The following is a 50,875-nucleotide window of genomic DNA, read 5'->3' on the forward strand; positions in this document are numbered from 1 at the left end:
AGCGGTCTTCGCTGCGCGTATCGCGGCAAACGAAGGGGGCGAATCTTAGCGCCAACAGCACCGCCCCGCAAGGGGGCGGTGCTGATATTTCGTCACTTCCCTGCGATAGCCTCGAGCGGTATCGCGTTCGCCATCGCCGCGTAGCCCGTATCGCTCGGATGAATGTGGTCACCGCTGTCGTACTCACGGCGCAGACGCAGCGGATCGGCCGGATCACGCAAGGCCGCGTCGAAGTCCACCACCCCGTCAAACTGCCCGCTCGTGCGAATCCACTGATTCACCTTCGCGCGAATCGCTTCGCGTTCGGGCGGCAGCGCTGCCGGCGTGATCGTCGCGCCAAGCAAGCGGACACCGCGCGCGTGCGCGGCTGCAATCACGCGTCGATACCCCGCGATCAGATCATCGGCATTGACCTGCGTGTGCGGGTAGTCGCAGTCGAGCCCTGCGCGCGGCGGCATCGACTGGAAGTTGATGTCATTGATGCCGATCAGCAGCACCGCCGTACGCACCCCTGCATGTCCAAGCGCGTCGCGCTGGAAGCGGCGCTCGAGCGCCTCTCCGTAGCACGGCGAATCGCTGAGCAGCCGGTTACCACTAATGCCGAGGTCGATCACCGCAAGATGCGCCCCCTGCTCGCGCGCGAGACGGCGCGCTAGCGCGTCCGGCCAGCGACGGTTTTCGTTCAGCGACGAGCGCATGCCATCGGTAATGGAGTCGCCGATCGCCGCGATCGTCTGCCCGCCAGGCGCCTCGACCGCCAGCCCCGTCACCCACGCGTATTGCGTGAAGCGCTGCACGAACGCCCCGCTCGACGGATTGGCGACATGGTCACCCGGCCGCGAGACGTAGTTCACCTGGCTCGACACACGATGCCAGGCCACCATCTTCTGTTCGGCTCCCATATAGCTGCTGATGGCATACGGCGCACCGCGCTTCAAGCCGATACGAACCGGATCGCTATCGAGCTCTCCACCAGGCGGCAGCGACACCGCCTCCCGGCCGCCGAAAGTCACCCGCACACTCTCGGCCTGACTCACCGCTGCGCCGCCCGCCGAGGGCGCGATCGCCATTGCCTGGATCACGAGCGGCGCACGGCCATAGAGATTGCTGATGCGCACACGCGCCACGTCGCCGCCGAGCGTCGGATAAACGATCTGACGAACCGTGCGGCCCGCAACTTCAGGCGCGCGATAAAGCGGCGGCAACGCATCACGTTGAGGAATGGACTGGAGCGCCGTGGCCCAACTCGTCACCCAATGGGCGCCGGAGGCTTGTGGGGCCGACTGCTGTGCAAAAACAGGCGCGGCGATGCCGATCGAAGCGATCAGCGCTGCGGTGGTAGCAAAGGAAATCTTCATGCGGGCGGGTGCGCGGGTGATCAGCAAAGCGCCCATTGTGCCCCATGCCCCGGATCGCAACCTTCCATCCTCCTGACAAGCCGCGCGGCGCAGAACGACACGACGTGCATACCCCAGATTTCCGCCAGAGGACGCGGCCTACGCACGAAAACTCCACTAAAACTCAAACAGAGCAATCCCGCGAGCTCCGCACCTCGTTCGCGCCCTTTTGCGCAAGCTCAAAATATTCATTTACCGACCGGTCGGTTGGTTTATACTGCACCCCACACCTAACACCGACGAGAGCGTCCCCATGTACACGCAATCCCTCGACATTCCAGGCAACGTCGCCCCGCTGGACGCGGCGGCGGCCTCGCCGGAGCAGGCGCAGTTCGACGCGATCATGGCCGTCGACGGCAAGATCGAGCCGCAGGACTGGATGCCCGACGCCTACCGCAAGACGCTGGTTCGCCAGATTTCGCAGCACGCGCATTCGGAAATCGTCGGCATGCTGCCCGAGGGCAACTGGATCAGCCGTGCGCCCAGCCTCAAGCGCAAGGCGATCCTGCTCGCCAAGGTGCAGGACGAAGCGGGCCATGGCCTCTATCTCTATAGCGCGGCGGAAACGCTGGGCGTCTCGCGCGATCAGCTGATCGATGCGCTGCACGCGGGCAAGGCCAAGTACTCGAGCATCTTCAACTACCCCACGCCCACATGGGCGGACGTCGGCGTGATCGGCTGGCTGGTCGACGGCGCCGCGATCATGAACCAGATTCCGCTGTGCCGCTGCACCTACGGCCCCTATGCGCGCGCCATGATCCGCATCTGCAAGGAAGAGTCGTTCCATCAGCGTCAGGGCTTCGACGCCCTGCTCGCCATGATGAGCGGCACCGATGCACAGCGCGAACTCGTCCAACAGGCCGTCAACCGCTGGTGGTGGCCGGTGCTGATGATGTTCGGCCCGGGCGATGCCGATTCGGTGCACAGCAACCAGTCGGCCAAATGGGGCATCAAGCGCATCTCGAATGACGACCTGCGCCAGAAGTTCGTCGATGCCACGGTCGACCAGGCCAAGGTGCTCGGCGTCACGCTGCCCGACCCGGATCTCAAGTGGAACGAGGCGCGCGGCCATCACGACTACGGCACGATCGACTGGGAAGAATTCTGGCGCGTCGTCAACGGCGACGGCCCGTGCAACCGCGAACGCCTCGGCACACGCGTAAAGGCCCACAACGAAGGCGCATGGGTGCGTGAAGCGGCCCTCGCCCACGCCGAAAAGCAGCGTCAGCGCGCGCAACAGCAGGCCGCCTGACCGACCGCAACGACCGAGACGAAAGAGACATCAGGAGATCAGAGATGAACAAGGAATGGCCGATCTGGGAAGTGTTCGTGCGCAGCAAGCAGGGCCTCGACCACAAGCACTGCGGCAGCCTGCACGCCGCCGACGCCTCGATGGCGCTGCGCATGGCGCGCGACGTCTACACGCGCCGTCAGGAAGGCGTGAGCATCTGGGTGGTGCCGTCGTCGGCGATCACGGCGTCCGATCCGAATGAAAAGGCCGAACTGTTCGAACCGGCTGGCGACAAGATCTACCGCCACCCGACGTTCTATACGCTGCCCGATGAAGTCAACCACATGTAAGAGCGCAACATGACGACGCCCACGCCCGAACAACTCGCGTACGTGCTGCGCCTCGCCGATACGGCGCTGATCCTCGGTCAGCGCAACACGGAATGGTGCGGCCACGGCCCGATCCTCGAAGAGGACATCGCGCTCGCCAATATGAGCCTCGACCTGATCGGTCAGGCGCGCCTGCTCTACACGCACGCCGCCACGCTCGAAAAGGCGCTCAACGGCCGCGAGCGCACCGAAGACGATTACGCCTACTTCCGCGCCGAGCGCGAGTTCGCGAATTACACGCTCGCCGAGCTGCCGCACTTCGGCCCGCTCGCCGGCACGACGCACTCGGCCAACGACTACGCCGTGACGATCGTGCGCAACTTCCTCTATGCGTCGCTGATGGCGCATCTGTGGACCGCGCTGCTGCGCTCCGCCGATCCCCAGTTGGCCGCAATCGCCGAGCGCTCGATCAAGGAAACGCGCTACCACGTGCATCACGCGCGCGAATGGCTGATCCGCTTCGGCGACGGCACCGAGGAATCGCACCGCCGCGCCCAGGACGCGCTCGACTGGCTGATGCCTTACACGCGCGAGTTCTTCAGCACGGACGCCGTGGAAGCCAGCGTGGCGGAAGCGGGCATCGCGCCGCTCACCGCGCAGCTGGAAGCCGCGTGGCGTGCCGACGTCGAAGCCGCCCTTGAAGAAGCCACGCTCACAGCCCCCGCGCCCGTGAAGCACGTCACGACCGGCAAGCTCGGCGAGCATTCGGAACACATGGGCTTCGTGCTCGCCGAAATGCAGAGCCTCGCGCGCCAGCATCCCGACGCGCGCTGGTAAGCGACGCAGCGAATCGGCCCAGGTATCAAGAGGACATGACGATGCAAACAACGGCAGACCGCGCGCTCGAACGCGCCTGGCAAGCACTCGAATCGGTGCCCGATCCGGAAATTCCGGTCGTGTCGATCCGCGAGCTTGGCATTCTGCGCGACGTGCGCCGCGCCGACGACGGCCACCTCGAAGTGGTCATCACGCCCACCTATTCGGGCTGCCCGGCGATGTCGCAGATCGCCGAAGACGTCGCGCACGCGCTCGACGCCGCGCAGATCGCGCCGTACCGCATCGCGACCACGCTCTCGCCCGCCTGGACCACCGACTGGATCACCGACGAAGCGCGCGAAAAGCTGCGCGCCTACGGCATCGCGCCGCCCACGGGCAACTGCGGTGGCGCGGCGCAAGGTGCCGGCGAACAGCCCATCACCTTCATGCCGAAGCTGCCCGCGCCCGTCTGCCCGCGCTGCGGCTCGAAGCACACCGAGCGCCTCGCGCAGTTCGGCTCGACCGCCTGCAAGGCGCTCTACCGTTGCATCGACTGCCGCGAACCCTTCGACTACTTCAAACCGTACTGATATGGCCACCCCGCAATTCCATTCGCTGCGCATCCGCGAAGTACGTCCCGAAACCGCCGACGCGGTCTCCGTCGCATTCGAGGTTCCGCCCGAGCTGCGCGACGCGTATCGCTTCACGCAAGGGCAGTTCGTCACGCTCAAGACCCACATCGACGGCGAAGAAACGCGCCGCTCGTACTCGATCTGCGTCGGCGTGACCGACTACGATCGCGACGGCGAGTTGCGCATCGGCATCAAGCGCGTGCGCGGCGGGCGGTTTTCGAACTTCGCGTTCGACCAGCTAGCTCCTGGTCACGAAATCGAGGTGATGACGCCGGACGGCCGCTTCTTCACGCACCTGAACGCCGAGCACGGCAAGCACTACGTGGCGTTCTCGGGCGGCTCGGGCATCACGCCGGTGCTGGCGATCATCAAGACGACGCTGGAAACCGAGCCGCGCAGCGCCTTCACGCTGGTCTACGGCAACCGCAGCGTGGACGCGATCATGTTCGCCGAGGATCTGGAAGACCTGAAGAACCGCTTCATGGATCGCTTCCGCCTCTACCACGTCCTCTCCGACGACTTGCAAGACGTTGAACTCTTCAACGGCGTACTCGATCAGGACAAGTGCGCGGCCTTCATCGAGTCGCTGCTGCCGGCCGAGGAAATCGACGAAGCCTTCATCTGCGGCCCCGGCCCGATGATGGATGCCGCCGAAGCCGCGCTCAAGGAGGCGGGCGTGGCGCCGCAGCAGGTACACGTCGAACGCTTCGGCTCGCCGCTGCCGCAGGCGGGCGTACCCGCGGTCGAAATCACCGAAAACACCCCGGCCGCCGATCTGGAGATCGTGATCGACGGCAAGAAGCGCAAGCTGCGCCTGCCCTACGAGGGCGTGAGCCTGCTCGACGTCGGCCTGAAGGCCGGCCTCGCGCTGCCCTACGCGTGCAAGGGTGGCGTGTGCTGCACCTGCCGCGCGAAGGTGCTCGAAGGCGAGGTGAAGATGGACAAGAACTACACGCTCGAAGAGCAGGAAGTGAAGGACGGCTTCGTGCTGACCTGCCAGTGCCATCCGGTCAGCGAGCGCGTGGTGGTCAGTTTCGACGAACGATAAGCCGATCGGCAAAAAAAGCGCCGGATGGCATAACCTGGCGCTTCGGGGGTCTGTTCGCTTCACCAATAGAACTTAGAGCAACAGTACGCTTTCGGCGCTCAGGCGATCCGCTTACACTAGGGGCCGCCCGCGAGTGGTGCAGCGCAGCGCTGCATCGGTGCGGGCGGCCCTTTGTCTTGTGCAGCCGTCGCGCACTGTTGACAGTTACTAGTCGTTCAAGGCGTTCATGGTGAGCGCAACGAGTTGTCGATGACCACGATTCACCTCATCCACGGCGAGCCGGCAGCGGCCGCGCTGCGTCAGGCCCTGCAGGCACGCCAGCCCATGACGGCGGCGAGCGCTTCGGCCGAGCGCGTGATCGCACTGGCCGACGACCTCACGGTCGGGCCGCTGCGTGACATCGACGCCGAGGGCAATCCAGGTGCGGCGCAGCGCGCGGCGTTCTGGCAGCGCATCGACGGCGTGCCGGCGACGCTCGCGCAGGACGATTGCGCGGCGCTCGTGGCGCTGGAGGACGAGAACGACGCAAACGCCCACGTGGTGATCTGGCACACGCACGACGCCGCCGACCAGCTCGCACTGCGGCGCGTCTGCTACCGGCTGCGCAATGCGCCGCAGCGCCTGAACGAAGTCCGCCTGGCCGCCGCCGATCTGGCGACTCTAGCCGACAACCCGGGCGAAGCCGTCGCACGCCTGCAAGTCCGCCTGCCGGATGCCGCGCCGATCTCGGTGCTGCGCATCACGCGCCTCGCGCTCGAATGGCAGGAGGCGAAGTTCGCCAATGGCGAGACGCGCCGCTGGCGCGACAACACTTTTACGAGCGGCACCTGGGCCGATCTCGACGCGCTCATTCTCGACATCCTGGGTGAAGCCGCAGCACCGAGCGAGCCCTGGCTCGCCTGCGATACGCTCGGCGCGGCGCTCGTGCGCGGCGGCGCGGGCTTCACGGTCGGCGAACCGGTCGTACTCTGGCGCCTGCGCGAGCTGGCCGCGGCGGGCGAACTGCGACTGCGCGACGACCTGTGCGCCGCCCGCACCGGCGCGCCGGCCCAGGACCCGCGCACCGCACGCCCCATCTCGGTGCACGCCGCCGCGCACCTGTCCCTTTCCCGCTGATCCCTTGCTGAATCCCTGCTGATATTTATGGCCCGTACCCGAGCGCCCGACCACGAAACCCAGCGCGACCAGATCCTCGAACTGGCCGCGGCCAAATTCGCCCAGACGAGCTATCCGAGTACGTCGATGTCCGACCTCGCAGCAGCGAGCGGCACCTCGAAGGCGCGCCTCTATCACTACTACGAGAGCAAGGAAGCGATCCTTTTCGATCTGCTCGACCGCTACACCAAGCGGCTGATGTTGATCATCGCCGAGGTGGAAGGCGCGAGCCAGCGGCGCGGCCTAGACGAACGCGAGTGCTTCGCCGAACTGATCCGCGCGTTTCTCGCCGAGTACGAGACCTCGCACAGCCGCCATGTAGCCCTGCTCAACGACGTGAAATACCTCGTCGATGCGCAGCGCGAAATCGTCCTGAACCGCCAGCGCGACGTGGTCGCCGCCTTTACCCGCCAGCTTGCGCGCGCCTACCCTGGCCGCGTGACGGCGGAGAACCAGACCGCGCTGACCATGATGCTGTTCGGCATGATCAACTGGACGTTCACCTGGCTCAAGCCGGGCGGCCGCATGGGCTACCGCGACTTCGCCGAACAGGTGATCGCCGTCATGGATCACGGACTTCAGAACGCCTGAGGCCTGCCGTATTTTCGGGCCAGATTGATGCACCGCAACATGATGTGCAGTCACAACAGTTGACGCGTCAAGCTATTCAGCCCGGATACCCATTAAAAATCAAATAGTTACGCGTCTAAATTTATTAATTAGGCGCAACACTCAAATCCGTAATCCGGGTTTTCCCTAGATCGCACCCAGGGTTTCCGCTAGAATTCGTTTTGCGGCGCATCATGCATGCGCCGCGTTTCGTATTTCAGGGAGAACCCACCATGACCACGATTTCGACCCAAGCCAACGAGCCGATCCTCGCATCCGCTCGCCCGCTGACGTCCGGACATTCGCCGGCTATGGTGCGCGTGCTCACCTCGGCCGACCGCGAACGCCTGCTCGCGCACTTTCTCACGCTCGATAGCGACGACCGCCTGCTGCGTTTCGGCCAGGCCGCGCCCGACCACGTGATCGAGAACTACGTGCGCTCGATGGACTTCACGCGCGACACCGTGTTCGGCGTGTTCGACCATCAACTGCAACTCGTGGGCGTCGGCCATCTGGCCTATCTGCCGGCGGACGGCAACGGCCGCACGGCCGAGTTCGGCGTGTCGGTGCTGGAAAGCGCGCGCGGCCAGGGCATCGGCTCGAAGCTGTTCGAGCGCGCCGCCATCCGCAGCCGCAACACGCACGTGACCACGCTGTACATGCACTGCCTGTCGCGCAACTCGACGATGATGCACATCGCCAAGAAGTCGGGCATGAAGATCGAGTACGCCTACGGCGAAGCCGACGCGTATCTCTCGCTCGAACCGGCCGACCAGAGCAGCATCATCGCGGAAATGCTCCAGGAGCAGGCCGCCGTGTTCGACTACGCGCTCAAACGTCAGGCTCGCAACGCATCGAAACTGATCGAGACCATGCTGCCGCAAGCGATCGCGGCATGACTCCTGCCCCGGCAGGGTTGAACACGAATTAAAAAAAGCGGCTGAGGCCGCTTTTTTTACGTCTTGGGGATCGGCAGCGCCGTGGTCTCCTTGAAGGTCTGCAGGGAGAAGCTGGAACGCACGTCGATCACCGACGGATGGTGCAGCAACTGATCCTGCACGAAGCGCGAGAAGTGCGCCATGTCCTCCACCTGCACGCGCAGCAGGAAATCCATATCGCCCGTCATCGCGTGGCAGGCCACCACTTCCGGCCAGGTCTGCACCGCCGCGCGAAACAGCTCCGCGTGCGTGACCCCTTCGCGCCCCGACGCCGTCGGCCCGCGCTTTTCCAGCCGCACGTTCACATAGGCGAGCAGATCGAGGCCGAGTTGCTGCGCGTCGAGCAACGCGACATAGGTGCGGATCACCCCGCTCTCCTCCAGCCGACGGATGCGCCGCAAACAGGGGCTGGGCGACAGATTCACACGCTCGGCGATCTCCTGATTCGAGAGCCGGCCATTTTCCTGAAGAATCGCCAGAATTCGCCGGTCGATTGCGTCCAGTTCGATGCTCGCCATTTTCTGCCGTCCCATAGTGATATGAGGGCAGTTTATAGCTCAAATAGCCAGCCACACGATTAAGTTCGCAAGTTTTCGCCCAAACCCCACAGCTACACTTTGCCGCATGTGATCACCGACTTCATCGCCGAATTCAACCATTCGATCGACATCAAGGAGACAACCATGCAGGTCCCCACCTGGGAGAACCCCGTCGGCACTGACGGCTTCGAATTCATCGAATACACCGCGCCGGACCCCGTGGCGCTGGGCAAGCTGTTCGAGCGCATGGGCTTCACCGCCGTCGCGCGCCACCGTCACAAGGATGTGACGCTTTACCGTCAGGGCGACATCAACTTCATCGTCAACGGCGAGCCCGATTCGTTCGCCCAGCGCTTCGCGCGCCTGCATGGCCCGTCGATCTGCGCGATCGCGTTCCGCGTGGACGACGCCGCCAAGGCCTACAAGCACGCGCTCGATCTGGGCGCCTGGGGCTTCGACAACAAGACCGGCCCGATGGAGCTGAACATCCCGGCCATCAAGGGGATTGGCGACTCGCTGATTTACTTCGTGGACCGCTGGCGTGGCAAGAACGGTGCGGCGCCGGGCAGTATCGGCGACATCAGCATCTATGACGTCGATTTCGTGCCGATCGAAGGCGCGGACCAGAACCCGGTCGGCCACGGCCTGACCTACATCGACCACCTGACGCACAACGTCCATCGTGGCCGTATGGCTGAGTGGGCGGAGTTCTACGAGCGCCTGTTCAACTTCCGCGAAATCCGCTACTTCGACATCGAAGGCAAGGTGACGGGCGTGAAGTCGAAGGCGATGACCTCGCCGTGCGGCAAGATTCGCATCCCGATCAACGAGGAAGGCGGCGAGACGGCCGGCCAGATCCAGGAATACCTCGACGCCTATCACGGCGAGGGCATCCAGCACATCGCGCTCGGCACCAACGACATCTACGGGACGGTCGATGGCCTGCGCGCCTCGAAAATCGCGCTGCTCGATACGATCGACACGTATTACGAACTGGTGAACCGCCGCATTCCCGGCCACACCGAGCCGCTCGACGAACTGAAGAAACGCAAGATCCTGATCGACGGCCTGCCGGAAGACCTGCTGTTGCAGATCTTCACGGAGAACCAGATCGGCCCGATCTTCTTCGAAATCATCCAGCGCAAGGGCAATCAGGGCTTCGGCGAGGGCAATTTCAAGGCGCTGTTCGAGTCGATCGAACTCGATCAGATTCGCCGCGGCGTGGTGCAGGACAAGGCGTAAGCCTCATGCCGGTTAGCGCGCGGTAATCGGGTAGTAAACGCAAAAAGGGCGAAGATCACGCGATCTTCGCCCTTTTTAGTTTTCGAGCCCGGCGCCGCACACCTCGGTGGCGGACTCTGGTGAATGGGATGTCGCGAGGATCAGCGCAACATCGTCGTGAAACCTTTAGCGCTTAGCGCTCGGCCTTGGTGGCCAGTACGGCATTCGCATCGACCTTCGCGCACAGCGTGTACTGCGCGCACGACGTCGTTGCATTCGCCGCGCTCTGGGTGCGGGCGTTCGAATGCAGGGGCGCGCTCATGGCGAAGAACGCAGCCGAAACCGTCAGGAAGGTCTGGATATGTCGATTGTTCATCTTATGTACTCCTTTTTTCAGACTTGCTCTCACTGAGCTCTCCACGTTAGCACCCCAATAATGGATGGGCGCCACGCGGTTCGCACAGGTGAGGGAGTTAGACAGGATATTCAAGACCGGTTCCCCGTCAGTGCAACATTTACACGATGTTACGTGGCACTCAATTCCGATACATCCTTTGTTACACGGGCCCCGCGAGCCTGAGGCGAGTCACGGCGCCGCAGTCGGAATAACGGATGCAACACGTCGGATTTCGCCGCTTTTATGGGGCGGAACGCGCGCAGCGGCGGGTTTGTCCGAGTGCTACTATCGAAAAAAAGACGCCAATATGGCGAGCCCGGCCAACGCATTCACAAGATGCAGCGGCCACCCGAAAGTTCTGGCGATCCCACAACGGATTGGTTGGATGGAGGAAGACAAATAATGAATGCCCCGCTAGACGCAGGTCAGCGCGCTTCGCTCGAAGCCGCACTCGCTTCCGTCACGCTCGACGATAAATACACCCTCGAACGCGGCCGCGCGTACATGAGCGGCATCCAGGCGCTGGTCCGCCTGCCGATGCTGCAACAGGAACGCGACAAGGCCGCCGGTCTCAATACCGCGGGGTTCATCTCAGGCTATCGCGGCTCGCCTCTGGGCGGTCTCGATCAGTCGCTCTGGAAGGCGAAGCAGCATCTCGCCGCCCATGGCATCGTTTTTCAGCCCGGCGTCAACGAAGACCTCGCCGCGACCGCCGTCTGGGGTTCGCAGCAGGTGAACCTGTATCCGTCGGCGAAATACGAAGGCGTGTTCTCGATGTGGTACGGCAAGGGCCCCGGCGTCGACCGCTGCGGCGACGTGTTCAAGCACGGCAACTCGGCCGGCTCGTCGCGTCACGGCGGCGTGCTCGTGCTCGCCGGCGACGACCATGCGGCCAAGTCTTCGACGCTCGCGCACCAGTCGGAGCACATCTTCAAGGCCTGCGGCCTGCCGGTGCTGTTCCCATCGAACGTGCAGGAATATCTCGATTTCGGCCTGCACGGCTGGGCGATGAGCCGCTACTCCGGCCTCTGGGTCGCGATGAAGTGCGTGACCGACGTGGTGGAATCGTCGGCATCGGTCGAGATCGATCCGTATCGCACGCGCATCGTGCTGCCTGAAGATTTCCTGATGCCCGAGGGCGGCCTGAACATCCGCTGGCCCGATCCGCCGCTCGTGCAGGAAGCGCGGCTGCTCGACTACAAGTGGTACGCGGCGCTCGCCTACGTGCGCGCCAACAAGCTCGACCGCATCGAGATCGATTCGCCGCAGGCGCGCTTCGGCATCATGACCGGCGGCAAGGCCTATCTGGACGTGCGCCAGGCGCTTACCGATCTGGGTCTGGACGACGAAACCTGCTCGCGCATTGGCATTCGCCTCTACAAGGTCGGCTGCGTGTGGCCGCTCGAAGCGCAAGGCGCGCATGCGTTCGCGCGCGGGCTCGAAGAGATTCTCGTGGTCGAGGAAAAGCGCCAGATCCTCGAATACGCGATCAAGGAAGAGCTGTACAACTGGCCCGACGCGCAGCGCCCGCGCGTGTACGGCAAATTCGACGAGAAGGACGGCGCCGGCGGCGAATGGTCCGTGCCGATGGGCAACTGGCTCCTGCCCGCGCACTACGAACTCTCGCCCGCGATCATCGCCAAGGCGATCGCCACGCGTCTGGACAAGCTCGATCTGCCGTCCGACGTGCGCGCGCGCATTGCGGCGCGCATCGCCGTGATCGAGGCGAAGGAAAGAGCGCTCGCGAAGCCGCGCGTGCAGGTCGAGCGCAAGCCGTGGTTCTGCTCGGGTTGCCCGCACAACACGTCGACCAACGTGCCGGAAGGCTCGCGCGCGATGGCCGGCATCGGCTGTCACTATATGACCGTGTGGATGGACCGCAGCACCAGCACCTTCAGCCAGATGGGCGGCGAGGGTGTGGCCTGGGTCGGCCAGGCGCCGTTCTCGAACGACAAGCACGTGTTCGCGAATCTTGGCGACGGCACCTACTTCCACTCTGGCCTGCTCGCGATCCGCGCCGCCATCGCCTCGAAGGCGAACATCACCTACAAGATCCTCTACAACGACGCGGTCGCCATGACGGGCGGCCAGCCCGTCGACGGCGTGCTGACGATTCCGCAGATCACGCACCAGCTCGCCTCGGAAGGCGCGGCGAAGATCGTGATCGTGACCGACGATCCTGAAAAGTACGACGGCGAAGTCACGGCGAAGCTCGCGCCGGGCGTGACGATCCACCATCGCGACCAGCTCGACGCGATGCAGCGCGAGCTGCGCGAAATCGCCGGCACGACCATCCTGATCTACGACCAGACCTGCGCCACGGAAAAGCGCCGCCGCCGCAAACGCGGCACGTATCCGGATCCGGCGAAGCGCGTAGTGATCAACGAGGCCGTTTGCGAAGGCTGCGGCGATTGCTCGGTGCAGTCGAACTGCCTCTCGGTGGAGCCGCTCGACACCGAGTACGGTACGAAGCGCCAGATCAACCAGTCCACCTGCAACAAGGACTACTCGTGCGTGAACGGCTTCTGCCCGAGCTTCGTGACCGTCGAAGGCGGCCAGTTGCGCAAGCCGAAGACCGACCGCGTCGCGAACGAGGCGATGCCGCCGGTCCCAACGCCCGACGTGCCCGCCATCGGCCGCCCCTACGGCGTGCTCGTCACGGGCGTGGGCGGCACCGGCGTGGTGACGATCGGCGCGCTGCTCGGCATGGCCGCGCACCTCGAAGCCAAGGGCGTGACCGTGCTCGACGTGACCGGCCTCGCACAAAAGGGCGGCGCCGTGATGAGCCACGTGCAGATCGCCAACCGCCCCGCCGACATCCACGCCACCCGCATCGCAATGGGCGAAGCGAGTCTCGTGATCGGCTGCGACGCCATCGTCACGGCAGGCGACGACTGCGTCTCGCGCATGCAGGCCGGGCAAACGCACGTCGTGCTCAACAGCGCGGCCACGCCGACGGCCGAGTTCATCAAAAACCCGCAGTGGCAATTCCCGGGTTCGAACACCGAAGCCGACGTGCGCGCGGCAGCGGGCGCGGACAACGTCGCCATCGTCGATGCCAACCGCTACGCGCTCGCGCTGCTGGGCGACGCGATCTACACGAACCCGTTCGTGCTCGGTTATGCGTGGCAAAAGGGCTGGCTGCCGCTCACGCACGAATCGCTCACGCGCGCGATCGAGTTGAACGCGGTGCAGGTCGAGAAGAATCTCGCGGCGTTCGAATGGGGCCGCCGCGTCGCGCACGATCGCGCGGCCGTCGACGCGCTGGCGAAGAAGCCTTCGACCGAGTCCAACGCCGCAGGCGCGAAGATCGTCTCGCTCCATTCGCCGAAGGCGCTCGATGCGTTGATCGAGAAGCGTGCGCAGTATCTCGTCGCGTACCAGAACGAGGCCTATGCGCAGCGTTATCGCGCATTCGTCGAGGACGTGCGCCGTGCGGAATCGAAGCTCGAACGCGCGGATGGCCAGCAGGCGCTCACGGAAGCCATCGCGAAGAACCTGCACAAGCTGATGGCCTACAAGGACGAGTACGAAGTCGCGCGTCTTTATGCCGATCCGGCTTTCGTCGAGAAGATCAAGGCGAGCTTCGAAGGCGACTGGAAACTCAACTTCCATCTCGCGCCGCCCTCGATCGCGAAGCACGACGACAAAGGCCGTCTGCAGAAGAAGCAGTACGGTCCGCGCATGCTCACAGCCATGCGTGTGCTCTCGAAGCTCAAGTTCCTGCGCGGCACGGGGCTCGACCCGTTCGGTCGCACCGAGGAACGCCGCCACGAACGCGCGCTGATCGCCGAGTATGAAACGCTGATGCGTGAAGTGATCGGCGGGTTGAGCGAGGCGAATCTGCCGCTCGCGCTGGAACTGGCGAATCTGCCCGACGCGATTCGCGGCTATGGCCACGTGAAGGAGAACAACCTCAAGGCCACGCGTACGAAGTGGGCCACGCTGCTCGCGAAGTGGCGCTCGCCGGAGAATGGCGCGGCGCGGCACGCAGCTTGAGGGTTTGGCTTGAGGGTTCGTTGAAGCAGTAAAAACAAAGGGCGCTCCGTGCAATACGGAGCGCCCTTTTCACATCAGGCGATCAACAAAAGCGCAGCCTTACTTCGCTGCCGCCTTGTTCACAGCAGCATTGGCCGAAGCCACCGCCGTCATGTTGATGATGCGTCGCACCGTCGCCGCCGGCGTGAGGATGTGCACCGGCTTCGAAGCGCCCAGCAGGAACGGGCCGACCGTCACGCCTTCGCCGCCGATCGTCTTCAGCAGGTTGTACGCGATGTTCGCCGCTTCCACGTTCGGCATGATCAGCAGGTTCGCTTCGCCCGTGAGCGTCGTGCCCGGGAACGACTGCTTGCGGATCAGCTCGGAGAGCGCTGCGTCGCCGTGCATTTCGCCATCGACTTCGAGTTGCGGTGCGCGTTGCGCGAGCAGTTCGCGCGCAGCCTGCATGCGCTGCGACGTCGACGAACGCACGCTGCCGAAATTCGACGACGACAGCAGCGCGACCTTCGGCGTGATGCCGAACTTCTCGATCTCGCGCGCGGCGAGGATCGTCATGTCTGCGAGCTGTTCGGCGCTCGGCACTTCGTTCACGTAGGTGTCGCTGATGAACAGGTTGCGGCCCGGCAGCATCAGCAGGTTCATGGCCGCGTAGTTTTCGGCTTCCTTAGCCTTGCCGAACACCTGCTCGACGAACTTCAGGTGGTAGTCGAAGCTGTTGAGCAGACCGCAGATCATGCCGTCGGCGTCGCCCAGATGCACGAGGATCGCGCTGATCAGCGTGTTGAACTTGCGCATCGAGGCCTTCGCCACTTCCGGCGTGATGCCCTGGCGCGCGCCCAGTTCGTGATACGCCTGCCAGCTCTTCTGGAAGCGCGGATCGTCCTCCGGATCGACGATCTCGAAGTCGGTGCCCGCACGCAGCTTCGAGCCCATCTTCTTCAGACGCATTTCAACGACCGACGGGCGGCCGACGATGATCGGACGCGCAATCTTTTCCGTCAGCACGAATTGCGCCGCGCGCAGCACGCGCTCGTCCTCGCCTTCCGCGAACACGATGCGCGCGTTGTTGGCCTTGGCCGCCGCGAACACCGGACGCATCACCATGCCCGTACGATAGACGGTCGCGCCCAGCTGCTCGCGGTACGCATCCATGTCTTCGATCGGGCGCGTGGCCACGCCCGAATCCATCGCGGCTTGCGCGACAGCCGGCGCGATCTTGATGATCAGGCGCGGATCGAAAGGCTTCGGAATCAGGTATTCCGGGCCGAATTCGAGCGTGTGGCCTTCATAGGCCTTCGCCACTTCGTCGCCCTGGTCGGTTTCTTCCGCGAGTTCGGCAATCGCGCGCACGCACGCGAGCTTCATCTCTTCCGTGATGGTCGTCGCGCCCACATCCAGCGCGCCGCGGAAGATGAACGGGAAGCACAGCACGTTGTTGACCTGGTTCGGGTAGTCCGAACGGCCGGTGGCGATGATCGCGTCCGGGCGCACACGCTTGGCTTCTTCCGGGCGGATTTCCGGTTCCGGATTTGCCAGCGCCAGAATCAGCGGCGTGGTGCCCATGTCGACGACCATCTCGGCCTTCAGCACGCCTGCGCTCGAGCAGCCGAGGAACACGTCCGCGCCCTTGATGGCGTCGGCGAGCGTGCGCGCTTCGGTGTGCGCCGCGTAGCGCTGCTTCGACGGATCAAGGTTGCCGCGACCCTCAAAGATCACGCCCTTCGAATCCGTGACGAGGATGTTTTCCTTCTTCGCGCCGAGCTTGACCAGCAGGTCCAGACAGGCGATCGCCGCCGCGCCCGCACCCGAGCACACCAGCTTGATGCTGCCCAGTTCCTTGCCCACGACCTTCAGGCCGTTGAGGATGGCCGCCGAAGCAATGATCGCCGTGCCGTGCTGGTCGTCGTGGAAGACGGGGATCTTCATGCGCTCGCGCAGCTTCTGCTCGATGTAGAAGCACTCGGGCGCCTTGATGTCTTCGAGGTTGATGCCGCCGAGCGTGGGCTCGAGCATCGCGATGGCTTCGACGAGCTTGTCCGGGTCCGATTCGTCGAGTTCGATGTCGAACACGTCGATGCCGGCGAACTTCTTGAAGAGGCACCCCTTGCCTTCCATCACCGGCTTGGCCGCGAGCGGGCCGATGTTGCCGAGACCGAGCACGGCCGTGCCGTTGGTCACGACGCCGACGAGGTTGCCGCGCGAGGTGTACTTCTGCGCGTCGAGCGGATCGGCGTGGATCGCTTCGCACGCGGCGGCGACACCCGGCGAATACGCGAGCGAGAGGTCGAGCTGGTTCGAGAGCGGTTTGGTCGGCGTGACCGAAATCTTGCCGGGCTTCGGATTCTGGTGATAAGCGAGCGCGCTTTGCTTCAGTTGTTCATCCATTTTCGGGCCTGCCAGACGTGAGAGACGAGAGGAATGTTTATGTTCGTAGTCCCGCCGATTTGCTCGACTCGTGCTCAGCGCGTGCGCATCGGCTTCGACAGCGACGCGCCCGGTTCACAGGCGAAACGACGCCGGCAAAAAAGCGGGGCAATTAGTGTACACCTCGTAATGTTCGAGGCGACTTGGGTCAAAGACTGATACCGGAGATTTGTGGTGCGTGCGCTTCGCATCGAAAGCGTCGCGCTGCGAGGCGCAAGCCCACGGCCTGCGCGCACGCATTGACGGCATATGGACGGCGTACGGCGCATTTGTCGAATCGGTGCGTAACAATGCGTGCGGTTCGCGACACGGGCGCCACATCGCGAGCCCCGTCGCGCAAGGCGTCATCCACGCGATTATTGCGACGTCGTGACGCCCTTGTTGCAGACTCGCGGCACGTCATGCCGGTTGATTCGGCAAGGAGTGCGGCGTTGCGCCGCACCCTGGGGCGCAAAAGCGGCCTTGCCGACAGCCTTATTCGAGCGCGGCGCCGCGCCGTTCAGGAATCAGAAACAGCGTGGCGAGGATGTCGAGCACGTAGATCGCGGCCAGCATGCCGAGCGCCACCGTGAACGAATAGCGCGCGGCGAGCGCACCAACCGCGAGCGGCCCGAAGCCGCCCACCGCCCGGCCGATGTTGAACAGCACGTTCTGCGCAGTGGCGCGCGCGGCGGTCGGATAGAGCTCGGAAATGAGCGCGCCATAGCCGCCGATCATGCCGTTGACGAACACGCCCATGACTGCGCCGCCGATCAGGAGCGCGAGCGGCGCGCTCAGGTGCGCGTAGACGAACACCATCACCACCGCGCCCACCTGATAGACGAGAAACGTCGGCCGGCGGCCGAAGCGGTCGGCGGCCACGCCAAAGAGCCAGATGCCGAATGCCATGCCCGCCACGGTCGCGGCGGTCCAGAAGCCGGACTTCGTCAGCGAGTAGCCAAAGGACTTCGAGAGATAGGCGGGCAGCCAGATCATCAGGCCGTAATAGCCGAAGTTCTGCACCGAGCAGAGCACCGCCACGCCCAGACTCGCGCGCGCCGTGCGGGCGTCGGCGACCAGCAGGCGCAGCGCACGCGGCTTCTCGTGCGGCGCGGCCTGTGCCACGCGCTCACGGTGCGCGACGAAAAGCCCGGGTTCCTCCACGCGCCGCCGCACCACAAACGACGCCACGGCCGGCAGCAGGCCGACCGCGAACATGCCGCGCCAGCCGATCACCGGCAACAGCCACGGCGTGAGCAGCGCCGCCGCGAGCACGCCCACCTGCCAGCCCAGCCCGACATAGGACGATGCCCGCGCACGCAGCCGCGCGGGCCAGGCCTCGGCGACCAGCGCCATGCCGATACCGAACTCGCCGCCCAGGCCAATCCCCGCGATCGTGCGATAGACGAGCAGATCGGCGTAACCGCGCGAGAGCGCGCACATTCCAGTGAAGACGGCGAACAGCAGAATGGTCCAGGTGAGCACGCGCACGCGGCCGAAGCGGTCAGAGAGAAGGCCGAACACGATGCCGCCCACGACCGCGCCCACCAGCGTCCAGGTGACGAGCGAACCGGCCTGCGCGCCCGTCAGATGCAGTTCCGCGCCGATGGCGGGCAGCATGAAGCCGAGCATCAGCAGATCGAAACCGTCCATCGCGTAGCCGAGCACCGAGGCGATCAGCGCCCGGATGGCGTGCCCACCCGGCGCGCCGTCATGGTCCGCGTGGGCGATCGCGGCAGGCGCGAAGGCGGTATCGGCGATATCGTCGGGCGCCGATTCCGGCTGCGAAGCGGAACCAGATGGGGAACGGGAAGCAAGAGGCATGGCGAAAGATCCTGTGCTGGGCGCTAGCCCGACGAAAACCGGCGAGAGTTTACTGGTGTGTTCTCGCCGTCACAACCAACGCCGCCCGCCCGATCGCGCCCTACAAGCGCTGCGACATCGGACCCGGACGACTGACAGCGCGACTCGTCGGCAACCGTCAAGTCGGGTAAAATACCGGCCTACGCGCGCAAGAGAAGCCGTCCGGACCGAGCGGGCCGCCTGAAGCCAAACTTCAGACGACCAACGCCTTCCGGGCCGCGCACCGCGGGTTCCGATGCAACGCCATCCAGACTCGCCGTGCCAGCGCCACCGGGCCCAGCGCCCACCCTCCTCCGCATATTCATATCCAAGGATTCGCCCATGACAGGCTACGATCGCCAGACGATCTCGGACGCAACCGCGAAAATGCTGCTCGAAGTGAAGGCTGTTCACTTCAACGCGGAAAAGCCCTTCATCTTCACTTCCGGCTGGGCGAGCCCGGTCTATATCGACTGCCGCAAGCTGATCTCGTATCCGCGCGTGCGCCGCGGCCTGATGGAAATGGCCGAAGCGACGATCCTGCGCGACATCGGCTACGAGCAGATCGACGCTGTCGCCGGCGGCGAAACCGCGGGCATCCCGTTCGCGGCATGGCTCTCGGACCGCCTGATGGTGCCGATGCAGTACGTTCGCAAGAAGCCGAAGGGCTTTGGCCGTAACGCGCAGATCGAAGGTCTGCTCACCGAAGGCCAGCGCGTCCTGCTCGTCGAAGACCTGACCACGGACAGCCGCAGCAAGATCAACTTCGTCAACGCGCTGCGTACCGCAGGCGCGCAGGTGAACCACTGCTTCGTGCTGTTCCACTACAACATCTTCAAGGAAAGCGTCTCGGTCCTGAAGGACATCGACGTCGATCTGCACGCGCTCGCCACGTGGTGGGACGTGCTGCGCGTCGCCAAGGCATCGGGCTACTTCGAAACCAAGACGCTCGACGAAGTCGAGAAGTTCCTGCACGCACCGGCCGAATGGTCGGCGGCGCACGGCGGCGCGACCTCGGCACCGCAATAAGCGCGTTGCGGGCGACTCACCTGACAGCGTGAGCCGCCTGCCGTCGCAGCAAAAAGGCCATCCGCCTCATCGGCGGATGGCCTTTTTTCATTCTCGCCCTTTCTCACCCTTTCTCGCCCTATAAGCGGGCCGGCACATGGCTCAGGGCGTCACCTTGCTCCCAAGCCCATCGTCGGGCGCATGCGAGGACAGATTGAGCAGACCATTGCTCTGCGCGTACTGGAACAGTTCGGAATCGCGATCGAGCCCGAGCTTGCGCATCGCCGTATTCTTCTGCGTGCTGATCGTCTTGATGCTGCGGTTGAGCTTCTCGGAGATTTCCTTGATCGTCATGCCCGACACGAACAGCCGCACTACTTCGAGTTCGCGCTTGGACAGGATCACTTCATCGTTTTTCCCGCCGCTGTTGATCCGCAACGATTCGAGCGCGAGCTTCACCTGCGGGCTCATGTATTCGAGGCTGCGGCTCACATGCTGAACCGCGAGGCCGATGTGACTCAGATCGTCGGACTTGTGGACCACGGCGATCACGCCCAGTTCGCCCAGCCGTTTCAGCAGCGCGGCATTTTCAAGCATCGTCAGGACGACGATGGGAACATCCGGAAAATTGCGGCGCAAATAGCCGATGAGCGGCAGGCCGTCGCCATACTGACCGCCCGGCATCGCCAGGTCCGTCACGAGCACGTCGCACGGCGTCGTCTGTAGCGCCTTGATCAGTTCGGTGGACTGACGGGCTCGGGCTACAACCTGAATACCCGGAAACTTCAGAAGCGCATGCTCCGCACCGAACAAGATCACCGGATGATCGTCCGCGACTACGACCCTGATTGGCTGCTGCTGCATTACCCCTCCGTGGAGACAGTCCTGCTCGTCATTGATTTTTGAGTGCCCCGTGTATCCCCGGAACCGCGCATTCCCCGATGCTCCGGAAAGCTCGCGACTATAGCCGATTTCCTCGTGCAACCCCTCGTCGCGGGCCCAGAACTCAAGCTCTGAATACCGATATATTGAACGATATTCGATCCAGGACACAATTCGAAGCAAACCGTCAGAAGTTCGTCAGTGGTCTTTAACAAACATACAGGAGAACTGGCCGATGCACGGCACTGACGCCACACCCTATCGTACTGCGCCTCAGAGCGAAGATTCCACCGTCAGATTCATCCGCGCCCGGCGTGCACACGCGCGCACGTTGCGCCTTGGCGCCGCCATGCTTGCCGTCCTGTCCGGCGTCGTTATCAACGCACATAACGCACAGGCGCAGGATGCTTTTGTGCTCAGCAGCACGAATTTTCGAAACAGCGGGAGCGTCGCAGCACCTCAGGTCTTTAATCAGGATAGCTGCACGGGCGGCAATCGTTCGCCGCAATTGACATGGCGCAATGCGCCACCGGGCACACGCAGCTATGCAGTGACGATCTTCGACCCCGATGCGTCGAGCCGCGGCTGGTGGCACTGGGCCGTCGCCAATATTCCCGCGCACGTACACACACTGCCGGAAAACGCCAGTGCATCGGGCGCACTTGGCAAGCTGGGCGCCATCGAGGCGCGCAACGATTTCGGCGGCGAAAGCTACGGTGGTCCATGCCCGCCGCCTGGCAAACCCCATCGTTATGTTGTGACCCTCTACGCGCTGAAAGTGGACAAGCTCGCGCTCGTCGCTGGCCGCCCCGCGACGATGTTCGAGCACGAGATCGAAGACGCCATGCTCGGCAGTGCGAAACTCACCGTCACCTACGGCCGCTGACGCTGACACGCAACGGTGCAATACGTTTGCAATCGCCGCGCGAACTGAACGGATTGCATCGGGGACCGAATTACTGTCCTTCCACGCAGCGTGCGCATCGATCGACAGGCGTACGCGCCCAGGCGGCTACCATGTGACGGCGCAGCCAATTCACCGCGGCGCGTCCTGACTTCCGACCTTCATCTGGAGTGCTCCATGTCCCGCATCGTCGTTGCTTATCACAGTGGCTACGGCCATACGAAGAAACTCGCCGAAGCCGTGTTCGCCGGTCTACAGGACGCGGGCGCGCATGCGACGCTGCTGGCCGTCGCCGACATCGACGACGCCGGCTGGGCCGATCTCGACGCTGCCGACGCCATTGTGTTCGGCGCGCCGACCTACATGGGCGGCCCGGCCGCCGAATTCAAGAAGTTCGCCGACGCAAGTTCCAAGGCCTGGTTCACACAGAAGTGGAAGGACAAGATCGCGGCGGGCTTCACCAATTCGGCGACGATGAACGGCGACAAGTTCTCGACAATCCAGTATTTCGTGACGCTCGCAATGCAGCACAGCATGATCTGGACGGGCACCGGCATGATGCCGTCGAACACCAAGGCCGCCACGCGCAACGACCTGAATTTCGTGGGCGGCTTCACGGGCCTGCTCGCGCAGTCCCCCGCCGACGCCACGCCGGAGGAAGCGCCGCCGCCCGGCGACCTCGAAACCGCGAAGGCGTTTGGCGCGCGCGTGGCGGCCGTGACCGCGCGCTGGCTGGCCGGGCGCAGCGCTGCCGCCTGATGTTTGCCTGAGCAGGCGCCGCCTGCCCGCGCGAACGCCTGACTGGCGTTCGCGCCCTGAAACCGCTTCTACAGGCTCAGGTCTTATCCGTACGGGTAACGCCCGATTTTTTTCCCGCTCGCGTCACACGTGCAACGGCATACGGTCTTAAAATACCGTTCCCGCGCCGTATCGGTGATCGCCGCGCAACCTTGGGCTGCGTGGCGGGCGGCGCCCGCAATCCCCGCGTTTCAGAGGAAACGAGATGAGCACGAAAGTTTTTGTCGACGGACAGGAAGGCACGACCGGCCTGAAGATTTTTGAATACCTGTCGCAGCGCGCCGACGTCGAGATCCTGCGGATCGACGAGGCCAAGCGTAAGGACGTCGAGGAACGCCGCCGTCTCATCAACGCGTCGGATGTGACCTTCCTTTGCCTGCCGGACGTCGCCTCGCGCGAGTCGGCCACGCTCGTCGACAACGACCGCACGGTGCTGATCGACGCAAGCACGGCATTCCGCACCCACGCCGACTGGGCTTACGGCCTGCCCGAACTGACCAAAGCGCAGCGCGAGAAAGTGCGCAGCGCCAAGCGCATCGCGGTGCCGGGCTGCCACGCGTCGGCCTTCGTGCTGGCAATGCGTCCGCTCGTCGAAGCGGGCCTGGTCGCCCCTGAGTTTGCGGCGCATAGCTACTCGCTCACCGGCTACAGCGGCGGCGGCAAGTCGATGATTGCGGAGTACGAAGCGGGCGGCAACGCGAAGCTCATGAGCCCGCGTCCGTATGCGCTCGGCCTCAAGCACAAGCATCTGCCGGAAATGGCGTTCCACGGCGGCCTCAAGAGCGCGCCCGTGTTCACGCCGATCGTCGGCCCGTTCTACAAGGGTCTGGCGGTCACGACCTATTACTCGCCGAGCCAGCTCACGCGCGCCGCGAAGCCCGAAGACGTGCTCGCGCTCTACGCCGAGTACTACGCGGGCGAGAAGTTCGTGCGCGTGATGCCGTTCAACACCGAAGCCAACCTCGACAACAACGCGTTCGACGTGCAGGCCAACAACGATACGAACCGCGTCGACCTGTTCGTGTTCGGCAACGAGGAGCAATTCGTGACCGTCGCGCGCCTCGACAACCTGGGCAAGGGCGCATCGGGCGCGGCGGTCCAGTGTATGAATCTGGCGATTGGCGCTGCTGAAGATGAGGGTCTGAAGGGCTGAGCCTTCCCCTGACGGAATCGCGAATACAAAAAAACCCGGCGCTGCAAAGTGCCGGGTTTTTGTTTTTTGCGCTTCCCGGACGCACCGGCGCGCTTCGTACAGACGAAAAAAAGCCCGCCAATGGTAGGCGGGCTGAATCCATATCAGAGGAGACATGGAGGAGACAAAGCGGAGTATATCGAACTACTTGGTGCGTCGCAACATGTAAAGTAGTGAGCACCCTTGTTGTTGCATAATAACAACAATATCTCGATCAGGATTTCCCTGATTGGTCTCAGGAAACCTGGGGGCGCCCGCCCGAATGCGCCAGAACGCTAAGGCGACACCATCGAAAGAATGAAGGTCAGCTGATCGAGCCCCACCGGACGCACCAGGTGCACGTCGAACCCGGCGGCCAGCGCTTCGTCGCGGTGCTGCGATTCGCCCCATCCGCCCAGCGCAATCAACAACGGTGAGCGCGTGCCGCACGCCGCGCGCAGACGTTGCACGAGCGCGACGAAATCGCCGTCTGGCGCGAGCCCCAGCGCAATCACGAGCACGTCCGGTACGAAGCGCGCGGCGGCTTCGGCCGCATCGTCGAGTGTGCTCGCCACGGCGGTCGCATAGCCCAGGTCGGCCAGCAACGTGCCGAGCCCACTAAGCGATTTCTCGTCATGATCGGCGATCAGGATGCGCGTCTCCATCCGCCGTCTCCCCTCTGCTGATGTGCGATGGTTTCACCCGGTGCCGCTTGCTTGCGGCGAGGTGAGGTGCGGCGTGCGCGTGAAGCGCCGCCTCGTGGTGTCGAGATTGTCCACGCTCGCGCGGCTGACCTGCGTGCGTCAGCGAGCGGTCGTCTGAAGATTTTGACCGGGGCGCGCACACATAAGTCCCGCGTTCGCACCCCGAATCGAAGTCAAGTCTCGCCGAGCCCGCAGCGCCGCTCAACCACGGCCCGCGCGACGCGCCGCGACCTTGCCGAGCACGGCGAAATCGCGCTCGCCGTCGCCGTGCGCGATGGCCTCGAGCAGGCTGTCGCGCACCACGCTGCCAACCGGCAGCGGCGTCGACACCGCCTCGGCCGCAGCCAGCGCGAGGCGCACGTCTTTCAGGCCAAGGCGAGCCTTGAAGAGCGCGGGCTCGTAGCGGTCTTCCGCAATCATGCCGCCATAGCCGGCATAGACCGGGCCCGGGAAAATGCCGCTCGTGATGACGTCGAGAAAATCGCGCATCGCGACGCCGTGGCCGCCGAGCAGCGCCGCCGCCTCGCCAAGCGTCTCGACCGCCGACGCCAGCATGAAATTGGCCGCGAGCTTCATCACGTTGGCCTGCGGCGCCAGTGCGCCGATCCGCCAGGTCTTCTGGCCGATGGCGTCGAACAGCGGCTGCACACGGTCGATGGCTTCCGCCGCGCCCGCCGCGACGATCGTGAGCTTCGCCGCCGCCGCGACGTCAGGCCGCCCCAGCACGGGTGCCGCGACGTAGTGCAGGCCGCGCTCGGCGTGCTCGCGCGCGAGGGTTTCGGCCAGCGCCACCGAGATCGTCGCCATGTTCACGTGCACGAGGCCACGCGGCGCGTGCTCGAGCAGCGCGGCGTCGATCACCGTGCGCAGCGCCGTATCGTCGGCGAGCATGGACAGCACGGCGTCACCCGCAAAGGCCTCGGCGACGGTATCGACCACGCGCGCGCCCGCGGCGGCCAGCGCCTGTGCCTTCTCCGGCGTACGGTTCCAGACGCGCACCGAGTGCCCCGCCTTGAGCAGATTGGCAACCATCGCGCCGCCCATTTCACCCAAGCCGATAAAACCGATATCCATCACATGCTCCAGAAAGTAAGAACGTGCAGTAAAGCACAGCGCGACGACATCTGCAGCCGCGCCCCGTCACAACCACGGTGCGATACTGGCTGTTATGGTCACCGCCACTTTCCGCTTCTACGAAGAGCTGAACGACTTTATCGCGCGGCCGCTGCGCCGGCGCGCGTTCAGTTGCCCGTGCGCGGCGAACGCCACGACCAAGCATATGATCGAGGCACTTGGCGTGCCGCATACCGAAGTCGAGCTGATTCTCGTGAACGGCGAATCGGTGGATTTCGAACACGTACTCGCGGAAGGCGACCGCGTCGCCGTTTATCCGAAGTTTGAGGCGCTCGACATCCGGCCCCTGTTACGCGTGCGCACGAGTCCGCTGCGTGAGCTGCGCTTCATCGCCGACGCGCATCTGGGTGGCCTCGCGCAACTACTGCGGCTCGCGGGCTTCGACACGCTCTACGACAACCATTTCGCCGACGACGCCATCGAAGCGCTCGCCGCCGCCGAGCACCGCGTCGTCCTCACGCGCGATCGCGAACTGCTCAAGCGGCGCAGCATCACGCACGGCTGCTACGTGCGCGCGCTCAAGCCACGCGCCCAACTCGACGAGTTGTTCGAGCGGCTCGACCTGGCTGCGAGCGTGCGCCCGTTCCGGCTTTGCCTCACCTGCAACGCGCCGCTGCGGCGCATCGCGCGCGCGGAGGTGGAAACCCGCGTGCCAGAAGGCGTATTCGAAAGGCATACGCGTTTCGTCACCTGCGATATCTGCGCGCGGGTTTTCTGGGAAGGTTCGCACTGGCGCCGCATGCGTGCGCTAATCGACGACGTGACGGGTCTGCCCGCCTCACCGCCCGCGCAAGATGCCGACGCCGCGCTCTGACCCCGCTTGCCGCGATGGACGCGCGCGGGCGTTTGCGTACAATGCGCGCCACTGCCTAACACCGGAGCCGAATCCATGGCCATGAAGAAGTTCGACCTTGAGAAAAACAAGGCATTGAAGCTGATGCAATCGACGCACAAAGCCGGCCCCGACCGTTTCGGCAAAGGCGCGGCTGAAGTGCCCGACCGTCGCGAGCAACGCAAGCTCGACCAGGCTGCGGGCCTCGTGCCGTTCGCCTGCAAGCTCAACGCGGATCTGGTCGCACAGCTCAAGACCCGCGCGGAAAGCCACCCGGAAGGCCTGACCGGCCTGTTGACCGAGCTGCTGGTAGCAGGCCTCGCGAAAGACGCGTCCTGAATCGGGTCCAGACGCGCCTCCTGAAACAGGAGACGAAAAAAAGCCAGAGCGAATCACTTCGCTCTGGCTTTTTCTTTTGCGCCTGCCCGTGCGGGCAGCTACGCCGGGACGCTTAGTTCTGCGTGCCCTTGTCGTTCGTGCCGGCTGCCGATGCGGCGTCCGAAACGGGCGCGCGCTTGCCGTGGTGCTTGAGCTTCTTGTGCGACTTCTTGGCCTTGGCCGGTGCGCTGGCTGCCGGTGCGGTCGCGGCCGCGCCCGATGCGTCCTGAGCCAGAGCCTGAACCGAAATCAGAGCGACGGATGCTGCGATAAGCGAGGCGAGAATCTTGTTCATCTGTTGTTCCCCAAACCTGACAAATATGACCGGCACGTTGTGAATTGAATACGCGAGAAGTCGCGAAAGGTCCGCTTGCCGATCTCGGCGGCCGTTTCGCGCGAAGCAGTATTACGCAGCGTAGGCGCTTTGTCATCCGCAAATGGACGGGTGTATTTTCCGGGAGACAAGCGGCTTTCAATTCGGATACGATCGGCAATTCGCACGGTTGTTCGTCCCGCAGATCACGGCTTTTAGCCGGATTTCGCCCGACCTGTCGCCCGATCACGCAATCCCGCATTACCCCGATTACCGTCTTCAGCCTTGCCTTGAAACCGACTTCCCGCCAACACCTGCGCGCCAATCTGCTGATGCTGCTGGCCGCCATGATCTGGGGCTCCGCGTTCGTCGCCCAGCGCCTGAGCCTCGACGCCATCGGCCCGTTCCTCTTCACCGGCCTGCGCTTTCTGCTGGGCGCGGCCATCGTGTCGCTGTTCGTGCTCGCGACACGACGGGGACCGCGCAGCGGCGCGCAAGCGGCCAACTCGCGCGGCTTCGATACCGCCCTGATTCGCGACGGCGTAATTCTCGGTCTCGTGCTGTCCGTGGCGATCTCGCTTCAGCAGGTCGGCCTGCGCTACACGAAGATCGCCAACGCGGGCTTCATCAGCTCGCTCTATGTGGTCATCGTGCCGATACTCGGCGTGCTGCTGCGCCACCGCACCGGCCCGGGCACCTGGATCGGCGCCGCGCTGGCTGCGGCGGGCCTCTATCTTCTGAGCATCAACGAGCATTTTTCGATCATGTACGGCGACTGGTATCAGCTCGGCTGCGCGCTCGTGATCTCGATCCAGGTGATGCTCGTCGGCCACTACGCGCCGCGCCATGACCCGCTCGCACTCTCGATCGTGCAGTTCATCGCCTGTGGCGTGGCATGCCTTGCCATCGCTATCGGCTTCGAACCGCTGCGCCTGACCGATATCGAGCGCGCCGCGCCCGCCATCCTCTACGGCGGCGCGCTGTCGGTGGGCGTCGGCTATACGATCCAGGTGGTTGCGCAGCGCGATGCGGCGCCCGCGCACGCCGCCGTCATCTTCAGCATGGAAGGCGTGTTCGCCGCGATCGCGGGCTGGGCGGCGCTTGGCGAGACGCTGTCCGCGCGCGCGCTCGTGGGCTGCGCGCTGATGCTCGCGGGCCTGCTCGCCTGTCAGTTGCTGCCGGCCTCGCGCAGCCGCGTCGATGAAGCTGCGCTTGCCGCCAGACAAACCGCGGACTCGGCCTGATTTTCCTGCCTGGCCGATGAAGCGAATTTGAAATCGCGCCGCCCGAGGGCGGCGCTTTTTTTTGCCATGCGATAGCGAGAAGGCGTGCCTGTCGCGGTCTCGCGAAGTTATCCACGCCACCCTCTGAATAAGCTGGGGAATACCCTGCTAACGATCTGTGGATCAGTTCTTGATAACTGCAAGCTCGACACCGAAGAGAAGAAAGTTATCCTCGAAGCCCAATCTGGATACAGGAATTGTCCGCATGGCTGTCCTGATCGCAGCGGCTTGATGTCAATGAGAAATACCGTGTTATCCACAGCTAACGTGCACGCTTGTTAACTACTATTACGTTTACATATATATATTCGTAAACCGATTGAATAACACACGCCTATCGCGCTGCCGGGTCTACTTTGACGAGTCAGCGCGCTCACGCGCGAGAATCGAATCGACGAAGCGAGGCACGCCAAGCAACGCGCGTCGTGCTACCGAGCGGCGGACCTCCGCGCGCCGCCCCGAAAAGAGCACCGTCTCGCTCGCGGATACCACCGCTCCCCTATTCTCATAAGCCCACGCGAAACAATGCGCGACGGGCACGCTGCTCTCCTCCGCCGACGTCAGCCACCCAATGCTCGCAAGCGCCACGTTCGCGTGCCCGCTGCGTTGCGCGATGAGCCCTTCGACCAATGCGCGGGCGATCGGCTCACTAACGCCCACATCGGCTTGAATCACGCTCGACGCGCCTGGCCAGCCTGCCAACGCGCGGGGTACGGGTGCAACGACGCTGATATCAAGGCAGGCGGCCGCGCCCGGCAAATCGATGAGCGCAGCCGTCATGGCGCCCGCTGTGCAGGTTTCGATGCTCGCGAGCACGAGCCCACGCGACTTCAGATAGCCGACGATCTGTTTTGAAATATTCATGGTGCACAAGGCGTAAAAAAGGGCGTGCGGCGATCAAGCCTGCACGCCCTGGGAGCGCTTCGAATACGCCGTTATCAGCCGCCCGCCATCATCTTCCCAATCGCGGGCTCGAGCTTGCGCAGGCCGACTGTCGCCGGTTCCTGCTCGACCACGCCGAAGAACTCCGTGCGGCACGGCGCGGGATCGACCAGTACGTTGCGCGCGTGGCGGCCATAGCGCGCGGGCGGCAGCAGACGCTCGGGCGGAATCACCTCGAACGAGGTGCCGATAGCGATGAAAATATCGTCATCGCTCATGGCCTGCTGGATCCGCCAAAGGGTCTCGTATTCGGGGGCCGCTTCGTTGAAGAAAACGACGCCTGGCTTCACGCTTTCCACCTGTCCGCACGAAGGACAAGCGGCATTGGCATCCATCCCGGCACTGCTGGTCGGAAAGCGGTAATCGCAGTCGGTGCACAGCAGCGAGATCATGTCGCCGTGCAGATGCGTGACCTGACGCGCCCCCGCTTGCTCCAGCATCCCGTCGATGTTCTGCGTAATCAGGTGCACACGCTCCGTCCCCCACGTGTTCTGCCAGTGAGCAAGCAGCCGGTGTGCGTCGTTTGGACGTGCTCCGGAACACTCCGCGATGCGCTGGTTGTAGAAGCGGAACACCGCGGGCCGGTTGCGGCGCCACGTGTGGTAATTGCAGACCTCGTCGATGCTCGCGTGTGTCCAGACGCCATCGCCGGTACGGAACGTCGAGATGCCACTTTCTGCAGACAATCCTGCGCCTGAGAAAACGTAGAGGCGCGGGAGTCGCGGTGAGGACGGTCGCTGTTGTTCGGTTAGTTGCATAAATGCCGCCTTGAGGTGCTTGCTGAGCGTGATTCGATCGGCGCCATTATGACGCCGCGCTCCGGCTTGCGGCAGGCGCTCCCAAACGCAAGCCTCCCGACAGCACGGCTTACACCCGGTTACAGCCGCATGCGGGCCGTATCACTCTGGAACGATTCCACTCCCTACGATCCCGTCATCAAGAAAGACGAGGGATCAACATGAAACGTGCACTGCAATTTTCGATACTGTCGGCTGCGGGCCTGGCCTGCTTCATGGCGGCAGGCGTTGCCTCCGCTCATACGGACCTGAGCGTCATGCTGGGCGTGCCCGCGCCCGTCTATGCCGCGCCGCCGCCCGTGGTCTATCAGGAGGCGCCGGTAGCCTACGCGGCACCGGCCTATGGCTACGCCGACGGTTATGCCTACGGCTACCGCGACGAAGGCGATGACGACGATCGCCACTGGCACGATCACGGCCGTCATCGTGGCTGGGAAAAGCATCATCACCACGACGACGACGATTGATCGGCGGCCTCTGAGCCCGCTTGCTGCAACGGCGAGATCTGGAGGCGCTTGGACGGGCTCTCAGCCTTTCCGGTGCACGACGATGAAGATCGCCATCAAGCGGCCCAGCGCGCTCGTAAACGCGTCCTGACGCCCTTCGAAAGCAGCGAGCCACGCAGACAAACAAAAAGGCGCCGGATTTTCATCCGGCGCCTTCGCGCTTTTGCGCAATCTTCAAACAGCGTTACTCAACCGTCACCGACTTCGCCAGATTGCGCGGCTTGTCCACATCGGTGCCCAGCGCGCACGCGGTGTGATACGCGAGCAGTTGCAGCGGCACGACGTGCAGGATCGGCGAGAGCAGCCCGTAGTGCTCCGGCATGCGGATCACGTGGATGCCCTCTTCGCTCGTGATGTGCGTATCGGCATCGGCGAACACATAAAGCTGGCCGCCGCGCGCACGCACTTCCTGCATGTTCGACTTGAGCTTTTCCAGCAGCGCATCGTTAGGCGCGACCGTGACCACCGGCATCGCTTCCGTCACCAGCGCGAGCGGGCCGTGCTTGAGCTCGCCTGCCGGGTACGCTTCCGCGTGGATGTACGAGATTTCCTTGAGCTTGAGCGCGCCTTCGAGCGCGATCGGGTAATGCAGCCCACGGCCGAGGAACAGCGCGTTTTCCTTGCGCGCGAACTCTTCCGACCACGCGATGATCTGCGGCTCCAGCGCCAGCACGCCGTTGAGCGCCGCCGGCAGGTGACGCAGCAGCTTCAGATACTCGGCTTCCTGCTCCGTGCTCACATGACCGCGCAGCTTGCCGAGCGTCACCGCCAGGATGAACAGGCCCACGAGCTGCGTCGTGAACGCCTTGGTCGACGCCACGCCGATTTCGCGGCCCGCGTGCGTGAGGAAGTGGAGTTCGGTGAGGCGAACCATCGCGCTCGTCGCCACGTTGCACACGGCGAGCGTATGTTCCATACCGAGCGACTGTGCATGCTTGAGCGCGGCGAGCGTGTCGGCCGTTTCGCCCGACTGCGAAATCGTTACGACCAGCGAACGCGGATTCGGCACCGATTCGCGGTAGCGATACTCGCTGGCGATTTCCACATCGGTGCGGATCTTCGCCACCGATTCCAGCCAGTACTTGGCCGTGAGGCCCGCGTAGTAGCTCGTGCCGCACGCGAGGATCAGGATGCTGTCGATGCCCTTGAAGACTTCGCCGGCGTTCTCGCCGAACAGCACCGGATCGAACGCTTCGTCGAGCGCCGGAATCGTGTCGGAGATCGCGCGCGGCTGCTCGAAGATTTCCTTCTGCATGTAGTGGCGATACGGGCCGAGATCGACCGCGTCGCCATAGCCGCCGTAGGCCTGCACGTCGCGCGATTCGCGCGTCACGATGTTGCCCGCGCGGTCAGCGATACGCACGCCGTCGAGCGAGATCTCGCAGACATCGCCCTCTTCCAGGTAGCTCACGCGGTTCGCGCTGCCCGCGATGGCCAGCGCATCCGAAGCGATGAAGTTCTCGCCTTCGCCATAGCCCACCACGAGGGGCGAGCCCGCGCGCGCGCCCACCACCACATGCGGCTGGTCCTTGTGCACCACGCCAATCGCGTAAGCGCCCGCCAGTTGCAGCACGGCCTCGCGCACAGCGGCGAACAGGTCGCCCTTGTAGAGGCTGTGGATCAGGTGCGCGATGACTTCGGTGTCGGTCTGCGAGACGAACTCGTAGCCCTTCGCGCGCAGCATTTCGCGCAGCGCTTCGTAGTTCTCGATGATGCCGTTGTGCACGATCGCCAGTGCGTCGCGCGAGAAGATCGGGTGCGCGTTGTTGACGGTCGGCGCGCCGTGCGTGGCCCAGCGCGTGTGCGCGATGCCGGTTACGCCTTCGAAATGCGCCTCGCGCACCTGTTCGTCGAGTTCGGCCACGCGCGAGACGCTGCGCACGCGCTGCGGGCCCGCCGCCGTGACGGTGGCCACGCCGCACGAGTCGTAGCCGCGGTATTCGAGCCGACGCAGCCCTTCGATAAGAACGGGGACGATATTACGAAGCGCTACTGCGCCGACGATGCCGCACATGGAGTTCGATCCTTTGCAATGAGAGGCGGGGCGGCAGCCGGGATGTTTGCCCGCGCCGCCCGAAGTGTCCTGCCGTTCAGTTTTTCTTTTTCACCGGCCGAACGTAGCCGGTTTTCTCGATCTGGGTCTTTTCGTTGAGGACGAGCGCGCCTTCGGCCACGTCCTTCCAGACCGTCGTGCCCGCTGCGATCGTCACGCCACGGCCCACGCGCACGGGCGCGACCAGTTGCGTATCGGAGCCGACGAACACCTGGTCCTCGATCACGGTGCGGTGCTTGTTCGCACCGTCGTAATTGCAGGTGATGGTGCCCGCGCCGATGTTCACGCCCGCGCCCACATCGGCGTCGCCCACGTAGCTCAGGTGGTTCGCTTTCGAACCCAGACCGATGTTGGCGTTCTTCACTTCGACGAAATTGCCCACGTGGACTTCGTCGGCGAGCTGCGCGCCCGGGCGCAGACGCGCATACGGACCCAGCACCGCGTTCGCGCCCACCTTCGCGCTCTCGATATGCGTGTAGGCGTCCACGCGCGTGCCCGCGCCGATCTCGGCGTCGCGGATCACGCAGTTCGGGCCGATGCGCACGTTGTCGCCAATCGTGACCTTGCCCTCGAACACGCAGTTCACGTCGATGAACACATCGCGCCCGCAGCTGATCGAGCCGCGCAGGTCGAAGCGCGCCGGATCGGCGAGCGTGACGCCCGCGACCAGCAGGTCTTCAGCGGCGTTGCGCTGATAGACGCGCTCCAGTTCCGCGAGCTGCTGCTTGCTGTTCACGCCGAGCGTTTCCCATTCCGCGTCGGGCTGCGCCGTGACGACCGGATGGCCCGCGGCGATGGCCGCTTCCACGACATCGGTGAGGTAATACTCGCCCTGGGCGTTGTCGTTGCCGAGCGCCGCGAGCCAGCCCGCGAGCGGCGCGGTGGGCGTGACGACGATGCCGGTGTTGATCTCGTCGATCAGGCGTTCGTCGTCGCTTGCGTCCTTCTGCTCGACGATGCGCACGACCGAGCCGGTCGCGCCGCGCACGATGCGGCCGTAACCGGTGGGGTTCTCGAGCGTCACCGTGAGGATGCCGTAGGCGTTTGCGCCCGCGGCGTCAGTCAGGCGCTTGAGCGTGGAAGCCCGCGTGAGCGGCACGTCGCCGTAAAGCACGAGCGTGGGCACGCTCGGGTCGAGCAGCGGCAGCGCCTGCGCGAGCGCATGGCCGGTGCCGAGCTGCTGCTCCTGCACGGCGAACTGCACATCGGGCGCGGCCACGGCTGCGCGCACGGCCTCGCCGCCATGACCGATCACGACCACGAGACGCGAAGGCGCGAGCGAGCGTGCGGTATGGATGACGTGCGAGAGAAGCGGCTGACCCGCCAGGGGATGGAGCACTTTCGGCAGCGCGGAGTGCATGCGTTTGCCCATGCCTGCCGCGAGGATCACGATGTTCATTGCATCGGTGACTTGAGAGAGAATGAAGCGATCGATTCTAGCATGTGGGCTATCGCCAAAACGGCCTGCCAGTCGGCGCTCGCAGCCGATTAGAACACTCTTTTACACACTTCTTTCAGACGTAAAAAAGGCGGCCAAACAGGCCGCCTGGGGTCCGATTCTTTTTACCCGCTGTGACGATCAGAGTTCGTCGAACGGACGGAACTGGATCGTCGCGCCTTCGGCGGGCGTGGACGTTTCGGTCGAGCACGGATCTTCGTCGAAGGCGATGTCGCCGTTCGGATCGGCTTCGCCCGTCGTGTGCAGTCCCTTGAAGTCGAACAGCGACGCATCCATCAGATGCGAAGGCACGACCTTGCCGAGCGCATTGAACATGTTCTCGACGCGGCCAGGGAAACGCTTGTCCCATTCGCGGATCAACGCTTTCATTTCCGCGCGCTTGAGGTTTGGCTGGCTACCGCACAGGTTGCACGGAATGATCGGGAATTCGCGCAGCTCGGCGTACTTCTCCAGATCGGTTTCCTTCACGTAGGCGAGCGGGCGGATCACGATGTTCTTGCCGTCGTCCGACTGCAGCTTGGGCGGCATGCCCTTCAACTTGCCGCCGTAGAACATGTTCAGCAGCAGTGTTTGCAGGATGTCGTCGCGATGATGGCCGAGCGCGATCTTGGTCGCGCCCAGTTCCCCCGCCACGCGATACAGAATGCCGCGACGCAGGCGCGAGCACAGCGAGCAGGTCGTCTTGCCCTCGGGCACGAGGCGCTTGACGATGCTGTAGGTGTCCTGGTTCTCGATGTGATACGGCACGCCGATCTTGTCGAGATACGCGGGCAGAATGTGCTCCGGGAAGCCCGGCTGCTTCTGGTCGAGATTCACGGCGACGATCTCGAAATCGATCGGCGCGCGTTCGCGCAGACGCATCAGGATGTCGAGCATCGCGTAGCTGTCCTTGCCGCCGGACAGGCACACCATCACCTTGTCGCCGTCCTCGATCATGTTGTAGTCGCCGATCGCCTGGCCGACCTGACGCACGATGCGCTTGAACAGCTTGTTGTTCTCGTAGGCGTCTTTCTGCTCGCGGCGCGTGAGCGCGGGGCGGCCAGCGTCCTGGTTCGCTTCAGGCGCTTGCTGGGCGCTGGCTTGATCCTGATCCACCGGCAACGTTTCGGGTGCGTTCATGGCTCAGTCCTCCTTGATGCGAAAGACTTCGACGCCCACCGCGTCACAGTCCGCGTAGACATCGGGCTTTTCGGTCGACACGCGCACGGCGCGCACCAGTTCGTGCGAAAGCAGCGCGTTGGCGAGATCGTCGACCAGCGTTTCCTGCAAATGGATGTGACCCTGCCCGATGCGGGCCGCGACGGTCGCGCGCATATAGTCGTAGTCGACGACTTCGCGCAGCTTGTCCTCGCGCGGCGTGGTCGAAGCGAGCGGCACGTACAGATCGACGTTGATCACGACGCGCTGTTCGCCGCGTTTTTCGAAGTCATGCACGCCGATGTTGATGTGCACTTCGTAGTTGCGCAGGAAAAGCCGGCGGCAGTCGGCGAGCCGGGGATGCAGGAGTACGGCGGACATGTTCGTTCCAGTCGATAAAAGCGTGCGTGTATTGGGGCACGTCTCGCGGGCGCGGGCGCCCGGCGGGTATTGCGGTTGATCTTGCTAGGCGCACGGGCCGCAGGGCTGCGCACGCGCTTCGCGCGGGTTCGGGCCGGCGCAATCCATCCGGCACGGCGATTTCGGTGGAATCGCCCTACCCGGTGATGCATAGGACCGGTCTGGCCGGCCGCCCCGCCCCTGCCGGCCCAGCCGCACGTGTAACGTGCGCTCGGGTAGGGGCAGCGGTAAATTCATTTAGTTGCGTTTCTGGGTGAGGTGGGTCAGCACTCACCAACACTCACGGTCAACACAACGGACGATCGAAGATCGTCTCAAGGATTGGCTGCGTGGCCCGCGCCATCCGTCAAAAACATCACGTCGCGCGGCAACGGCACCAGATGCTGGCCGCCATCGACAACGAGCGTCGTACCCGTCACGCCCGCGGCCTGCGCGAGATACAGCGCGGCTTCGACGAGGTCGGAGGGACGCGACGCGCGCTTGAGCGGCGTGACCTTGTGCGCGGCGGCAAAGCCATCCGGCGTCTGGTCGCCCGACTGCAGCGTGAGGCCCGGCGCGAGTCCCACCACGCGTAGCTTCGGCGCGAGCGCCTGGGCCAATGCCACGGTCGCATTTTGCAGCGCGGCCTTGGTCAGCGTGTAGGACAGGTAATCCGGATTCATGTTGTACAGCTTCTGATCCAGCACGTTGATGACGCAGGGGCGCAGTGTTTCGTCGTCTTCGGCGGCTTCGGGCGTCGCCGCCCAGAGCGTGCGCGCCAGCACCAGCGGCGCACCCACGTTGATCGCCATCAGGTGGCCAAGCCGCGCATAGCCGACGTCGCGCGCCGTGTCTTCCTCGAAACGCGAGGCATTGTTCACTACGCACGCGGGCAGGCCCAGCGCCGCCGTGCAGTCGGGCACGAGGCGCGCCACCTGCGCTTCGTTTGCCAGATCGGCATGCAGCGCGATCGCCCGGCGACCCAGTGCGCGGATTTCAGCGACCACTTCTTCGGCCTCGTCGGCCGATTCGCCGTAATGCACCGCCACGTCCCAGCCGCGCGCCGCGAATCCCAGCGACAACGCCCGGCCGATACGGCGCGCGCCGCCCGTCACCAGCACCACGCGGGCCGACTGCCTGACAGGGTCAGATACACAATCACCCGCCTGCGTGGTCTCGCGATCAGGTGCGCCGATGCCGGAAGATACGCTCATTTACAATGCCGGGATGAATCCGAAAGCTCACGAACCCGCTAGTTTACCTGTTCCCGAGCCGATCGCGCTCGCGCAGTCCGAGGCGCTCGCCGCAACCCTGCGTGCGGAGATCGCCGCAGCGGGCGGCTGGCTGCCGTTCGACCGCTATATGGAGCGTGCGCTCTACGCGCCGGGCCTTGGCTACTACAGCGGCGGTTCGCGCAAGTTCGGCCTGCTGTCCGACGACGGCAGCGACTTCGTGACCGCGCCCGAGATGTCGCCGCTTTTCGCTGCCACGCTCGCGCGCGCCGTGGGCGAAGCGCTTGCAGCCAGCGGCACGCAGGCGCTGATGGAGTTCGGCGCGGGCACCGGGCGGCTCGCGGCAGGCGTGATGCTCGCGCTCGAAGCGCTGGGCGTGCCGTTCGATTCGTATGCGATCGTCGATCTGTCAGGCGAGTTGCGCGCTCGCCAACGCGACACGATCGCCCAGCGGGCGCCCCATCTGCTCTCACGCGTGCAGTGGCTCGACGTGCTCCCCGAGCGCTTCGAAGGCGTGGTGATCGGCAACGAAGTGCTCGACGCCATGCCGGTGCGTCTGTTTGCGCGCAAGGACGCCGTGTGGCACGAGCGCGGCGTGGCCGTGAATGCCGAGGGCGCGTTCACGTTCGCGGATCGTCCCGCGATGAGCGGGCGCGACGCGGACTGGGCGCAAAGCACGCCTGGCAGCCTGCTGGCCACCATCGAGGGCAGCGACGACTACGTGACGGAAACGCACGAAGCGGCGCTCGCCTTCACGCGCACGGTCTGCGCGATGCTCGCACGCGGCGCGGCGTTCTTCATCGACTACGGTTTTCCGGAAAGCGAGTACTACCACCCGCAACGCGCGCAGGGCACGCTGATGTGCCACTACCGCCATCGCGCGCATGGCGATCCGTTCCTCTATCCGGGCTTGCAGGACATCACGGCGCACGTCGAATTCACGGGCATCGCCCAGGCGGGCGTCGAGAGCGGCGCGGACTTGCTCGGCTACACCTCGCAGGCGCGCTTTCTGATGAACGCCGGCATCACCGAGGTGCTCGGCGAAATCGATCCGCGCGACGTCGCGCGCTTCATGCCCGCGGCGAACGCGGTGCAGAAGCTCGTCTCCGAAGCGGAGATGGGCGAACTCTTCAAGGTAATCGCGTTCTCGCGCGGTATCGATTCGACCATCGCCGCTTTTGCGCGCGGCGACCGCAGCCACACGCTCTAACCGGGACGCGCGACCATGATCCGCTGGTTCCTGACCACCTTTATCGCCGTGGCGATCCTGTCGGGGGCGCAGCCGTGGTTGCGCAAGCTCGGCATCGGCCGGTTGCCGGGCGACGTCACGCTGCGTCTCTTCGGCCGCGAGTATCCGCTGCCGTTCATGTCGACGCTCGTGCTGTCGATGGCGCTCTCATTGCTCGTGCGCGCGCTCTGAATCCAGCACACAAAGATCAAACGGCGCATGCGATCGCTCGCATGCGCCGTTTTTACATCGCGACAAAGCGCGTTTAATTCGCGGCAGTCAGCGCCGCCTCCACCGTTTCCACCCGCGCGCGGTGCACCGCTTCCTTGATCTTCTCCGCGACGTTCTTATCGACGCTCGCCTCGGTCACCGAGCGTGCGATCGCGCCCGCGTCCACTGCGCGTGCCGCCGTCAACGCGATGCGTAGCCGCTCGGCTTGCGGATAGGGGGCGTTCTCCCAGTTCAGGCGTCCGCGCAGATCGGCTTCGCAGGCCTGCAGCGCTTCGGCGAAACGCGCGGGCTTGCGCAGCGCGTCGCTGCGCTCGAGCATGCGCACGAGCGCCGCTGCGCCCATGTCCATCACGCGATGCACGTTGCCATGCTCGCGCGCGACCAGCAGCGCGAGATCGCGGCACTCGTTGGGCACGCGCAGCCGGTCGCATAGCGGCTTGAGCAGATCGACGCTGCGCCCTTCATGGCCGATGTGGCGCGGCAGTATGTCCTCGGGCGTGGTCGCCTTGCCCAGGTCGTGGGTGAGGGCCGCGAAGCGCACCGGCAGCGTGTAGCCCTGCGCCGCCGCATGGTCGATCACCATCATCACGTGGATGCCGGTATCGACTTCCGGATGGTAATCGGCACGCTGCGGCACGCCGAACAGGCTATCGACTTCGGGCATCACGCGCGCGAGCGCGCCGCACTCGCGCAGCACCTCGAACATGCGCGAAGGCTTCGCTTCCATGAGCCCGCGCGAGACCTCCTGCCAGACGCGCTCAGGCACCAGCGCATCGACTTCGCCCGAGGCCACCATCGAGCGCATGAGCGCCATCGTTTCCGGCGCGATGGTGAAATCGGCGAAACGCGCGGCGAAGCGCGCCACGCGCATGATACGCACCGGATCTTCGAGAAACGCATCGCTCACGTGACGGAACACGCGCGCCTGCAAATCGTTCGCACCGCCAAACGGATCGACCACCGGGCCGGTCAACACGCCGCCGGGCTGCACCTCGCGCGCCATCGCATTGATGGTCAGGTCGCGGCGCGCGAGATCCTCTTCTAGCGTCACATCGGGTGCATAGAAAAACTGGAAGCCGTGATAGCCCGCGGCGGTCTTGCGTTCGGTGCGCGCGAGCGCGTACTCCTCCTGGGTCTGCGGATGCAGAAAGACCGGGAAGTCCTTGCCCACCGGACGATAACCCTGCGCGGCCATCTGCTCGGGCGTCGCGCCGACGACCACGTAATCGCGGTCGCGCACCGGCAGGCCGAGCATCTCGTCGCGGATCGCGCCGCCTACGACATAGATCTTCATGCTGCGGAATCGTCGATTTCGTCGTGGCCGATGCGCGTCTTTTCCTTGCGCGCATCCTCGATCCACGCGGCCACGGCAGGCAGCGCCGTCACGCGCGCGGCGTACGCGGCGGCCTTCGGCGAAAGCGGCGGCGCATAGCTGTTGAAACGCATCACGACCGGCGCGTACATCGCATCGGCAATGCTGAACTCGCCGAACAGGAACGGGCCGCCGCTGACGTCGAGGCAGGCGTTCCACAGCGCGTCGATGCGCGCGATGTCGGCGAGCGCGCCGGGAGTCGCGCCCGCGCCCGGCTTCGAGGTGCGGATCGCCATCGGCATGCGCGTGCGCAGCTCGGCGAAGCCCGAGTGCATTTCGGCGCTCACGCTGCGCGCCTGCGCACGCGCATTGGCGTCGCGCGGCCACATGGCATGTTGCGGGAAGCGCTCGGCCAGCGTCTCGGCGATGGCGAGCGAATCCCACACCGCCGCGCCGTCGTCGCTGACGAGGCACGGCACCTTGCCCGAGGCCGAAAACGCCAGGATCGCGTCCTTCGTGCCCGCTTGATCGAGTTCGATCAGCACTTCCTCGAAGGGGATGCCGAAATGCTTCAGCAGCACCCAGGGGCGCATCGACCACGACGAATAATTCTTGTCTCCAATGACGAGCTTCATGATGAGCGTTGGATCGTTGAGGGTTGGTATTGAATGCAAAGGCACGGCTGGCCATGAAGGTGGGCATGCGCCCGCCTTCTGGTCCGCTGTGGCAGCGACGCCAGTCTGAAGCCTAACGCCCTGCACTCGCGCGGAAGATGTTCAGACGCGAGCGCAGCGAGGCGTCGGCGAGATAGAGCGGTGCGATCGTCTCGATGCTCGCGGGCTCGACACCCAGCTCCGGCGCGAGCGGCCCGGTCAGCACGCTGTCGACTTTCATCGAATCGAGATTGTCGCGCGTGAGCACCGGCTCACCGGGCGCCAGCTCGAACGAAAAGGCCTGCAAACGCGCGAACACATTGGGCAGTCGCACGATGCGCGCGTGCCGGCCCACGACATCGCCGCAATACTGCACCAGCTGTTCGAGCGTATAGACCGTCGGGCCACCGAGTTCGTAAGTGTGCCCGCTTGCGGCGTCGAGATCGAGCACATTGACGATCGCCTTCGACACGTCGCCCACATACACGGGCTGGAACTTCGCATCCGGCATGCCCAGCGGAATCATCGGAAAAAGCTTTTGCAGCACGGCGAAGCGGTTGAGAAAGTTGTCTTCCGGGCCGAACACCACAGAGGGTCGCAGGATCGTGGTGGCGAGCGCTGTGGCCGCATGCACGGCTTTTTCGCCATCGCCCTTCGAGCGCAGATACATGCTCGGCCCGCGCGGGTCGGCGCACAGCGAACTCAGATGGATGAGGCGATGCACGCCCTTGCCTTCGCAGGCGGCGACGATTTTGGTGGGGAGTTCGACGTGCAGTTTCGCGAAGCCCGCGCCATACGGGTCGCCGTGGCCGCCGTGCAGCGTGCCGATCAGGTTGATGACGGCGTCGGTGCCTTCCACGAAACTGGCGAGCGCGACCGGGTCGGTCACGTCGGTTTCGATCACGTCGATGGGAAGCAGGGTGAGGTGGCTGGCCGAGGCGCGCCGCCGGGTGGCGACGCGGACATCCTTGCCGGCCTCCACGAGCGCGTTGACGAGATGGCTGCCGATGAATCCCGAACCGCCGATGACCGCGATGGCTTGATGTCTCATCTCCGACCTCCTCGTGCACAGGACGGCGCCGTGCAAGGAGGTCCGTCGGCTCGGGCGATGCGCTCCGCGAGTTTCACGGAGCGCGCCGCCTTGGCGCTGACTGCGGCTTACGGCGTGATGTAGCCGAGACGCGCCTTGAGCGACTGCGGACGGCCTTCGAACAGTGCCGCGTAGTAGACCGTGTTCGACAACACGTTTTTGACGTAGTCGCGGGTTTCCTGGAACGGAATGGTTTCCGCGAAGACGGCGCCTTCGACGCCGCGCTGCAAGGTGGAGCGCCACGCGCGCGGGCGGCCCGGCCCGGCGTTGTAACCCGCCGTGGCGAGCACGGCCGAACCATCGAACTGATTGTAGATCATCGACAAATAGTTCGTTCCGAGCAGGATGTTGGTGTCCAGATCGTTGAGCTGATCGCGCGACAGCGGGCCGAGACCAATCTTCTTCGCCACCATCTGGGCCGTGGCCGGCATGATCTGCATGAGGCCGCTCGCGCCCACGCCCGACTTCGCATTGAGGATGAAACGCGATTCCTGGCGAATCAGACCATAGGCCCATTCGACGTCGAGGCCGTTGGTCTGCGCGTCGCGCTCCACCACGTCGCGGAACGGCGCGATGTAGCGCAGCGAGAAGTCGTGTTCGCTCACCGTGCGGTCGGCCGTGTTGACGGTGCGGTCGAGCAACTGGATGCGCTTCGCGTACTCGGCCGAGGCCAGCAGCTGACGGTCGCTCATGCCGCGCAACGGCCAGTTCCACTCGCGATTGCCTTCGAGGCGCAGATTGAGCGCGAAGAAACGCTGCGCGAGCGCGAAGCCCGGCGTCTGCCCAGCCTGGGTGATTTCGGCGTCGCTCACCGAGGTCTTCGGCGGAATCGTGATCTTCTGGCCGAGTTCTTCGGTGGCCAGCTGGCCATAGAAGTTATAGCCCTGCGCGATCGACGAGAACTCCTGGTTCGCCTGCCCCGTTTCGCCCGCCTGCTTGAGCGCGCGCGCGTGCCAGTAGACCCACGTGGGCTGCGCGCGCAGCGCCGCGGGCATCTGCTCGGTCGACCAGCGCACCATCGTCCAGTCGCCGCCGAGCAGCGCCGCGCGCGTGCGCCATTCGTAAGCCGGATTCGACAGCGGCGCATTGGCCGAAAGGCGATACCAGTCGAGCGCGCCCGGCATGCGCTTCATGGCCGCCTGATAGCCGATCGTGCCCCAGCCGATCGCGCGCTCCGACGAGGTAAGTGAAGACGCGACCGCCGCATAGGTGGCAGCCGTCATGGCCGGATCGTTGCGCGCCATCACCGTGACGGCGAGCAGCGCGAGCTGATGCGATTGATCGTCCGCGCCAACGCCACGCGCGAGCGTGAGCGGCGGCGTGCTGACCGCCTGGCTGAACGCCGTGGGATCGGGACGCTGAGCGAGCCCGTCGAGCAGCTTCGCGCCGGTCGAGGTCTGGTTCTGTTCATAAGCGAGACGAATCTGCTGCCAGACGTCGTTGCTCGTGAACTGGTTCTTGATGGCGAGCGCCGTGATCAGGTCGACGCAGCCGTCGCCGTAATAACGCGGCTCGACGAGCAGCGCGCGCGCATCGTCGGCGACGTTCTCGCCGCGCGCCGCGCGCGACTCCAGCGCGTAGCACTTCACCTGCGTGTCGTCGTTGAGGACGAAGCGCGGATACTGCCGGTCGAAATTCGCCCAGTCGTGACGCGCACCCAGCACGAGCAGATAGTCGTTGCGCAGACGGTCGGCGATGGCCTCGCCGTCGTGACGTTGCAGGAACGACAGCACGGGCGCGTCGGGCGCGTCCACACGTGCGTGACCCTGCGAATCGAACAGTTGCGGCTTGAGCTGGAAATATTCGAGATACGACGGCGCCGGGTAATCCGGAATCATCGCAGCGAGTTGCGCGGCGCGCGCCGGATCGTTATTGCGCGCGGCTTCGCGAAGCTGGATGAAAGTCTGGTCGTCGGGCGTGGGCGTGGCACCCACAGGCAGTGCGACGGGCCGCACGGCATCGGCCGTGCTGCACGCGACGAGTGCCGCGGCGGTCAGTGCTAGACCGACCACGCGATATACTCGGACAAGGCGTTTTGACATCGTTATTTCTGGAGCGCGAGGTGAACCCAAGGATAGCACGCAACCCTTTGGCGGAAGGCAAAAAGGCGTGGCGTTCAAGGCTGCGCGAGCCCCGTCTGGCGGCCTCCTCTAGCGCGCCGATCAATGCCGCGCTGACGGCTCATCTCGATGCGCTCGTCACGCGGCTCGCGCCGCTTTCAATCGGCTTTTACTGGCCCTTGCCGGGCGAGTTCGATGCGCGTGAATGGATTGCCACGTGGCTCGCCGCCGATACGTCGCGACACGCCGCTTTACCCGTTATCGCAGAACGTCACACACCCTTGCAATTCCATTTCTGGACCCCGGGCGCGCCGATGCGCGAAGGCCATCACGGCATCCCCGAACCGGCCGCGCAAAACGTCGCGTTGCCCGATCTGCTGCTGGTGCCGTGCGTGGGTTTCGATCGCGAGGGTTACCGGCTCGGTTATGGCGGCGGCTATTACGACCGCACGCTCGCCGCGTGGCCCGGCGACACGCCGCCGCGCACCGTGGGCATTGCGTACGAGGCCTGCCGTATCGACGATGGCGTGCCCGAGCGCGAAGCGCACGACCTGCCGCTCGACGCCGTGGTCACCGAAGCCGGTGCGCATCTCACGGGTGTGCCGCAAGCCGCTCAACTCACCGGGCGAGGGCTCGGCTAGCGATCTCGTTGAGCGCGCCCCATGCCCTAAGGGCGCGCCTTCCATGAGCGTCGCGATTCGCGCAGGCATCAACGTCCCCCGTCTGCGCCCGCCACGAACGTCTGGGCGAAAATTGTCGATAATTTGTCGAGAACGTAACTTGACCCCATCTGGCTGCCGGCCCGGCCTGTCGCGTCGCGCCGATGCCACCAGCCCGCAGCAGATTCCGAACATCATGCGCAATCCTGTTCCCCGTATTTATCTGTTCGGCGACGAGGCCATCGTCTGCGAAACGCCCGCGCCGGCCACGCTCGACGTGCAGCGCCGCATCTGGGCGGTGGCCGCGCTCGCGCGCCATTGGGACGCCGTGCGCGAAGTCGTGCCCGGCATGAATAACCTGACGATCACATTCGACGTGCTGACAGCCGATACCGCCGCGCTCACGAGCGCGCTCGAAGCCGCCTGGCACGACGCCGACGCGTCCTTGCCGGACGCCGCCGAAGGCCGCGAAGTCGACATTCCCGTCCACTACGGCGGCACAGCGGGGCCCGATCTGGCGGAGGTCGCGCGGCACACGGGACTCGCTCCCGCCGATGTCGTCGCGCGCCACGCCGCGGGCGTCTATACGGTGTTCTTCCTCGGCTTCCAGCCGGGCTTCGCCTATCTCGGCGGCCTCGACGCCGCCCTGCACACGCCGCGCCGGCGCGAACCGCGCATGGCCGTGCCCGCCGGTTCGGTCGGCATCGGCGGCGCGCAGACGGGCATCTATCCCGCCCGGGCGCCCGGCGGCTGGCAACTGATCGGCCGCACCTCGCTCAGCCTGTTCGATCCGGCACGCAATCCGCCCACCCTGCTGCTGCCGGGGGACCGCGTGCGCTTTGTCGTCGAAAGCCTCGACGAGACCGTCAGCGAGGAGCGCCACGCATGATCGAGGTACTTCGCGCAGGCCTGCTCACCACGGTTCAGGATCTCGGCCGGCCCGGCTACCGGCATCTGGGCGTCGCCACCGGCGGCGCGCTCGACACGCTCGCGCTCGAAGTGGGCAACCGGCTGGTCGGCAACCGGCCCGACGCGGCCGGACTCGAAATCACCTTCGGCCCGGTGGCGCTGCGCTTCGCGCGCGCGACCCGCGTGGCGATCACCGGCACCGACTTCGGCGCGACGCTTCGCGGCAAGCCGGTGTGGTCGTGGTGGAGCCTGCCGGTCGCGGCGGGCGACGAACTCGTGCTCGCGGGCGCGAAGCGCGGCATGCGCGCCTATGTGAGCGTGGCGGGCGGCATCGACGTCTTGCCGATGCTCGGCTCGCGCAGCACCGATCTCGCGGCCGGTTTCGGCGGTCTGGCGGGACGCGTGCTCAAGGACGGCGACCGGCTCGCCACCGGCGCCTCGTTCGCCCCGGGCGGCGAGCGGCCATCGCTCGCGCCCGGCGCGCCCGCGTTTGGCGTGAAGGCGCCCTCGCAATGCGGCTTCGTCTATGTGGACGAACCGCATCACCGGCGCGGCCGCCATCCGGACGGCGTGCTCTGGGCCGCGCCCGTGCGCGTGTTGCGCGGCCCGGAGTACGACAGTTTCACGCCCGACGCGCAGCGCGCCCTCTGGTCCGACGAGTGGCAGGTCACGCCCAACAGCAACCGCATGGGCTATCGGCTCGAAGGCACGCCGCTCGTGCGGGGCCCAGCCGAACGCAGCCCCGAGTTGCTGTCGCACGCGGTGCTGCCCGGCACGATCCAGGTGCCGCCCAACGGCCAGCCCATCGTATTGATGAGCGACGCGCAGACGACGGGCGGCTATCCGAAGATCGGCGCCGTGATCCGGGCCGATCTCTGGAAGCTCGCGCAGGCGCGGCTGACTGCCGGCGTGCGTTTCGTCGAGACGACACCGGCCGCCGCGCGCCGCGCGCTCCAGGAAGAGCGCGCGTACCTGCGCCAGATCGACACCGCGATCGCGATGCAGGACGAACGCCGCGCGAAGGTTCGCTAACGAGTCGACGGCCGCGGCCGTTAATAGAGCGGTGAGGAAGCGGCAGCCGCCGCACCGCCATGGAAGGCAGCACAACAGAACAGGCATCAAGCGCCCCCGACCGCCCAGGACCGTGCGGTCAGGCGGGCGTCAGGCAATACGGAGAGAGAACCATCATGACCACCATCGATCTGAACGCCGATCTCGGCGAAGGCTGCGGCTCCGACGAGGCGCTACTCGAACTCGTGAGCTCGGCCAATATCGCCTGCGGCTGGCACGCGGGCGGTGCCAACGCGATGCGCGAATGCGTGCGCTGGGCCGTCAGCAAAGGCGTGTCGATCGGCGCGCATCCGAGCTTCAACGACCCCGAAAACTTCGGCCGCAAGGAGATGGACCTGCCCGCCGAGGAGATCTACGCGGGCGTGCTCTATCAGCTGGGCGCGCTGTCGGCGATCGCGCAGGCCGAGGGCGGACGCATCGCACACGTGAAGCCGCACGGCGCGCTCTACAACCAGGCCGCGCGCGACGCGAAGATCGCCGACGCGATCGTCTCCGCCGTGCACGACTTCGATCCCTCGGTGACGGTGTTCGCGCTCGCGGGCAGCGGGCTCGTGGCCGCCGCCCGCGAGGCGGGGCTCGTCGCCATCGAGGAAGTGTTCGCCGACCGCGGCTATCGCGCCGACGGCTCGCTGGTGCCGCGCAGCGAGCCGGGCGCCCTGCTCGACGACGAAGACACCGTGCTCGCGCGCACGCTCGCGATGATCCGCGAGCAGCGCGTACAGGCCGTCGATGGCGTGTGGGTGCCGCTCAACGCCCAGACCATCTGTCTGCATGGCGACGGCCCGCATGCGCTGGCGTTCGCGCGGCGCATCCGTGAAGCGCTCGACGAAGCGGGTATCGGCGTGCGCGCGGCAGGCGCGAGCGAGGCCTGAGCGCGTCAGGCGTGCACGATCTCCGGCATGTCCCGCATCGCCTCGGCGAACTGCGGGAAATGCCGCGCGATTAGCGCGTCGGGCAGGATGTACTGCGGAAAGCTCGCCGACGTGTTGTACGCATGCAGCACATGCACGCACAGACCGATGTCGTCGGCGACCAGCGTCAGGTTCGCGCCGCGCGCCAGCGCCGCGAGCGCGAAGACGCCGTCCTCGTTGAACGAGGACGGCTCGAACGGCCCCGCCGCCCAGAGGCGCTTCGTATAGACATAGCTAAAGCCGTAGCCCAGGTGGTTGTCGGCGAAAGCCTTGTGCTCGGCTGGAAAGCTGAGCGAGGTCATCGGTTGTGGGCTCCAGCGGAAGTGCAGCCCGCTCTTGCGCAGCGTGTCCCACCAGGCGAACTTGCCGTAGACGCGGCTATACAGAAAGAAGGCGCTGAGCTTGACCATCTCCGCCTCGCGCGCGCTCAACTGGCCGAGCATCATGCGCAGATAGCCCGGCGCATAGAACTCGTCGTCGTCGAAGTGGGCGATGACGTCGGCGCGCGCGAGATCCGCCGCGAGATTGCGCTTCTCGCCGATGCTCATGCGCCGCGTGACGTGCCGGTAACGCACGCGCGGGTCGTCGAGGCTTGCCATGAACGCGCTCGGCACCGCGCTGTCGTCGATCACGATCCACTCGCGCGCGCCCACGTCCTGATGGGCGAACGAGCGGTAGGCGAACGGCAGCATGGCCTCGCGTTCCCAGGTAGGCGTGATGATGCTGACGACAGGGGCGCTGACGACAGGGGCGCTGACGGCAAGCGCGTCGGTCCTGGCGATCGGTGATTTCGGCATGATGCGGCAAGGGAGCAGAGAAAAATCCCATCGTAGAAGCGGCGCTCGCGAACCGATATCGGATTCCAACTAAAGGCGAAGCCGTGCGCGACGGCTCCCTATGGCTGCATCAGCCTGCCCCGCATTTTCGGATTTTTCTGATCCTCGTTGCGGGGCCGGAACCCTATCTTGTTAGATTCCTTTGACAATCCGGTCAGCGGCCCGCGCAGCCTGCCCGGCGCGTGCGGCACCCGCTAGCCGCACGATCCCCATGACTTCCCATGTTCCCGGCTCCGGGCCGTTCGCCGATACCACGTCGACCGTAGCGCCCACCGATGCATCGCAAGCCGCGGTGGCCGAAGCCACGCCAGCCGTCAGCCTGGCCGATGCGCTCGCAGCGCACAGTGCCGGCCGTCTCGACGAAGCACAGGCCCTCTATCGCGTACTGATCGAACACGATCCCGCACAGCCCGATGCGCTGCACTACCTCGGCGTCGCGCGCCATCAGCAAGGCGACCATCGCGGCGCGCTCGGCTTGATGGACCGCGCGCTTCAGCACGCACCCGGCGACGCTGGCTGCTGGAGCAATCGCAGCCTCGCCGCGCGGGCGCTGGGGCTGCATGGCGAAGCCGCGGAGAACCTGCGCGAGGCGCTGCGCCTGAATCCCGGTTTCGCCGATGCGCATAACAATCTCGCGCTCACGCTGTGCGATCTGGGCGACCTCGCGGGCGCGGTGCGTCACTGCCGTGCGGCGCTCGGGCTGAACCCGGCGTTCGCCGACGCGCGCCTTAACCTCGGCAGTGTGCTCGCCCGGCTAGGCCGCTACGAAGAAGCCGTGGCGTGCTATCGCGAGGCGCTCGCCCAGGCCGCCAACGACGCCGCCCTGCACTTCAATCTCGCCAACGCCTTGCGCGCACTCGGCGACGACACCACCGCCATCGCGCATTACCGTCAGGCCGTCGAATTCGCGCCCGGCTATGCGGCCGCGTGGGTGAATCTGGGCACGGCGCTAGGTCAAACCGGCGACTACCGCGAGGCCGAAAGCTGCTATCGGCAGGCCGTGGCACTGGAGCCGAACGCGACGAACCTCGTGTGCCTCGGCGCGTCGCTCGGCGCCCAGGGCCGCAACGACGAGGAAGCGCCGTACTACGAGCAGGCGCTGCAACACGATCCCGAGCACGCCGACGCGCGCCAGAACCTCGTCTGGCTCAAGCTCAAGCGCGGCGAGTATCGCGAAGGCTGGGCCGAGTACGCGCGGCGCTGGCGAGCCTGCGACTACGCGCCGTTCGATATCGAAGGCATTGCGCAGTGGCAGGGCGAACCGCTCGACGGCAAGCGCGTGCTGCTCGTGCATGAGCAGGGTTTTGGCGACCAGATCCAGTTCGTGCGCTACGCCACGGAGATCGCCGCGCGTGGCGCGCGTGTCGACGTTTGCATCACGCAGCCCTTGCAGGTGCTCGCGCAATCGGTGCCGGGCGTGCACCGCGCCTGGACCGGCAAGCCCGCGGGCGACTACGACTACTGGATCTACGTGATGAGCGCGCCAGCCGTCTGCGGCACCGAGCTCGACACGATCCCGGCCACGGTGCCCTATCTGTTCGCGCGCGAGGTCGAGATCGCGGCGTGGCAGCTACGCGTGCAGGCGGCCATGCAAGCCGACGTCGCGCGCACGGCAGGCAAGATAGCGGGCCATCGCAAGATCGGTCTGGTCTGGGCGGGCAATCCGGGCTTCTACAACGACCGCAACCGCTCGATCGCGCTCACGGCGCTCAAGCCGCTCTTCGCGCTCGACAAGCTCAGCTGGTTTTCCTTGCAGAAAGGCGACGCCGCGCGCGCCCAGCTTGCGGCGCTGGAAAGCGAAACGGTCATCCACGATTTCAGCGACGATCTGCGCGACTTCGGCGACACGGCCGCGCTCATCATGAACCTGGATCTCGTGATCGCTGTGGATACCTCGGTTGCGCATCTGGCGGGGGCGCTCGGCAAACCGGTCTGGATCCTCGTGCCTGCGAATGGCGAATGGCGCTGGTTGGAGAAGCGCGCAGACTCGCCGTGGTATCCCACGGCGCGGCTCTTTCGTCAGCAGGCCGTGGGCGACTGGGACGCGGCGATCGAAGCATTGCACGAGGCGCTCGCCCAGAAGCCGAAGCGCGTGAGCACGCGCAAGCCTGCGGCAAAGACGGATCAGGCGGAGAAAGCCCCGCGCGAGCGCAAGGCGGCGCGAGACGCCGCGCCGGTCAACCCGGATCGACCGTAAACCCGCGCTGACGCAGCAGTTGCAGCACGCCCTTGCGGCCGCCCAGATGGAGCGAGCCGATCGCTACGAAGAGCGGCTTGTTCGGCGCGGTGTACTGCTGCATGCGCGCGACGAAGCGCCGGTTGCGCTCATAGACGATGCGGTTGTCCACCGAGGCCGCCACACGCGGGTCGTGCGAGAGCTTTTCGGTGCGCGCGTTTTCCCAGGCGGCGATCGCATCGGCGTCGCCCACACGCCAGAGACGCAGAAGCGTCTGCACATCGGCGAGATTCTGCGCGGGCGTCTGCCCAAGGTCTTGCGCCAGCATCTCGCGCTGCTGCGCGAGGTTGAGGTTCGTGAAGGCGCGCATCTGTTCGCCCAGCGTTTCCAGACCGACGATGCGCCGCCCTTTCAAACGCAGAAAGACGTTCTGCAATTGCGCTTCGGTGCCGTACTCGGTCTGCAAACCCGCGCTCAGCGAGTCGTAGGTTTCCACCAGCAGCGAGGCGAGCCACGGTTTCATCTTGCGGATTTCGGCCAGCGCCTCGGGATTGCCGCGCAGACGCGCCGCGAGCTTCGCCCAGAGCGGCTCGGGCAGCATCTGTTCGAGACAGGGTCGCCTGCATACGCCGTATTTCGACACATCGTCCTGCGAGACGAGCAGATCGTCGGGCGAGAGTTCGAGCGCGAGCGTCGGCGACGCATTGAGCGCCGCGAGAATCGGCTGCCGGAACGGCTGGTTCGGCGGGTAGTCGACGGGGTCGCCCACGTGCAGCGTGCCGAGCAGATAGATCGTGGTGGTGCCGCGCGTAGCGACATAGAACGGCATGCGGGCCGGTTGCGTACGCACCGGGCCACCGGCGGTCGTGCCGGATGCGTAGCTCGGCACGGCGGGCGGCGAATGGAAACCTGGCAGGCTGCCGCCGGAGGGCAGACGCGAAGTCGGCACGGGTGGGCGTACGCCGGGCGTGTTGGCGGCCGCGCCCGCGCCGAACGCGCGGGGCATGAACGCGCGGGCGGCAGCAGCGCCGGCGTGACCACTGAACAGACCACCCGGCGCGCCGGCCAAACGCAGCGGCCGGTCGAGCGAAGGCCCAAGCGCCACGGCGAGCGCGAGCGCCGCGCCCATCGCGGCGCGCGCCGTTCGCCCCCAACGCTGGACCCACGCACGTATCTTCAAAGCGGCGCGACGGCCGCCTTTACGTTGGCGGCGCGCAAAACGACGCGCCGCCGTCGCTTCAAGCATCCTGG

47 protein-coding genes are annotated in these 50,875 nt (G+C 65.3%); 25 read left to right on the top strand and 22 right to left on the bottom strand.

The annotated features are described in order from the left end of the window. Window positions 1–92: 92 nt before the first annotated feature. Window positions 93–1,358, bottom strand: a complete 1,266-nt coding sequence (locus U5782_RS39285; RefSeq protein ID WP_322049251.1) for an SGNH/GDSL hydrolase family protein — start codon at window positions 1,356–1,358, stop codon at window positions 93–95. Window positions 1,359–1,650: 292 nt separating this feature from the next. Here U5782_RS39285 and paaA point away from each other — a divergent pair, with 292 nt between their 5' ends. The 8 genes from paaA (at window position 1,651) to U5782_RS39325 (ending at window position 8,116) form a co-directional block, all read left to right on the top strand. Next, a complete protein-coding gene (gene paaA / locus U5782_RS39290) occupies window positions 1,651–2,649 on the top strand; it encodes a 1,2-phenylacetyl-CoA epoxidase subunit PaaA (protein ID WP_322049252.1) in 999 nt (332 codons plus the stop codon). 44 nt (window positions 2,650–2,693) lie between these two features. Further along, window positions 2,694–2,978, top strand: a complete 285-nt coding sequence (gene paaB, locus U5782_RS39295) for a 1,2-phenylacetyl-CoA epoxidase subunit PaaB (protein WP_010092957.1) — start codon at window positions 2,694–2,696, stop codon at window positions 2,976–2,978. Window positions 2,979–2,987: 9 nt separating this feature from the next. Beyond that, window positions 2,988–3,794 (top strand): 1,2-phenylacetyl-CoA epoxidase subunit PaaC, encoded by an 807-nt coding sequence (gene paaC / locus U5782_RS39300; protein ID WP_322049253.1) that lies wholly within the window; start codon window positions 2,988–2,990, stop codon window positions 3,792–3,794. A 35-nt stretch (window positions 3,795–3,829) separates the two neighbouring features. Further along, on the top strand, window positions 3,830–4,363 hold the full coding sequence (gene paaD / locus U5782_RS39305) for a 1,2-phenylacetyl-CoA epoxidase subunit PaaD (RefSeq protein ID WP_322049254.1): 534 nt from the start codon (window positions 3,830–3,832) through the stop codon (window positions 4,361–4,363). Window position 4,364: 1 nt separating this feature from the next. Then, window positions 4,365–5,453, top strand: a complete 1,089-nt coding sequence (paaE, locus tag U5782_RS39310) for a 1,2-phenylacetyl-CoA epoxidase subunit PaaE (RefSeq protein WP_322049255.1) — start codon at window positions 4,365–4,367, stop codon at window positions 5,451–5,453. 249 nt (window positions 5,454–5,702) lie between these two features. Further along, window positions 5,703–6,569, top strand: coding sequence for a DUF1835 domain-containing protein (locus U5782_RS39315; RefSeq protein WP_322049256.1), 867 nt, complete (start codon window positions 5,703–5,705; stop codon window positions 6,567–6,569). A 27-nt stretch (window positions 6,570–6,596) separates the two neighbouring features. Then, window positions 6,597–7,199: a TetR/AcrR family transcriptional regulator gene (locus U5782_RS39320; RefSeq protein ID WP_322049257.1), complete on the top strand. Its 603-nt coding sequence runs from the start codon at window positions 6,597–6,599 to the stop codon at window positions 7,197–7,199. Between the two features lie 251 nt (window positions 7,200–7,450). Beyond that, window positions 7,451–8,116: a GNAT family N-acetyltransferase gene (locus tag U5782_RS39325; protein ID WP_322049258.1), complete on the top strand. Its 666-nt coding sequence runs from the start codon at window positions 7,451–7,453 to the stop codon at window positions 8,114–8,116. Window positions 8,117–8,172: 56 nt separating this feature from the next. Here the strand turns inward: U5782_RS39325 and U5782_RS39330 are convergent, their stop codons facing one another. Further along, the gene (locus U5782_RS39330) at window positions 8,173–8,673 is read right to left on the bottom strand and encodes an Lrp/AsnC family transcriptional regulator (RefSeq protein WP_322049259.1); all 501 of its coding nucleotides are present in this window, start codon (window positions 8,671–8,673) and stop codon (window positions 8,173–8,175) included. Between the two features lie 165 nt (window positions 8,674–8,838). Here U5782_RS39330 and hppD point away from each other — a divergent pair, with 165 nt between their 5' ends. Beyond that, window positions 8,839–9,936 (top strand): 4-hydroxyphenylpyruvate dioxygenase, encoded by a 1,098-nt coding sequence (gene hppD / locus U5782_RS39335; RefSeq protein ID WP_322049260.1) that lies wholly within the window; start codon window positions 8,839–8,841, stop codon window positions 9,934–9,936. A 172-nt stretch (window positions 9,937–10,108) separates the two neighbouring features. Here hppD and U5782_RS39340 read toward each other — a convergent pair whose 3' ends face one another. Further along, complete coding sequence (locus tag U5782_RS39340; protein ID WP_322049261.1) at window positions 10,109–10,291, bottom strand: hypothetical protein; 183 nt, start codon at window positions 10,289–10,291, stop codon at window positions 10,109–10,111. 423 nt (window positions 10,292–10,714) lie between these two features. On the opposite strand from U5782_RS39340, the gene U5782_RS39345 reads away from it, so the two are divergent. Further along, on the top strand, window positions 10,715–14,311 hold the full coding sequence (locus U5782_RS39345) for an indolepyruvate ferredoxin oxidoreductase family protein (RefSeq protein WP_322049262.1): 3,597 nt from the start codon (window positions 10,715–10,717) through the stop codon (window positions 14,309–14,311). A 99-nt stretch (window positions 14,312–14,410) separates the two neighbouring features. Here the strand turns inward: U5782_RS39345 and U5782_RS39350 are convergent, their stop codons facing one another. Together U5782_RS39350 and U5782_RS39355 are read right to left on the bottom strand one after the other, a co-directional pair. After that, on the bottom strand, window positions 14,411–16,696 hold the full coding sequence (locus tag U5782_RS39350) for an NADP-dependent malic enzyme (RefSeq protein WP_322049263.1): 2,286 nt from the start codon (window positions 16,694–16,696) through the stop codon (window positions 14,411–14,413). Between the two features lie 513 nt (window positions 16,697–17,209). Continuing rightward, window positions 17,210–18,538 (bottom strand): MFS transporter, encoded by a 1,329-nt coding sequence (locus U5782_RS39355; protein ID WP_322049264.1) that lies wholly within the window; start codon window positions 18,536–18,538, stop codon window positions 17,210–17,212. 360 nt (window positions 18,539–18,898) lie between these two features. Here U5782_RS39355 and U5782_RS39360 point away from each other — a divergent pair, with 360 nt between their 5' ends. Next, window positions 18,899–19,585: an orotate phosphoribosyltransferase gene (locus U5782_RS39360; RefSeq protein ID WP_322049265.1), complete on the top strand. Its 687-nt coding sequence runs from the start codon at window positions 18,899–18,901 to the stop codon at window positions 19,583–19,585. Window positions 19,586–19,726: 141 nt separating this feature from the next. On the opposite strand, the gene U5782_RS39365 is transcribed toward U5782_RS39360, so the two are convergent. Continuing rightward, window positions 19,727–20,428: a response regulator transcription factor gene (locus tag U5782_RS39365; protein WP_322049266.1), complete on the bottom strand. Its 702-nt coding sequence runs from the start codon at window positions 20,426–20,428 to the stop codon at window positions 19,727–19,729. A gap of 367 nt (window positions 20,429–20,795) precedes the next feature. Here U5782_RS39365 and U5782_RS39370 point away from each other — a divergent pair, with 367 nt between their 5' ends. The 3 genes from U5782_RS39370 to argC all read left to right on the top strand — a co-directional run bounded on the left by U5782_RS39370 (window position 20,796) and on the right by argC (window position 23,301). Then, entirely contained in the window at window positions 20,796–21,332 is a 537-nt protein-coding gene (locus U5782_RS39370; RefSeq protein WP_322049293.1) for a YbhB/YbcL family Raf kinase inhibitor-like protein, read from the top strand. A 195-nt stretch (window positions 21,333–21,527) separates the two neighbouring features. Continuing rightward, window positions 21,528–22,109: a flavodoxin family protein gene (locus tag U5782_RS39375; protein ID WP_322049267.1), complete on the top strand. Its 582-nt coding sequence runs from the start codon at window positions 21,528–21,530 to the stop codon at window positions 22,107–22,109. A 244-nt stretch (window positions 22,110–22,353) separates the two neighbouring features. After that, complete coding sequence (gene argC / locus U5782_RS39380) at window positions 22,354–23,301, top strand: N-acetyl-gamma-glutamyl-phosphate reductase (protein WP_322049268.1); 948 nt, start codon at window positions 22,354–22,356, stop codon at window positions 23,299–23,301. 314 nt (window positions 23,302–23,615) lie between these two features. Here argC and U5782_RS39385 read toward each other — a convergent pair whose 3' ends face one another. Then, complete coding sequence (locus tag U5782_RS39385) at window positions 23,616–23,984, bottom strand: response regulator (RefSeq protein ID WP_322049269.1); 369 nt, start codon at window positions 23,982–23,984, stop codon at window positions 23,616–23,618. 240 nt (window positions 23,985–24,224) lie between these two features. Further along, on the bottom strand, window positions 24,225–25,097 hold the full coding sequence (locus U5782_RS39390; protein ID WP_322049270.1) for an NAD(P)-dependent oxidoreductase: 873 nt from the start codon (window positions 25,095–25,097) through the stop codon (window positions 24,225–24,227). 94 nt (window positions 25,098–25,191) lie between these two features. Between U5782_RS39390 and U5782_RS39395 the strand changes: the two genes are divergently transcribed. Beyond that, on the top strand, window positions 25,192–25,971 hold the full coding sequence (locus U5782_RS39395) for a Mut7-C RNAse domain-containing protein (RefSeq protein WP_322049271.1): 780 nt from the start codon (window positions 25,192–25,194) through the stop codon (window positions 25,969–25,971). Window positions 25,972–26,046: 75 nt separating this feature from the next. Then, window positions 26,047–26,328 carry a hypothetical protein gene (locus U5782_RS39400; RefSeq protein WP_322049272.1) on the top strand — a complete coding sequence of 94 codons (282 nt, stop codon included), beginning with the start codon at window positions 26,047–26,049 and terminating at the stop codon, window positions 26,326–26,328. Between the two features lie 112 nt (window positions 26,329–26,440). Here the strand turns inward: U5782_RS39400 and U5782_RS39405 are convergent, their stop codons facing one another. Next, the gene (locus U5782_RS39405; protein WP_322049273.1) at window positions 26,441–26,662 is read right to left on the bottom strand and encodes a hypothetical protein; all 222 of its coding nucleotides are present in this window, start codon (window positions 26,660–26,662) and stop codon (window positions 26,441–26,443) included. Window positions 26,663–26,970: 308 nt separating this feature from the next. Here U5782_RS39405 and U5782_RS39410 point away from each other — a divergent pair, with 308 nt between their 5' ends. Beyond that, window positions 26,971–27,924, top strand: a complete 954-nt coding sequence (locus tag U5782_RS39410) for a DMT family transporter (protein WP_322049274.1) — start codon at window positions 26,971–26,973, stop codon at window positions 27,922–27,924. 390 nt (window positions 27,925–28,314) lie between these two features. Here U5782_RS39410 and U5782_RS39415 read toward each other — a convergent pair whose 3' ends face one another. Continuing rightward, window positions 28,315–28,827, bottom strand: a complete 513-nt coding sequence (locus U5782_RS39415) for a CinA family protein (protein ID WP_322049275.1) — start codon at window positions 28,825–28,827, stop codon at window positions 28,315–28,317. A 74-nt stretch (window positions 28,828–28,901) separates the two neighbouring features. Then, window positions 28,902–29,591 (bottom strand): SIR2 family NAD-dependent protein deacylase, encoded by a 690-nt coding sequence (locus tag U5782_RS39420; protein WP_322049276.1) that lies wholly within the window; start codon window positions 29,589–29,591, stop codon window positions 28,902–28,904. 272 nt (window positions 29,592–29,863) lie between these two features. On the opposite strand from U5782_RS39420, the gene U5782_RS39425 reads away from it, so the two are divergent. Then, window positions 29,864–30,169: a hypothetical protein gene (locus tag U5782_RS39425; protein WP_322049277.1), complete on the top strand. Its 306-nt coding sequence runs from the start codon at window positions 29,864–29,866 to the stop codon at window positions 30,167–30,169. Between the two features lie 223 nt (window positions 30,170–30,392). Here U5782_RS39425 and glmS read toward each other — a convergent pair whose 3' ends face one another. The 5 genes from glmS to U5782_RS39450 form a co-directional block, all read right to left on the bottom strand. After that, a complete protein-coding gene (glmS, locus tag U5782_RS39430) occupies window positions 30,393–32,222 on the bottom strand; it encodes a glutamine--fructose-6-phosphate transaminase (isomerizing) (protein ID WP_322049278.1) in 1,830 nt (609 codons plus the stop codon). Between the two features lie 76 nt (window positions 32,223–32,298). Continuing rightward, a complete protein-coding gene (glmU, locus tag U5782_RS39435) occupies window positions 32,299–33,660 on the bottom strand; it encodes a bifunctional UDP-N-acetylglucosamine diphosphorylase/glucosamine-1-phosphate N-acetyltransferase GlmU (RefSeq protein ID WP_322049279.1) in 1,362 nt (453 codons plus the stop codon). A 180-nt stretch (window positions 33,661–33,840) separates the two neighbouring features. Continuing rightward, window positions 33,841–34,839 (bottom strand): tRNA 2-thiocytidine(32) synthetase TtcA, encoded by a 999-nt coding sequence (gene ttcA / locus U5782_RS39440; protein WP_322049280.1) that lies wholly within the window; start codon window positions 34,837–34,839, stop codon window positions 33,841–33,843. Between the two features lie 3 nt (window positions 34,840–34,842). After that, a complete protein-coding gene (locus U5782_RS39445; RefSeq protein ID WP_322049281.1) occupies window positions 34,843–35,238 on the bottom strand; it encodes a dihydroneopterin aldolase in 396 nt (131 codons plus the stop codon). A gap of 353 nt (window positions 35,239–35,591) precedes the next feature. Continuing rightward, window positions 35,592–36,470 carry an SDR family oxidoreductase gene (locus U5782_RS39450; protein ID WP_322049282.1) on the bottom strand — a complete coding sequence of 293 codons (879 nt, stop codon included), beginning with the start codon at window positions 36,468–36,470 and terminating at the stop codon, window positions 35,592–35,594. On the opposite strand from U5782_RS39450, the gene U5782_RS39455 reads away from it, so the two are divergent. Together U5782_RS39455 and U5782_RS39460 are read left to right on the top strand one after the other, a co-directional pair. After that, the gene (locus U5782_RS39455) at window positions 36,451–37,698 is read left to right on the top strand and encodes a class I SAM-dependent methyltransferase (protein WP_415914492.1); all 1,248 of its coding nucleotides are present in this window, start codon (window positions 36,451–36,453) and stop codon (window positions 37,696–37,698) included. The genes U5782_RS39450 and U5782_RS39455 overlap by 20 nt on opposite strands. Before the next feature lie 15 nt (window positions 37,699–37,713). Then, on the top strand, window positions 37,714–37,908 hold the full coding sequence (locus tag U5782_RS39460) for a DUF2905 domain-containing protein (RefSeq protein ID WP_322049284.1): 195 nt from the start codon (window positions 37,714–37,716) through the stop codon (window positions 37,906–37,908). 73 nt (window positions 37,909–37,981) lie between these two features. Here the strand turns inward: U5782_RS39460 and U5782_RS39465 are convergent, their stop codons facing one another. The 4 genes from U5782_RS39465 to U5782_RS39480 form a co-directional block, all read right to left on the bottom strand. Then, window positions 37,982–39,241 carry a multifunctional CCA addition/repair protein gene (locus U5782_RS39465; protein WP_322049285.1) on the bottom strand — a complete coding sequence of 420 codons (1,260 nt, stop codon included), beginning with the start codon at window positions 39,239–39,241 and terminating at the stop codon, window positions 37,982–37,984. Further along, on the bottom strand, window positions 39,238–39,894 hold the full coding sequence (locus U5782_RS39470) for a glutathione S-transferase family protein (RefSeq protein ID WP_322049286.1): 657 nt from the start codon (window positions 39,892–39,894) through the stop codon (window positions 39,238–39,240). The genes U5782_RS39465 and U5782_RS39470 overlap by 4 nt, the downstream gene beginning before the upstream one ends. 112 nt (window positions 39,895–40,006) lie before the next feature. Continuing rightward, complete coding sequence (locus U5782_RS39475) at window positions 40,007–40,963, bottom strand: complex I NDUFA9 subunit family protein (RefSeq protein ID WP_322049287.1); 957 nt, start codon at window positions 40,961–40,963, stop codon at window positions 40,007–40,009. 107 nt (window positions 40,964–41,070) lie between these two features. Next, the gene (locus tag U5782_RS39480; RefSeq protein ID WP_322049288.1) at window positions 41,071–43,044 is read right to left on the bottom strand and encodes a lytic transglycosylase domain-containing protein; all 1,974 of its coding nucleotides are present in this window, start codon (window positions 43,042–43,044) and stop codon (window positions 41,071–41,073) included. A 20-nt stretch (window positions 43,045–43,064) separates the two neighbouring features. Between U5782_RS39480 and U5782_RS39485 the strand changes: the two genes are divergently transcribed. From U5782_RS39485 to pxpA, 4 genes are all read left to right on the top strand, one after another. Then, window positions 43,065–43,703 carry a 5-formyltetrahydrofolate cyclo-ligase gene (locus tag U5782_RS39485; RefSeq protein ID WP_415914493.1) on the top strand — a complete coding sequence of 213 codons (639 nt, stop codon included), beginning with the start codon at window positions 43,065–43,067 and terminating at the stop codon, window positions 43,701–43,703. Between the two features lie 214 nt (window positions 43,704–43,917). After that, on the top strand, window positions 43,918–44,610 hold the full coding sequence (pxpB, locus tag U5782_RS39490; RefSeq protein ID WP_322049295.1) for a 5-oxoprolinase subunit PxpB: 693 nt from the start codon (window positions 43,918–43,920) through the stop codon (window positions 44,608–44,610). After that, the gene (locus U5782_RS39495) at window positions 44,607–45,662 is read left to right on the top strand and encodes a biotin-dependent carboxyltransferase family protein (RefSeq protein WP_322049289.1); all 1,056 of its coding nucleotides are present in this window, start codon (window positions 44,607–44,609) and stop codon (window positions 45,660–45,662) included. The genes pxpB and U5782_RS39495 overlap by 4 nt, the downstream gene beginning before the upstream one ends. Window positions 45,663–45,817: 155 nt before the next feature. Continuing rightward, window positions 45,818–46,573 (top strand): 5-oxoprolinase subunit PxpA, encoded by a 756-nt coding sequence (gene pxpA, locus U5782_RS39500; RefSeq protein WP_322049290.1) that lies wholly within the window; start codon window positions 45,818–45,820, stop codon window positions 46,571–46,573. Window positions 46,574–46,578: 5 nt separating this feature from the next. Here the strand turns inward: pxpA and U5782_RS39505 are convergent, their stop codons facing one another. Then, window positions 46,579–47,409: a glycosyltransferase family 2 protein gene (locus U5782_RS39505; RefSeq protein ID WP_322049291.1), complete on the bottom strand. Its 831-nt coding sequence runs from the start codon at window positions 47,407–47,409 to the stop codon at window positions 46,579–46,581. Window positions 47,410–47,659: 250 nt separating this feature from the next. On the opposite strand from U5782_RS39505, the gene U5782_RS39510 reads away from it, so the two are divergent. Continuing rightward, complete coding sequence (locus U5782_RS39510; protein ID WP_322049292.1) at window positions 47,660–49,645, top strand: tetratricopeptide repeat protein; 1,986 nt, start codon at window positions 47,660–47,662, stop codon at window positions 49,643–49,645. On the opposite strand, the gene U5782_RS39515 is transcribed toward U5782_RS39510, so the two are convergent. Next, window positions 49,626–50,870 (bottom strand): TraB/GumN family protein, encoded by a 1,245-nt coding sequence (locus tag U5782_RS39515; protein ID WP_322049296.1) that lies wholly within the window; start codon window positions 50,868–50,870, stop codon window positions 49,626–49,628. The two genes, U5782_RS39510 and U5782_RS39515, sit on opposite strands and share 20 nt — an antisense overlap. Window positions 50,871–50,875: the final 5 nt, after the last annotated feature.

Source organism: Paraburkholderia sp. J67 (assembly GCF_905220265.1).
Classification (GTDB): Bacteria; Pseudomonadota; Gammaproteobacteria; order Burkholderiales; family Burkholderiaceae; genus Paraburkholderia.

Bases quoted from the DNA above. Each gene is read 5' to 3' on its own strand.
- U5782_RS39285 (WP_322049251.1), bottom strand. From the start codon at position 1,358: ATGAAGATTTCCTTTGCTACCACCGCAGCGCTGATCGCTTCGATCGGC.
- paaA (WP_322049252.1), top strand. From the start codon at position 1,651: ATGTACACGCAATCCCTCGACATTCCAGGCAACGTCGCCCCGCTGGAC.
- paaB (WP_010092957.1), top strand. From the start codon at position 2,694: ATGAACAAGGAATGGCCGATCTGGGAAGTGTTCGTGCGCAGCAAGCAG.
- paaC (WP_322049253.1), top strand. From the start codon at position 2,988: ATGACGACGCCCACGCCCGAACAACTCGCGTACGTGCTGCGCCTCGCC.
- paaD (WP_322049254.1), top strand. From the start codon at position 3,830: ATGACGATGCAAACAACGGCAGACCGCGCGCTCGAACGCGCCTGGCAA.
- paaE (WP_322049255.1), top strand. From the start codon at position 4,365: ATGGCCACCCCGCAATTCCATTCGCTGCGCATCCGCGAAGTACGTCCC.
- U5782_RS39315 (WP_322049256.1), top strand. From the start codon at position 5,703: ATGACCACGATTCACCTCATCCACGGCGAGCCGGCAGCGGCCGCGCTG.
- U5782_RS39320 (WP_322049257.1), top strand. From the start codon at position 6,597: ATGGCCCGTACCCGAGCGCCCGACCACGAAACCCAGCGCGACCAGATC.
- U5782_RS39325 (WP_322049258.1), top strand. From the start codon at position 7,451: ATGACCACGATTTCGACCCAAGCCAACGAGCCGATCCTCGCATCCGCT.
- U5782_RS39330 (WP_322049259.1), bottom strand. From the start codon at position 8,673: ATGGCGAGCATCGAACTGGACGCAATCGACCGGCGAATTCTGGCGATT.
- hppD (WP_322049260.1), top strand. From the start codon at position 8,839: ATGCAGGTCCCCACCTGGGAGAACCCCGTCGGCACTGACGGCTTCGAA.
- U5782_RS39340 (WP_322049261.1), bottom strand. From the start codon at position 10,291: ATGAACAATCGACATATCCAGACCTTCCTGACGGTTTCGGCTGCGTTC.
- U5782_RS39345 (WP_322049262.1), top strand. From the start codon at position 10,715: ATGAATGCCCCGCTAGACGCAGGTCAGCGCGCTTCGCTCGAAGCCGCA.
- U5782_RS39350 (WP_322049263.1), bottom strand. From the start codon at position 16,696: ATGGATGAACAACTGAAGCAAAGCGCGCTCGCTTATCACCAGAATCCG.
- U5782_RS39355 (WP_322049264.1), bottom strand. From the start codon at position 18,538: ATGCCTCTTGCTTCCCGTTCCCCATCTGGTTCCGCTTCGCAGCCGGAA.
- U5782_RS39360 (WP_322049265.1), top strand. From the start codon at position 18,899: ATGACAGGCTACGATCGCCAGACGATCTCGGACGCAACCGCGAAAATG.
- U5782_RS39365 (WP_322049266.1), bottom strand. From the start codon at position 20,428: ATGCAGCAGCAGCCAATCAGGGTCGTAGTCGCGGACGATCATCCGGTG.
- U5782_RS39370 (WP_322049293.1), top strand. From the start codon at position 20,796: ATGCTTGCCGTCCTGTCCGGCGTCGTTATCAACGCACATAACGCACAG.
- U5782_RS39375 (WP_322049267.1), top strand. From the start codon at position 21,528: ATGTCCCGCATCGTCGTTGCTTATCACAGTGGCTACGGCCATACGAAG.
- argC (WP_322049268.1), top strand. From the start codon at position 22,354: ATGAGCACGAAAGTTTTTGTCGACGGACAGGAAGGCACGACCGGCCTG.
- U5782_RS39385 (WP_322049269.1), bottom strand. From the start codon at position 23,984: ATGGAGACGCGCATCCTGATCGCCGATCATGACGAGAAATCGCTTAGT.
- U5782_RS39390 (WP_322049270.1), bottom strand. From the start codon at position 25,097: ATGGATATCGGTTTTATCGGCTTGGGTGAAATGGGCGGCGCGATGGTT.
- U5782_RS39395 (WP_322049271.1), top strand. From the start codon at position 25,192: ATGGTCACCGCCACTTTCCGCTTCTACGAAGAGCTGAACGACTTTATC.
- U5782_RS39400 (WP_322049272.1), top strand. From the start codon at position 26,047: ATGGCCATGAAGAAGTTCGACCTTGAGAAAAACAAGGCATTGAAGCTG.
- U5782_RS39405 (WP_322049273.1), bottom strand. From the start codon at position 26,662: ATGAACAAGATTCTCGCCTCGCTTATCGCAGCATCCGTCGCTCTGATT.
- U5782_RS39415 (WP_322049275.1), bottom strand. From the start codon at position 28,827: ATGAATATTTCAAAACAGATCGTCGGCTATCTGAAGTCGCGTGGGCTC.
- U5782_RS39425 (WP_322049277.1), top strand. From the start codon at position 29,864: ATGAAACGTGCACTGCAATTTTCGATACTGTCGGCTGCGGGCCTGGCC.
- glmS (WP_322049278.1), bottom strand. From the start codon at position 32,222: ATGTGCGGCATCGTCGGCGCAGTAGCGCTTCGTAATATCGTCCCCGTT.
- glmU (WP_322049279.1), bottom strand. From the start codon at position 33,660: ATGAACATCGTGATCCTCGCGGCAGGCATGGGCAAACGCATGCACTCC.
- ttcA (WP_322049280.1), bottom strand. From the start codon at position 34,839: ATGAACGCACCCGAAACGTTGCCGGTGGATCAGGATCAAGCCAGCGCC.
- U5782_RS39445 (WP_322049281.1), bottom strand. From the start codon at position 35,238: ATGTCCGCCGTACTCCTGCATCCCCGGCTCGCCGACTGCCGCCGGCTT.
- U5782_RS39455 (WP_415914492.1), top strand. From the start codon at position 36,451: ATGCCGGAAGATACGCTCATTTACAATGCCGGGATGAATCCGAAAGCT.
- U5782_RS39450 (WP_322049282.1), bottom strand. From the start codon at position 36,470: ATGAGCGTATCTTCCGGCATCGGCGCACCTGATCGCGAGACCACGCAG.
- U5782_RS39460 (WP_322049284.1), top strand. From the start codon at position 37,714: ATGATCCGCTGGTTCCTGACCACCTTTATCGCCGTGGCGATCCTGTCG.
- U5782_RS39465 (WP_322049285.1), bottom strand. From the start codon at position 39,241: ATGAAGATCTATGTCGTAGGCGGCGCGATCCGCGACGAGATGCTCGGC.
- U5782_RS39470 (WP_322049286.1), bottom strand. From the start codon at position 39,894: ATGAAGCTCGTCATTGGAGACAAGAATTATTCGTCGTGGTCGATGCGC.
- U5782_RS39475 (WP_322049287.1), bottom strand. From the start codon at position 40,963: ATGAGACATCAAGCCATCGCGGTCATCGGCGGTTCGGGATTCATCGGC.
- U5782_RS39480 (WP_322049288.1), bottom strand. From the start codon at position 43,044: ATGTCAAAACGCCTTGTCCGAGTATATCGCGTGGTCGGTCTAGCACTG.
- pxpB (WP_322049295.1), top strand. From the start codon at position 43,918: ATGCGCAATCCTGTTCCCCGTATTTATCTGTTCGGCGACGAGGCCATC.
- U5782_RS39495 (WP_322049289.1), top strand. From the start codon at position 44,607: ATGATCGAGGTACTTCGCGCAGGCCTGCTCACCACGGTTCAGGATCTC.
- pxpA (WP_322049290.1), top strand. From the start codon at position 45,818: ATGACCACCATCGATCTGAACGCCGATCTCGGCGAAGGCTGCGGCTCC.
- U5782_RS39505 (WP_322049291.1), bottom strand. From the start codon at position 47,409: ATGCCGAAATCACCGATCGCCAGGACCGACGCGCTTGCCGTCAGCGCC.
- U5782_RS39510 (WP_322049292.1), top strand. From the start codon at position 47,660: ATGACTTCCCATGTTCCCGGCTCCGGGCCGTTCGCCGATACCACGTCG.
- U5782_RS39515 (WP_322049296.1), bottom strand. From the start codon at position 50,870: ATGCTTGAAGCGACGGCGGCGCGTCGTTTTGCGCGCCGCCAACGTAAA.